Below are 42,728 nucleotides of genomic sequence, written 5' to 3' on the forward strand. Positions count from 1 at the left end.
CCCCCCCCCCCCCCCCCCCCCCCCCCCCCCCCCCCCCCCCCCCCCCCCCCCCCGCCGCCCTGACAGATTCCGGTGGCCGCCCGCCACGTAAAAAAAAAGAAAAAGCGGTAGCGCCGAGCCATGCTCGGCGGCTTCTGCTTCTGCTTCTGCTTCTGCTTCTGCTTCTGCTCCTGCTTCTGCTCTTCTCCTCCCCCAACCCGGCGGCGGCAGCGTACTGTCCGGAGGCGGGGGAGGGTGATGCGCGGGACGCTGAGCCGCATGGGTCGGGCGCATGCGCCCGACGGGTTGGGCAGGAGCCCAACCCCGGTCTTGCCGTGTGCGCAGGACAGCGCACACGAGCAAGCGGCGACGCAGCCTCCAAGGACGGATTCACGGCGTGTCCCGCGCATTACCCTCCCCCGCCTCAACCCATGACCCAACGCGCCACGCCGAAGCCTAGAAATCCACCCCCACCGTCATGAATACCTGCCGCGGCGCGCTCGCATGGATCGCGTAGCGGGTGCCGGTCGGATCGGTCGGCGCGAACGAACTCAACTGCCCTGCGTAGCGCTTGTTGGTCAGGTTGGTGGCGTTGAGCGATACCTGGATGTCGCGCAGGCCCATACCCGGGCCGAACGAATAGCCGAGGCCTGCATCGAAAGTGGTCACGCCCGGTACCGACTGGTCATTGGTATAGGTGTAATAGCGCTTACCGGTGTACTTGGCGCGCACGCTGGCGAAGAAGCCGTCGCGGTTCCAGCTCAGTTCGCTGGAGGCCATCCGCTGCGGCGTATCGACGGTGATCTTTCCCGCCACCGGTACGATCGCACCACCGGAGGTGTAGTCGTCCTCGTAGGTGGTCTTGTTCCACGACAGCGCGTTGTACCACTGCAGGCCGTCGACCGGCTTGAGGATGAAGGTCAGTTCGGCGCCCTGGCTCTTCACCGAACCGACGTTGATGAAGCGGGTGATGCATTCCGGCCGCGTGCCGACTTCGATGCTGGTGCAGGGATTGAGCGACAGCAGGCGGTTGTCGAACATCACGTGGTAGGCCGCCAGCGAAGCCTGGTACTTTTCGCCGAAGCGACGGAAGCCTGCTTCGAAGGTGCGCGACTTCTCCGGTTCCAGGTCGTCGACGCTGGCAGCGAAGGACTCCGGCGATACCTGCAGCGGGCCACCGCTGCCGCCACCAACGAAGGCAGCGATGTTCTCCGCATACGAGGCGAACACTTCCTGTTGCGGGCTCAGCTTGAAGCTGACGCCGGCCTGCGGCAGCACCGATTCCTTGGCCGTCAAGGTGCCGGAGGCATAGCTGGATTCGGTGCCCGGTTTTGCGCGGGCAGTCATGCGCGTGTTGGGGCTCTTGATGCCCACGTCCACTGTCATCCGGTTGTCCAGGAAACGCATGCGGTCCTGCACATAGAACTGACGCGTACGGATATCGAAGTCCTGGTCGAACAGGCGGCGGTCCGGGTGGTTGAGGTAGGTGTCATCCAGGAACGGGCCGTCGATGTAGTAGAAATTGCGTTCGACGTTATGGTCGTTCTTCTCGTACCACAGTCCGGCCTCCAGCTCGTGGACGCCGAGGTTCCAGGTCAATGCCGCGGTCAGGCCCTGGCGGTTGATGGTGTAGTTGGTGCTGCGGATCGAGATGGGAAGCTCGCGATCGGTGCCCGGATGGGACGGCTGGCCTGGGGCCCACCAATGGCCTTGCCCGCGGTTGTCGTGGTGGTAAGCCAGCAGCTTCAGGCCGGCGCTGTCGCCGAGCTTGACGTCGGCATCCAGCGAGTACAGGTTGTCGTCGCGCAACGCGCGGCTCTGGTAGTACGCATCGTCGATGCTGTTGACGCCGCCGCTGAACGCACAGCGTGCCGGATCACGCGTAGCCGGCGCGCAGTAGGCCGCAGCGACGGCACGCTCCCAGTCGGGTGCATAGATGTTCCAGTCGTAGCCCAGGCCGCGTTCGAGCATGCTCTTGGACAGGTAGGCATAGTTCGCCTGGCTGGCGCGCGAGGTCGCGGCGAACGCACCGAAACGGTTGTCCCCCACATGCCAGACGGCCTTGGCGTTGAACTGTCGCGTCGTCTGGTTCTGATAGGGCGCCGCCCACATGTCCGCGTCCTGGTGTACGCCGGACACATAGGCGGAGAACCCTTTGATGTCCCCGGTGTCCACACGCAGGTAGCCACGGCGCTGACCGTCATCGCCTGCGGTAATGCTGGCACGCCCGCCTAATTCAGTGGACGGGTCCATCGAGAAGTACTGGATCGCACCACCGAGGTTGCTGGTGGACGCCACGCCCAGCGACCCGATGCCCTGCGACAGCTCGGCACCGGCCAGGTTCTCGGCGATCAAGGCGCGGGCAATGCTGAGTCCGTTGTAATTGCCGTAGCTGTTGTCACCCAGCGGGATGCCGTCCAGCGTATAGCCGAGGCGACTCTTGTCGAAGCCGCGCAGGCTGATGGTCTGCGACTCTTCGTTGGCACCAAAGGCATCGTTGGATTGCACGGAAACGCCGGGCAGGCGATCGAGGATCTTCTGCCCGCTGGTGCCGGGCGGCAGGACCTGCTTGTCCACGGCGGTGATGCGCTGCACCTGGCGGGTTTCACCCTGGCCGATCACCGACACGGCATCCAGCGTCTGCGCGGTGACGGCGGTATCGGCGTTGGATTCGCCGGCGGCGTGGGCGTTGGCGGCGCAAAGCGCGATCGCCACGGCAATCGTCAGGTGTCGGGTCTGCATGTCGTTCCGTTGCATGAGGGGAAAGGCCTGCGGGCTGCAGGTCACCAACCACTATGCGAAGCGGAAATGACGGCTTTTTGACGGTGAAGCGTAGAATGCGTGCAACTGCGACGGCGTTCGCTTAATGTTCGGCGAGCGCACCGGCAGAGGCGTGACGATCAACGCAGGCTGCGCAACAACCCTCTCCGGCCCGTTCGGACAAACGGCGCCCTCGCAGCGACGCTTTCGCTTTCTGCACCGTCAGGCCGGCGTCGCCATCAGTCCCTTGGCCCCCCAGTAGCGAATCGTCCGCTTGAGGTTCCAAACCATCGTTCCGATGTGGGCGAGCTGTTTGACGATGACCACAGCATCGGCCGCGACGAGGCCGATCCCGAGCCGTCGCCGGCAGGTAGCCGCCAACATCTGGATCGCTGGCAGTCGGGGCTGGAACGAGCGGCGAGGGTGGGGGACCATCGCATTGGACATGGCAGCAGGCCATGCGGCGGGAACGCTCACGGTGCTCGTCGGTACACCCGGTGACCGGTGACCGGTGGCCGGCCATGGCCGACTGGCGTGGCGCGCGATAGCGGGTTGACGTGCCGCGGGGCCTTGCCCGGCGTGATCGGATGACGGGCGTGACGTCATCGGTCGTTGACCAGAGTTTCCAGCGGATCACGTCCTTGCTCGATCTCCGAATTCCATTCTGCATTAAGGAATCCACGGGCCAGCAGCGCCAGATGCTTGTCGGGATAGGGCGTGGCGCCCGCGCAGGGGTGGGAGTCGTAGAACGTATCGGCGCTGCACACAGCGATCCGCATGCGCGCCCTGCTCCCTGGCTGGTTCGGCGCGGCAGTGGCCAGGGTATCCAGATACGCGTCCAGCGGCAGCGGGGTGGCGGGTGACAGCGAAGGATCCAGCACCAGGACATCTTTACCCACTCGTGCAATCGGTGTCACATGGAATTCTATGAACTCTTCGGTGGAATCCTCAGGGTGGTCCTGCAAAATGAAGAGTTTCTGCAGCGGTTCCTCAAGCAGCTTCTCCTGGAGATGCCGGTTGAACAGTTCGGCACGTACGTAGCAGCCGTTGACGAAGTAGCGCCAGGGGATCTTGCGCATGTAAGTGGTGCCATCTTCATGCTGCCATGGCAGGAAGTGGTCACGCGAGGTGGCGAAGACCGTGTCATTGAACGTGGCGATATCGCTGCCGTGCCAAGGGCGCACCATGGCGCCCATGTAGGCGATACCTGCGGCGTCCGCGCGCACGGCCGTTGCTGCTGCGCTGGGCGGGGCATTGACGGATGGTGGCTGTGCCACCGATATCGTCGTGACGGTCAGCAGAAGCATCGAACCAAGCGCCTTCAGCAGATGCTGCTTCGTGGGTGCTGATCTCATCTTGATTCTCCTGTATGGCACTCGATGCGATGCCGCACAGGGAATGTAGGCCGGCGCTGGGCGTCGTGCGTATCTGAATTATTGAAATTTTCCATCCAAACAGTGCAGCCGCTTGGTTGGGGTTATCTACCGCAGGGGTATGTGATTCGATGCACTGTGCTGCGCTGTTCGGCATCACAGTGTTGTCGCCTGTCATCAAAAACGAAAAAAGCGTTCCGCTGTGACATGAGCCCAGCGGACGCAGCATGTGCGGGTCGAATGCGACAAGGCGCCAGTGGCGTCGGGTTACGTTCGGCGAGCACAGCGGCAAGGGCGTGACGACCAACGCAGGTCGTGCAGTAAGTCCCGCCTTCACGGCGAGTGGCGAAATTATCGCCATTGTTTGCCCCGTTACGTGAGATCTGCATCGTTTGCTGGACTGCACACGCGCCAGGTCTCGCGTAGCTCGACCGAGCCGGGAGTCTTACACAGCCTGCAACGGTCGTCACCCACCAACAGCAGGAGCAGACAGCCAGCGGCCCTCACTACCGAGGGACGGCGAGCGCAGCGCCACCCATCGGATCCGCCCGGCTGCATCACCCCATGTACAGACCGCCGTTGACCGCGTGGTCCGCACCGGTCACGTACGCCGCTTCATCTGATGCCAGCCAGCCGCACAGCGCGGCCACTTCTTCCGGCTTGCCGAGACGACGGATCGGCACCGAGGCGGCCAGCCGGTCCAGCACGTCCGGCGGGAAGCTGCTGATCGCCTGGCTGGCGATGTAGCCCGGTGAGATGGTGTTGACCGTGACCCCACGGGCGGCGACCTCCGCGGCCAGCGCGCGGCTGAAACCGTACATCGCCGCCTTCGCCGTGGCGAAGTTGACCTGGCCGATCTGGCCCTTGTGCGCGCTGACCGAACCGATGTTGATGATGCGTCCCCAGCCGCGCGTGGCCATGCCGTCGACCACTTGCTTGGTGATGTTGAACAGCGAGTTGAGGTTGGAGGCCATCACCGCATTCCAGTCATCGGCGCTCATCTGGCGGAACAGCACATCGCGGCTGCCGCCGGAATTGTTGACCAGTACATCGACCTCGCCGACTTCGGCGCGCACCTTGGTGAAGGCAGACGCGGTGGAGCTCCAATCGGTTGCGTTGCCTTCGGAGGCGATGAAGTCGAAGCCGAGGTCACGCTGCTCGCGCAGCCAGCCGGCCTTGCGCGGTGAGTTCGGCGCACAGCCGGCCACCACCGTGTGGCCCGATCGTGCCAGGGTCTGGCATATCGCAGTGCCGACACTGCCCATGCCACTGGTTACGTATGCGATGCGAAGGGTCATCGGGTTCTCCTGGTGATGTAGCAGGGCCGCATCAGGCGGCCAGCGGGTACAGCGCGAACAGCAGGCTGCCGGCCATCAGCAGCAGGGAGATCATCACCGCCCATTTCAGGGTGAACTTCTGGTGGTCGGCGAACTCCACCTTGGCCAGCCCGACCAGCAGGTAGGTCGAGGGCACCAGCGGGCTGAGCAGGTGCACCGGCTGGCCTGCCAGCGAAGCGCGGGCCATTTCCACCGGCGTGATGCCGTAGTTGCCGGCGGCCTCGGACAGGATCGGCAGCACGCCGAAGTAGAAGGCATCGTTGGACATGAAGAAGGTGAACGGCATCGAGGCCAGCGCGGTGATCACCGCCAGGTACGGGCCCCAGCTTTCCGGGATGATTGCCAGGAAGCTGTGCGACATCGCTTCGACCATGCCGGTGTTGTTGAGGATGCCGGTGAAGATGCCGGCGGCGAAGATCAGCGAGACCACCGACAGCACATTGCCGGCATGGTTGACCACGCGACGGCGCTGCTCGGCAAGGTTCGGGTAGTTGATCACCAGCGCAATGGCGAAGCCCACCATGAACAGGATCGGCATCGGCAGCAGGCCCATGATCAACGCGGCCATCAGCGCAGCGGTCAGGCCGAAGTTGACCCACAGCAGCTTCGGGCGCTTGATGTCTTCGGCATCTTCGACGGTCGGCAGCGCATCGCCATCGTCGGACACGCTGGAGTCCATCCACGAGCCGCCCTGCGGCAGGGTGACCACGCCCAGGCGACGGCGCTCCTTCATGCCCAGGTACCACGCCAGCAGCAGGATGCCGGCACACGCGATCACCATCGAAGGAATAAGGGGCACGAACACGTCGGCCGGGTCCACGTGCAGCGCGGTGGCTGCACGCGCGGTCGGCCCGCCCCACGGAGTGAGGTTCATCACCCCGCCGGCCAGGATGGTCACGCAGGTCATGTTCAAGGCATTCATGCCCAGCCGCCGGTAGAGCGGCAGCATCGCTGAGACCGTGATCATGTACGTCGTCGAGCCATCGCCATCCAGCGAGATCAGCATCGCCAGCACGGCGGTACCCATGACGATCTTCAGCGGATCGCCCTTGACCACGTTGAGGATGATCCGCACCAGCGGATCGAACAGGCCGGCATCGATCATCACCCCGAAGTACAGGATGGCGAACATCAGCATGACGCCGGTGGGCGCGATCTTCTTGATGCCGTCGAGCATCATTTCATCGATGCCGGCGCCGAAGCCGCCCAGCAGCGCGAAGATGATCGGGATGGTGATCAGGGCGACCAGCGGCGACAGTCGCTTGCTCATGATCAAGTACATGAACGTAATGACCATGCCAAAGCCGAGGATGCTGAGCATCATCTGCGGACTCCTTGCGGGTTAGTGCGGAAGGGGGAGGGGAGAGCGGGGGAGCGTCAGAAATCGAACTGGAGGCGGCCGGTGACCGCGCGCGTGCGGTCGACGGTGACGTCGGCCAGGCGGTCGCGGTTGCGGCTTTCGATCAGGTTGAGCATGAAGCGCAGGTTGTCGCGCAGGTACCAGTTGCCAGCAAGTGTCCAGGCCTCGGTGCTGCCGTCGCGCAGGTCCGGCAGGCCGACCAGGTGCTGGTCACCGCGCATCTGGTCGTAGCGCAGCGCCAGTTCGAAGGCGCCGGCCGTGTGGCGGATGTCCTTGATGCGGGCGAAGCGACCGGTCCTGCGATCGTAGCCGCGCGATTCACCGGTCACGAACCAGCTCAGCATGCCGTAGCCGGCCAGCACCTTGCCGCGCTGCAGGCCATCGTCGAACGTGGCGCCGCTGAACTCGCCCTGCCAGGACCACGGCCCACGCACCTGCGCGTACTCCAGCGACCACTTGTCCACGTCGGTATCGCGGCCTGCGGAGAAATCGACCAGGGTCAGGCGGCTCTCATCGGACAGGTGGCCGGCGGGGCGCGGACGGATGCGCAGCCCGGGGGCACCGCTGGCGCCGGGGTTGTCATACAGCTCGCGTGCCGCCGAGACGCCAAGGTGCAGCACGTCGCCGGCAGCGGGACTCGGCGCCCACGTGGCACGGCCACCGGCGGCGCGGCCCTTGACCTGCCAGGCATCGATGCTTTCCAGGCTGTACAGGCTGGCCGCCCAGGTGAAGTCGCCCGGATTGGCCTGCCAGGAAGCGCCCAGCCGGTACAGCGGCGCCAGCGAGGTGCCCGCGTTGCCGCGTTCCAGGAAGCTGCCGTAGTTGGAACCGGTGCGGTCATCGAGCGAGAAGTACTGCTTGAACTGACCGACGGTGAGCCGGCCGGCGTCGCCGAAGCTGCGGCTCAGGTACACATCCTTGGCTTCAACGCGGTCGCCGGAGAAGTCGGCTTCCATCTTGTAGTCGACCACGAAAAGCTTGCCGGATACGTCAAGCCACGCACGCCGCACCTCGGTGTCATCCTTGTTCGGCGTGCCACGTCCATCGTTGTCGAAGCTGGCGAAATCCAGGTGCAGGCGCCCACCGATCTCGGCGGTGACCGGCCGGTCATCGTCGGCGGCAAAGACCGGCGCAGCAGCAAACACGGCACAGGCCGCCACCGCGCACGACCCCATGTTCGACCAACGAACAGAAAATACTTCCACAAACCCTCCCAGGTGCGCGCCCGGCGCGCGGCCAACGTGGGCACCCGGAACGGATGCGAGGCCGCAGTCTCGACCCAGCAAGCTGTCATTCACCTGTCAGCGGTTTGTGCAGCGCAGCGAAACCCCCGCGATTCCGCCCGCCGAGCATGGCTATGCCGGGCACCCTGCGGGCCGTCGCACGCGAGGTTGGCAGCGGCTCCTTCCGCTGCCTTCGGCGCTACCGCTCTTTTTTTCAACGCGGCTGGCGGTCACCGGAACCTGTCAGGGCGACGGGTGGGTGGGGTTGGCAGGACCGTCTGTTGCCATGGATGGCAACAGCGAGCCCCCAAGGACGGGTTCACGGCGTGGCCTGCCAACCGCACCCACCCGTCGCCAACCCCGTAATCCGGCAAGCCTGCACGCCGCGAGGGGCATCACCCGTCTCACCCACCCCCCGTGCGTTAGCATCTCCATTCCCCCGTACCCGACAACCGCATGCGCCTGCTGCTGGTCGAAGACAACCCGGACCTCGCCGATGCCATCATCCGCCGCATGCGCCGCAACGGCCACGCCGTGGACTGGCAGTCCGATGGGCTGGCCGCCGCCAGCGTCCTGCGCTACCAGAGGTTCGACCTGGTGGTGCTGGACATCGGCCTGCCCAAGCTGGACGGCCTGCGCGTGCTGGCTGGCATGCGCGAGCGCGGTGACAGCACTCCGGTACTGATGCTCACCGCTCGAGACGGCATCGAAGACCGCGTGCAGGCGCTGGACGTGGGCGCCGATGACTACCTCGGCAAGCCGTTTGATTTCCGCGAATTCGAAGCGCGCTGCCGCGTGCTGCTGCGACGCGCGCGCGGCCAGGCCAGCGAACTGGTGCAGATCGGCGGGTTCCAGTTCGACAACGCCGCACACCGCGTCAGCGTGGACGGCGAACTGATCGAACTGCCCAACCGCGAATTCCGCCTGCTGGAGATATTGGTCGGCCGGCTGGGACAGGTGGTCGGCAAGGACGAAATAGGCAACGGGCTGTTTGGTTTCGACGACGAAGCCGGGCCGAATGCCATCGAACTGTATGTCGGTCGGCTGCGCCGCAAGCTGGCTTCCGCGCCGCTGCGCATCGTCACCGTGCGCGGCGTGGGGTACATGCTGGAAGCGGTGGACGCGACCGACGGGGGTAGCGATGCGCCCGCGTGAGCGGCAGCGGCCGGCGTCGCTGCGGCGGACCCTGACCCTGTACCTGGGCGCGCTGCTGGCGGTGTTCGCCGTGGCTTTGTTGTTCGCCGCGCGGGATTACGGCCAACGCGCGGCGAACCGTTCCTACGACCATCTCCTGGTGTCTTCGGCGCTGTCCATCGCCGATTCGGTGGCGCTGGTCGACGGACAGTGGCAGGTCGACCTGCCCTATGCCGCGCTGGACCTGCTGGCGATGGCACCGGAGGACCGGGTGTTCTACCGCGTGGCCGACAGCCGCGGCATGCTGATCACCGGTTATGGGGACCTGCCGTCCGCGCCGCACAGTGCGAAGCCATCCGGCGACGCCCCGGCTTTGTTCGATGCATCCTACAGCGGGGAAACCGTACGTTTCGTGGTCGTGGCGCGCAACCTTTCATCGCCCTCGGCGCAGGGCGAGGTACAGGTGCAGGTCGGGCAGACCCGGCGTGCGCGCGAAGCGCTTGCGCAGGAGATGGTGAACCGCGCGCTGCTGGCCATCACCGTGCTGTCTTTGTTGTCGCTGGCGCTGGTCGGTGTCGGTGTGCACCGTGCCTTCCGTCCACTGGTGCGGGTGGAACGTGAGCTTTCGCGGCGAGAACCATCGGACCTGCGTCCGCTGGACGCGCACGTGCCTCGCGAGATGGACCAGATGGTCGCCGCGCTCAACCGCTTCATGGGCCGGTTGTCGACCAGCAACGAAACCCTGCGTTCGTTCATGGCCGAGGCCGCGCACCAGATGCGCACGCCGCTGGCGGCGCTGCGCGCGCAGGCGCAGCTGGCGCTGGATGACGAAGAGCCCGAAGACATGCGGCGCAGCCTGCTGGCGATCGAACGCAACGCCAGCCACATGAGCCGGCTGCTCAACCAGCTGCTCAGCGACGCCAGCGTGATCCATCGCGCCAACCTGCAGCGCTATGCGCCGGTCGACCTTGCCGAAGCGATCCACCAGGCGCTGCACGAGGCCGTGCCGCAGGTCGAGCCGATCCCACGCGTGCACCTTGCAATGAGCACCGGGCCGGTGTGGGTGCAGGGCGACGCGCTGCTGCTGCGCGAAGCGATCAAGAACCTGATCGACAACGCCATCAAGTACAGCGCGGCGGCCCCGTTGCAGGTAGCGTTGACCGTTGATGGCGACAAGGCCGTGCTGACCATCGCCGACCACGGTCCGGGCATCGCCCCGGGCGATGCCGAACGGGTATTCGACCGCTTCGCGCGTGGCGAAGGTGCCGCTGCCGGTGGGGCCGGACTGGGGCTTGCCATCGTCAAGCGCGTGGTGGATGCGCACGGTGGGCGGATTGATCTTTCCAACCGTCGCGAAGGGGGCCTGGTGGCCACCATCGTGCTGCCCCGGAGTCCTGCATGATCCGACTGTTTGCCCTTTTCGCCCTGCTGCTGTCCATGCAGGACGCCGCTGCCGCACCCGGCGACGTGCAGCGTTTCGCCGCCACCGGCCCGGCCAACGCGCACCTGCGCATCCATGGCTCGACCGACATCGAAGTATTCGCCGTGGTGATCGCCGACTACCAGCGCCTGCATCCGGGAACGGAAGTGGTGTACGAAGACATCATCACCCAGGACCTGCATGCGCGCTTCCTTCGCCAACGGAAGGGGGCCGCCTCGGCCGACCTGCTGATCTCCAGTGGCATGGACCTGCAGGCCAGGCTGGTCAACGACGGGCATGCATCGGCGCACCGCTCGCCACAGACAGAGGCGCTGCCGGCGTGGGCGCAGTGGCGCAGCGAGGCCTTCGGCATCAGCTACGAGCCGGTGGCGATGGTCTACAACACCCGCACGCTGCCTGCCGCGCGCGTGCCGCGGACGCGGCGACAACTGCTGGACCTGTTGCGCGCGCCGGATGCGCCGCTGCGTGGGCGTGTTGGAACCTATGACATCAACCGCAGCAGCGTGGGCTACCTGCTGGCCACGCAGGATGCGCAGCGCGGCAGCATGGCCGGCGCGCTGCTGGGCGCGCTCGGCGACAACCAGGTGCTGCTGGAAGAGCGTACCGGCGTGCTGCTGGACAAGGTCAGCAGCGGCGAGCTGTCGCTGGTCTACAACGTGCTCGGCTCCTACGCGCAGGCGCGCATCGATGACGGCGAGCCGCTGGGCATCGTCGAACCGCAGGATTACACCCTGGTGATGCTGCGTACCGCGCTGATTCCGCGCAACGCGCGCAACAGTGCCGAGGCACGGCGCTTCCTGGACTATCTGCTGTCCCCGCGCGGCCAGCAGGTGCTGTCCCGCGAAGCCCGGCTGATGCCCATCGTGCGGGGGGGCGCGGGCCGCAACGGCAGCCCGGAGCGCAACCTGCGGCCGATCCAGCTCGGGCCTGGATTGCTGGTCTACCTCGATGCATTGAAGCGGCGGCAATTCCTGGACGCATGGAACAGCAGCATGCGTCCGGCGCGCCAGCCGGTATCGATGCAAGGGCGGCGTGGCCCGGCAGCCCCAGCCGACTGAAGTCGGCTCTACAATGCGCGCATGAGCGAACTGAACCTGCTGGTTGCCGACGACCATCCCCTGCTGCGCGCTGCCGTGGTCCATTCGCTGCGGCAGGGCCTGCCGCAGGTCAACGTGCGCGAAGTCGCCAGTGCCGAAGCGCTGGAACAGGCGCTGGACCAGCACCCCGACGTGGACCTGGTGCTGCTGGACCTGACCATGCCCGGCGCGCACGGGTTTTCAGCGCTGCTGCACGTGCGTGGCGCGCATCCGGACATCCCGGTGGTGATCCTTTCTTCCAATGACCACCCGCGCGTCATCCGCCGCGCGCAGCAATTCGGCGCCGCCGGTTTCATCCCCAAATCGGTGCCGCCGGAGACCATCGGCGAGGCGGTGGCGGCCGTGCTCGATGGGGGGCTGTGGTTCCCTGCGATGGCGGCCGAGCGATCCGATGCCGATGCACTGCTGGCCAGCCGCCTTGCGCAGCTCACGCCGCAGCAGTTCCGCGTGCTGCTGTGCCTGGCCGATGGGCTGCTGAACAAACAGATCGCCTACACGCTGGGGCTTGCCGAGAACACGGTGAAGGTGCATGTCACCGCGATCCTGAAAAAGCTGGAATGCCACAGCCGCACGCAGGCCGCGGTGCTGGTGAAGGCGCTTGAGCCGGAAGGGGACGCCGGACTGGTGTAAGGCAGGCACCCGGTGCCTGATGCCCTGGTAGCGCCGAGCCATGCTCGGCGGAAGCGTGGCCGCGCGCTGCGCCGCTGCGCTCGCCGACCATGGGTCGGCGCTACCCCTTTGACCGGCGCTACCCGCGGTGGCGCAGCAGCAACTGGGTCATCAGCGCACGCAGCGCGGGTGGGCGCACCGGTTTGGCCAGGAAGCCCCAGCCGTTGTCGGCGGCCAGCGCCCTGAGCGCGTCATCGCCTTCGGCGGTGACCAGCACTACCGGCGGCCGCGCCTGCCAGCGTTCGCACAGCGCCTCATACAGCGTCGGCCCATGGAACTCGCCCATGCGTACGTCCAGCAGCAACAGCTCCGGTGCGTGCCCGGCGTGGGCAGCATCCAGCGCGGCCTGGGGGCCTTCGGACTGCTCGACATCGCAGCCCCATTTTTCCAGCAGGGCACGCGTGGCAGCGCTGACATGCGCATCGTCATCGATGGCCCATACCCGGCGTCCACGCAGTGGACTGTCTGCCGTGGTCTCCACCACCACCGGCGCGTGCACCATCACCGAGGCCACCACCTCATCCGCCCGGCCCAGTGGCACGGCCACTTCGAACATCGTGCCGCTGCCCAGCACCGAGCGCAACCGGATCGGATGCCCCAGCAGTCGCCCGATCCGTTCGACGATCGCCAGCCCCAGTCCGGTGCCGCGTTCCTGGCCATCATGCAGGCGGCGGAATTCTTCGAAGATTTCCTTGTGCAGGCTTTCCGGGATGCCCGGGCCCTGGTCGTGGACCTGGATCCACAGGCGGCTGCCTTCGCGGCGGCAGCCCAGCAGCACGCGGCCACGTTGGGTATAGCGCAGCGCATTGGACAGGAAATTCTGCAGGATGCGCCGCAGCAGGGCCTCGTCGCTGACCACTACGGCGCCGGTGGCGACCCAGTGCAACTGCAGTCCACGGCCTTCGGCGGCGATGCCGAACTCGCGGGCCAGCGTCTCCAGCAGCGGGTTCAGCGCGAAAGCCCGCACCCGCGTCTGCAGGCTGCCCGATTCCAGCCGGGAGATGTCCAGCAGGCTGACCAGGATCGCATCCTGCGCCGACAGCGCCGCTTCGATGTGGTCGGCGGTCTGCTGCTGTTCGCCATCGGCCAGCTTGCCGCGCAGTACCGACACGAACATGCGCGCGGCGTTCAACGGCTGCAGCAGGTCATGCACGGCCGAGGCGACGAAGCGGGTCTTGTAGCGGTTGGCCTGCTCGGCCTCGCGCCGCGCCTCGTCCAGGTCGTGGGTGCGCTCGGCCACGCGGTGTTCCAGCGCATCGGCCAGCGAGCGAAGCTCGCGCGCGGCGTTCTTGTAGCTGGTGATATCGGCATAGCTGGTGACGAAGCCGCCGTCGGGCAGCGGGTTGCCGCGGATTTCCAGCACGGTGCCGTCGTCTTTCTCGCTTTCGCGCATGTGCGGGCGGCCGCTGCGCAGGTGGTTGAGGCGGCGTTCGATGGCTTCGTCGATGGGCCCTGGCCCGAGCAGGCCGCGACGCGCGTTGAAGCGGAAAATCTCCTCGATCGGCCGCCCCACCTGCACCAGTCCGGGCGGGAAGCGGAACAGCTCCAGGTAGCGCGAATTCCAGGCGACCAGTTGCTGCTGGCTGTCGATGATCACCACGCCCTGCGGCAGGTGTTCCAGGCTGCGGCTCAGCCCGCGGTCGGCATCCTGGGCGGCCTGCAGCAGGCCATCCTGCGCGCTGCGCAGTTCCTGGGCATGCTGCTTGAGCAGGATTTCCAGTTCGCGCCGGCTGCGCTGGCGATGCGCCGAAAGGCGTCGCCGCTGCTGCACGAACAGCACCAGGAAACCCAGCGCCAACCATGCCGCACCGCCGCCAATGGCCGCACTGCGGGCCACCGCGCCGGCCGCGCTGGCATCGTGCAGCAGGTGCAGGTGCCAGTTTTCTTCGGGCAGGTCGATGGTCTGCCACAGCAGCGGGCGGGGCATTGCCGGATCGGCCATGCGCACGATCCGGCCACCGTCATCCAGCACCCGCTCGGTGCGCGCGCGCAGCGGCTGCAGCGAGCGGTCTGCGTACTGGCGGCTGGCCAGCATCTCGCTGCGCTCTTCCCTGCCCAGCGTCCGCAGCAGGCGGTAACGCCAGGGATCCTGGTTGGACAGGAACACCACGTCGTGGTCGTCGCTGGCCAGCACGATGTCCGGGCTGGCCACCCATTCCTGTTCCAGCGCGGACAGTTCGATCTTGATCACCACCACGCCCAGACGGGTGCCGTCGGCAGCGTCGATGGCGTGGGACAGGAAATAACCGGGCACGCCGGTGGTCATGCCGATGCCGTAGAAACGGCCGTGGCCGGCCGCCATCGCCTGCAGGTAATACGGCCGGTAGCTGTAGTCTTCGCCGACGTTGGTTGAGGGCTGGTCCCAGTTGCTGGCCGCCACCGCCACGCCATCGCGCCCGACCAGGGTCAGGGTGGACGCACGGGTCACCTGGTTGGCCTGGGACAGCTTCAGGTTCAATCGCTGGCGGTCGGCGGGATCGGGCGCGCTGCGCAGCGCGGCAAGCAGGTCCGGATCCAGTGCCATCACCTGCGGCAGGGTGCCGAAGCGGTCGATCCGCTGCTGCAGCCCCTGTCCGTAGAGCTGCAGCTGGCGCCGCACCTGCGCGCTTTCACCGGCCAACGCACGCTGCCCGGCGAAATGCCCGGCCGATACCGCGCACAGTGCGGTCCCGCCGATCATCACCAGCAGGGTCATGGCCAGCTTGCGGTAGCGGCCGAGCCGGTACATGCGGACAGAGTCTAAGGGCAGAGCGGGTCGATGACCCGCTCAGTCACCCGGCCCGGCTCAGAAATGCATCTGGGCGCGGACTTCGAAGATTTCCGGCTTGGTATGCACGCCGCGACGGCTGGCATCGGCCTTGATGTAGTTGGCCTGGAACTTGAAGTGGCTGGTCAGGTACCAGTTGGCACCCAGGGTCCAGTTGTGTTCACGGCCACCGAGCACGTCGGCGTCGTCCAGGTCCAGCCGGCTGTAGCGCGCCAGCACTTCCACCGCGCCGTAGTCACGCGCCGGCTTGACGTTGGACACGCTGCCGCTGCTGTAGCCGCGCGATTCGCCGGTCAGCACCCAGCTGCCCATCACGTACTGGCCGTTGCCGGTGTAATCCGGCTTGCCTTCGCGGGTGATGGTGGCCTGCAACGCTTCGGCCTGGACCGAGAACGGGCCGCGGATGAAGATGCCTTCCAGACCGGCGCGGTTGACCTTGTCGGCGGTGACCAGCGCACCGGAATCGACCAGGCGAAGGTCGGTCAGGCCGGCCTCCGGACGCGCGCGGAAACGCGCGGTCGCTTCGTGGTGCACGTCGCGGCCATCACGCCAGCCACGCGGGTTTTCCTGCGACAGCGCCAGGCCCAGGTGCAGCACGTTGGCTTCGGCCTTGACCGGCGTCCACACCGCACGCACCGCCTGCATGGTGCCGGGGTTGTCGCCCTGCAGGTCCTTGCCACCGTACAGGCCGGCCTGCAGCAGGTAGGCCGGGCGCTCCAGCATCCAGTCCACGCCGGTACGGCGACCGGCGTAGAAGGCCTGCACCGGCATCGCGAATTCCATGAAGCTGCCGGCGCGCGAGCTGGTCACCGCATCCAGGCCGACCGGGGTCTTCATGTAACCGAAGCGGAACTTGCCGATGTCCTGGCCGACGAACGCCTTGCTTTCCAGGCGCAGGTACACGTCCAGCCAGGTATCGGACTGGAAGTCGTAGTACACCATGGCGTCATACACGCCCTTCTTCTTCAGCGTGGCGCCGAATTCCTTGCGGCGCACGGCATCGGCGTTTTCGATGTCGCCGGAGAAGTTGTTCCAGTCGTAGGCGATGTTGCCGGTGGCGGCCAGCTCGGTGCCATCAGCGAACGACACCTTGGTCGGCCAGTTGTCAAAACCGGCGGCGTTGGCCAGCAGCGGGCTGGCGGCCAGGGACAGGGCAAGCAGGGTCGGGGTCATTCGCATGGGACGGCGGATCTCTATTCGGGAAAGGTGGAGCTACACGATCACCCGGCGGGGCGGGGTCGTTGCGACCGGCGCAGTGTAGGGGCAGAAACGCCCTTCGGGCAGCCTGAACCGGGGGGGTAGTACCAATAGGTTATCTGCTGATGCGTCCGCGCGGCGTACAAAGGGCGCCATCCGATGCTGCGTCACCTGTTCTTCGTAGCGTTGCCGTCATCAGTCCCTTCCGGAGCCCGCCATGCACGTTCCCGCCGCTTCCCCGGTGCCGACCAAGCCGCTGCCGTTCTATCGCCAGCTGTATTTCCAGGTGGTGGTCGCCATCATCCTGGGTGCCGTCCTTGGCCACTACGAGCCGCTGGTCGGCGAAAAGATGAAGCCGCTGGGTGATGCATTCATCAACCTGGTGAAGATGATCATCGCCCCGGTCATCTTCCTGACCATCGTCACCGGCATCGCCGGCATGACCCACCTGCGCACCGTGGGCCGGGTCTTCGCCAAGGCGATGGCGTACTTCATGTTCTTCTCCACGCTGGCACTGGTGGTGGGCATGATCGTGGCGCACGTGGTGCAGCCGGGCGCAGGCATGAACATCAACCCGGCCGACCTGGACCAGACCGCGGTCAACAGCTACGTGCAGAAGTCGCATGAGCTCACCCTGGTCGGCTTCGCGATGGACATCATCCCCAAGACGCTGGTCAGCGCGTTCGTGGATGGCAACATCCTGCAGGTGCTGTTCGTGGCGGTGCTGTTCGGCATCGCGCTGGCGCTGGTGGGCGAGAAGGGCAAGCCGGTGCTGAACTTCCTGGAGGCGCTGGTCGCCCCGGTGTTCAAGCTGGTGCATATCCTGATGCGCGCCGCCCCGATCGGTGCCTTCGGCGCCATCGCCTTCACCATCGGCAAGTATGGCGTCGGCTCGCTGATCAACCTGGCCTGGCTGGTCGGCTCGTTCTACCTGACCGCCTTCCTGTTCGTGGTGGTGATCCTGGGCGCGGTGGCCCGCCTCTGCGGCTTCTCGGTGTTCAAGCTGGCGCGCTACCTGAAGGCCGAACTGCTGCTGGTGCTGGGCACGTCCTCTTCCGAGTCCGCGCTGCCCTCGCTGATGGAAAAGATGGAACGCGCCGGCTGCAGCAAGTCGGTGGTCGGCCTGGTGGTTCCCACCGGCTATTCGTTCAACCTGGACGGCACCAACATCTACATGACCCTGGCGGCGCTGTTCATCGCCCAGGCCACCAACACCGAGCTGAGCCTGGGGCACCAGATCGCCCTGCTGCTGGTGGCGATGCTGAGCTCCAAGGGCGCCGCCGGCGTCACCGGTGCCGGCTTCATCACCCTTGCCGCGACGCTGGCCGTGGTGCCGGAAGTGCCGGTGGCCGGCATGGCGCTGATCCTCGGCGTGGACCGCTTCATGAGCGAGTGCCGCTCGCTGACCAACTTCATCGGCAACGCGGTGGCCACCGTGGTGGTCTCGCGCTGGGAAGGCGCACTGGACCGCGACCGCCTGAAGCTGGCGCTGGATGGCCGCGAAAGTGAGCTTCCGGCGCCGGTCGATGCTGCCCTGCCGCTCGCCTCTGCCAAGATCTGACCCTTCCACGTCAGGATGCGGGGCCCGTCAGCAATGACGTGGCCCCGCAGCTTTTTCCGCGCTGCCAGGCATTCGTTGTCACACCCGCGCAGGGGCGCAGCGCGATGCTTGGCGGCACGCTGGAACCGGCAGGGTTGGTGCGCTGCAGCACGCGCGCGACAGCCCCGCGACAGGTCCAGCTCGTACAACGGGGGTATGATCCCCTGTCCCTCTTGCCCATTCATGTGCCCAACGTCGATGTCCAAAGAAGATTTCAAACAGGCCGCCCTCGATTACCACCGCATGTCGCCGCCGGGCAAGATCAAGGTCACGGCGACCAAGCCGATGCTGACCCAGCGTGATCTGTCGTTGGCCTATTCGCCCGGCGTTGCCTACGCCTGTGAAGCGATCATGGCCGACCCGCAGCAGGCCAGCGAGCTCACCGCCCGCGGCAACCTGGTGGCGGTGATTTCCAATGGCACCGCCGTGCTGGGCCTGGGCAACATCGGCCCGCTGGCCGGCAAGCCGGTGATGGAAGGCAAGGGCGTGCTGTTCCAGAAGTTCGCCGGCATTGATGTGTTCGACATCGAAATCGACGAGCTGGACCCGGACAAACTGGTCGACATCATCGCCTCGCTGGAGCCGACCTTCGGTGGCATCAACCTGGAAGACATCAAGGCGCCGGAATGCTTCATCGTCGAGCGCAAGCTGCGCGAGCGGATGAAGATCCCGGTGTTCCATGATGACCAGCACGGCACGGCGATCATCGTCGGTGCGGCGGTGCTGAACGCCATGGCGATCACCGGCAAGAAGATCGAAGAAGTGAAGCTGGCGACCACGGGCATGGGCGCGGCCGGCATCTCCTGCGTCAACATGCTGGTGCAGCTGGGCCTGAAGCCGGAAAACATCCTGGCCTTCGACCGCGACGGCGTGATCCACACCGGCCGCACCGACCTGGATCCGGAAAAGGCGCGCTACGCGCGTGATACCGACAAGCGCACCCTGTCCGAGATCGTCGACGGCGCGGACATCTTCCTGGGTCTGTCGGCGCCGGGCATCCTGACTGCCGACATGGTCAAGACCATGGCGCCGGATCCGGTGATCTTCGCGCTGGCCAACCCGACCCCGGAAATCATGCCCGAAGACGTGCGCGCGGTCCGTACCGACGCGATCATCGGCACCGGTCGTTCGGACTACCCGAACCAGGTCAACAACGTCCTGTGCTTCCCTTACCTGTTCCGCGGTGCGCTGGACGTGGGCGCCACCGCGATCAACGAAGACATGAAGATCGCCTGCGTGCGCGCCATCGCCGCGCTGGCGCGTCGTGCGGCCACCGACATGGGCTCGGCCTACGGCGGTGACACCCCGAGCTTCGGCCGCGAATACCTGATTCCGCGCCCCTTCGACCGCCGCCTGCTGGTCGAGTTGTCCGCCGCCGTGGCACAGGCGGCGATGGATTCCGGCGTGGCCACCCGGCCGATCGCCGACATGGCCGCCTACCGCCAGAAGCTGTCCGAGTTCGTCTACCGCACCAGCTTGATGATGAAGCCGGTGTACGACCGCGCGCGCACCGACAAGCAGCGCGTGGTGTACGCCGAAGGCGAGGAAGAAGTGGTGCTGCAGGCGGTGCAGAACGTGGTCGACGAGGACCTGGCGCATCCGATCCTGATCGGCCGCCCGGACGTCATCGAGGCGCGCATCGAACGCTTGGGCCTGCGCCTGAAGATCGGCGAGAACATCCAGGTCACCAACATCAACGATGACCCGCGCTTCAACGAATACTGGCAGTACTACCACGCGCTGACCGGCCGCCGTGGCGTCACCGTGGCCGCAGCGAAGAACCTGATGCGTTCGCGCCCGACCCTGATCGCTGCGGTGATGGTGGCGCGCGGTGAAGCCGATGCGCTGCTGACTGGCGTGGTCGGCCGCTTCCACAAGAAGCTCGGCTACGTGCGCAGCGTGCTGCCACTGGAATCGAAGGTCACCTCGACTTCGGCGATGACCGGTGTGATCAACCAGCAGGGCGTGTTCTTCTTCGTGGACACCCACGTGCAGGAAGATCCCACTGCCGAACAGCTGACCGAAGCCACGCTGCAGGCGGCTTACCGCATGAAGTTGTTCGGCATCGAGCCGAACGTGGCGCTGCTGTCGCACTCCAACTTCGGCAGCCACGATTCGAAAGACGCGCTGAAGATGCGCCAGGTGCGAGAGATGCTGCTCAAGCGTAATCCGCGCTTGAACGTGGACGGCGAGATGCAGGGTGATACCGCGTGGGATGAAGCACTGCGGCAGAAGCTGCTGCCGGGCTCGACCCTTAGCGGCCGCGCCAACCTGTTCGTGCTGCCGAACCTGGAAGCGGCCAACATCGCCTACAACCTGGTGCGTGTGTTCACCGACGGCGTGGCGATCGGCCCGATCCTGATGGGCGTGGCCAAGCCGGCGCACATCCTGACCAGCAGCGCGACCTCGCGCCGGATCCTGAACATGACCGCGATCGCCGCGGTGGATGCGCAGATCCGCAAGCAGCTGGAGGCTGAAAAGAAGGCCTGAGGCCTTCTCTTCAACCTCCGCTGCCCGCGCATTCCCCCTTATCCCCGCGCCGTTGGCGCGCCCCGTTGAACAACAAGGGGGCTCTGCTTCGGACAGGATGCGGAGGCGGGTAGTGTCGAGCTTGCTCGACACCGGTAGTGCCGACTTCAGTCGGCAGTGCGGTCAATGAGCCGACTGAAGTCGGCTCTACCGATGTGTTTCAGCAGCGTACGCGGCCCACAGGGCGGGCAGGGGCTGGCCGGTCTGCTCCTTCCATAGTGCCGGTGTATACGCGCCGCTGCGCAGCGCGTCATCGAGCGCCTTCACCAGGCCCGGATGGGCCGCCTCGCTCCATTTCAGGAATGCACCGGTTACCCGGTAGCCGGTGTCGAAATTCTGCCCGTCCTTCACCGCCAGCGGCAGCGCCCAACCGGCGGCGGCGTTGTCCACGCCGTAGCGGTCGCGCGCATAGTCGGCGATGCCTTCCACCAGCCAGCCGGGGACCCGTTCGTTGGCGTACTCCGGGTAGCCCTGCACGATGTGCATGGCTTCATGGGTCACCAGGTCGGTATCGCCAGGGTGCTTGGACAGCCACGCCGGATTGATCGTGATCGTCGCCGCCATGGCCTTCTCGCCGACAAAGGCGATGCCGTCGTATGCCGGATCGATCACGATGGCGGCCTGCGTCGGCGCCATCGGATGGAAGTCGGCGCGCTGCGGCACGTAGGCCTTGAAGAACGTGTCGATGATCCGCTGGCGCATCGCCTCCGGCAGCGCATCGTGGGCGTCCTGGTAGCGCAGGGTCACGCCGCCCCGCTGCTGCGTCGCTTCGAAGGCACACGCGGCAGGGGAGGCGAGCAGGCACAGCGCAGCCAGTGCGCCCGGCAGCAGGCGGAGCGAAGCACGGTTCATGGTGTCGTCCCCGCGGCCAGCAGCTCTACTTCCGCCAATTGCATCCGTCCGGGCGCACCGATGCGCAGGCGGTACTCGGCATAGCGGCCCGGCTTGGCGATGCGGAACGGACGGGTCTGCCGGGCCCAGGCGAAGTCCTCGGCGGTGCGTGTATCCAGCGTGGTCCAGCGACCGCCGGCGGTACGTGCTTCCAGCGTCCAGGCGCCGCCACGGATGCTGTTCTCGCCACTGGTCAGGGTGTACATCGACGGCGCACCGTCGGCGATGCCGCTGAACACCACCGTGGCCTTAGCGCCCAGCGGCGCGGCCGTCGTGGCGTTGTCATCGACCAGCGCGTCCAGTGCGCGACCGTCTTCCAGCCGCGCCTGCGCGCCCTTGGCCAGCAGGTCATGCAGCAGGGCAGGGCGCTGGCCGCGTGCGGTCAGCGACGGCAGGACATCGCCTTCGCCGGTGCCCCAGCGCGACGGCTGCGGACCCATCTGGAAGTCCAGCGTGGCGCCGGCGGCGACGATGTCATGCGGCAGCCAGGTCTTCGTCCACGGCTTGCCGTTGACCTTCAAGGACTGCACGTAGACGTTGGCCGGGGAGTTGTCCGCCGCATTGACGGTCAGCACCGCGCCGTCCTGCAGGGTGACCTTGGCGTGCCGGAACAACGGCGAGCCGATCGCATACTCCGGTGCGCCCATCCGTAGCGGATACAGCCCCAGCGAAGCGAAGACATACCAGGCCGACGTCTCGCCGTTGTCCTCGTCCCCCGGGTAGCCCTGGCCGATCTCGCTGCCCACGTACAGGCGCGCCAGGATCTCGCGCACATGCTTCTGGGTCTTCCACGGCTGGCCGGTGTACAGGTACATCCAGGGGATGTGGTGCGAAGGCTGGTTGCTGTGGGCGTACATGCCCATGCGCACATCGCGGGCTTCGGTCATTTCATGGATCAGCCCGCCGTAGGAACCGGCAAAGGCGGGATCAGCGGTTTCCGGCGTGGCGAAGAACGTATCCAGCTTGGCGGCCAGCGCCTCGCGCCCACCGTACAGCGCCGCCAGCCCTTCGCCATCGTGGGCGGCGGTGAAGGCGAACGTCCAGCCATTGGATTCGGTGTAGTCATGGCCCCAGACGCGTGCGTCGTAGTCCTTGGCAGCCACGCGCCAGCTGCCATCTTCGCGGCGACCCTGGAAGAAACCGGCGGCCGGATCGAACATGGTGGAGTAGGCCGCTGCCCGGTGGCCGAAGTAGTCCGCTTCGGTGGCGTAACGCTCGCGCTCCGCCGTCGAGCGGGCGTCGCCGGCGAGCCGGGTCGCCATGTTGGCGATGCCGAAATCGTTGAGCGCCCCTTCCATCGTCCACGACATGCCCTCGTGCACGTCGGCGCTGGCAAAGCCGGTGAAGGGGGAACGGTCCATGCCCTTGCGGCCGACATGCCGATCCGGCGGCACCACGGTGGCATTGCGCAGCGCCGCGGCATACGCGGTATCGACCTCGAAGCCGCGCACGCCCTTCAGCCAGGCATCGGCGAAGGCAACGTCCGAACTGGTACCGACCATCAGATCGGCGTAGCCGGGCGATGACCAGCGCGCGACCCAGCCGCCGGCCTTGTACTGTTCCAGGAAGCCCTGCACCAGCGTGCCGGCATCCTCGGCGCGGAACAGCGCATAGGCGGGCCAGGTGGTGCGGAAGGTGTCCCAGAAGCCGTTGTTGACGTAGACCTTGCCGTCGCGGATCGGTGCGAAGCTGCGCACCGCGCTTCCGTCGGAGTCCTCCGCTGCGCTGGCCTGGCTGGCGTAGCGCCACTCCGGCGCCTGTGCGGTGCCGACGTTCTCGTGGCCGGAATTGGGGAACAGGTAGAGCCGGTAGAGGTTGGAGTACAGCGTGGTCTTCTGGTCCTCGCTGGCATCGCCGATGTCGAAGGCACCCAGTCGCGCATCCCACGCATCCTGCGCGCGGGCGGCGACACGTTCCAGGTCGTCGTCGGCGCTCAGTTCCAGGGCCAGGTTGTGGCGCGCCTGCTCCACCGAAATCAGCGAGGTGGCGATGCGCATGTTGACCTGGCGATCGCTGCCTGCGTCGAACTTGATGTAGCCGGTCGGGCGCCCGGTCTGCAGCGTGCCACTGCTGCGCCACGGACGGTCGAAACTCGCCACCACGTACATGCGCGTGGCGCCGTTGGACAGGCCGCTGCGGGTATCGGTGTAGCCGGACAGGGTCTGGCTGGCAGCGTCCAGGGTCAGCCCGCCGCGCGCATCGACATTGTCGAACAGCAGGTTGGCATCGCCCGTGGCCGGGAATTCAAAGCGGAACAGCGCGGCGTGGTCGGTCGGTGCGATCGAGGCGGCGATGCCGTTGTCGAAGCGCACGTCGTAACGATGCGGACGCGCGTTTTCCTGGTCATGCGAGAACGCCAGCGCGCGCTTGGCGCGGTCCGCTTCGGGCACGCCGCGGCTGGACGATGGCATCACCTGGAAGGTCTGCCGGTCGCCCATCCAGGGGCTGGGCTGGTGGCTGAGCGACAGCGCCTGCAGGCGCGGGCGGTTGTCGGCGTCGTTGTGCTCGTTCCAGCGGTACAGCCAGTTCAGCACGCCGGCGTCGGTCACCGGTGTCCAGAAATTGAAGCCATGTGGCACCGCCGTGGCGGGATAGTTGTTGCCGCGCGAGAAGCGCCCGTTGGATTGCGTGCCCCGCGTGGTGAGTACCCGGTCTGAGGGCCGCAACGGGGCCGCCGAAGGCGCTGCACCGAGCTGCACATCGTCGATCCAGCCGGACACCGGCTTGCCGGCTGCGCTGGCCACTTCCAGCTCCACCGCCACCACGCGGCGGCCGCGCAACGCGGGCACATCGCCCAGGCGCACGGCCTTGTGCGCCCACTGCTGCGGATACAACGTCTTCGAATCGCCCTGGGCGGTAGCACCCAGCGCGAACCCGTGCTGGTCACGCACGGCGCTGGCCGACACCCGCTGGCCGTCGTCAAGCAGCAGGTCCAGCGAAACATACGTGGAAGCGACGGTATCGCCGTCCACGATTTCGGGCAGCACCATCCAGCTCAGGGTGGTGTCGGCGTCGATCTGCTGGTCGGTCGCCAGCAGCACCTGGCGGGCGGTGCCACCGGTGCTGCGGTACTGCAGGGCGCGCTGTCCGCTGTAGCCTGCGCCGGCCTTGGCCGCGTAGGGGTCTGCCGGGCCGGCCCCCACGCGCAGGCTCAGCGCGCCGCTGGCCGCCGCTGCAGGCATCGCTTGACCGGCCTCGAACGAGGTGGAAAGCGCGGCCGCGTGGGCGGCGGGAAGCATGGCGAAGGCCAGCGCGAGGCACAGCGGCGCGCGGCGCGCACGGTCAGACGCATTACGGGGCATTGCGGTCTCCTCCCAGAGCAACGCGGACCATCCTGCAACACGCATGTTGGCGCTGACAAGTGCATTTGGTTCGATCCAAATTGGTGCATCGCGCCATATGGAACGATCCAAATATTCGCATCCGCCCACACGCCATGGCCGCCGCCGTCGCCGACCGTGCGTCGCGCCGGGTGCTAGAATCGCAGGCCTGCCAATCCCATTCACGATGCCCGCCATGAGCCATACCGCCACCGCTCCCGCCAACGCTGAAAAGCGTTACACCGTGCACCGCGGCGACCTGCCGCTGAGCTGCCCGACGCCGGAGATGGCGCTGTGGAACTCGCACCCGCGCGTGTACCTGCCGATCGAAGACGAACCCAACGGGGAAGCGAAGTGCGCCTATTGCGGCGCCGTCTTCGTGCTGGCCGACTGATCGGGCGCCCGAGCTGATGCGCCGACTGACCGTGGTGCAGTTGCTGCCGGCGCTGCACTCCGGCGGTGTCGAGCGCTCTACGCTGGAAATCGCCGCCGCGCTGGTCCAGGCCGGCCACCGTGCGTTGGTGGTGTCTGCCGGTGGGCGGCTGGTCGAGCCGTTGCTGGCCAGCGGCGCCGAGCACCTCACGCTGGATATCGGCCGCAAGTCGCTGCTGACCCTGCGCCACATGCCGACGTTGCGGCGCCTGTTCGCCGAGGTCGGCGCGGACATCGTGCACGCGCGCTCGCGGCTGCCGGCCTGGCTGGGCCTGCATGCCGTACGCGCGCTGCCTGCCGCGCAGCGCCCGCACTGGGTGACCACCGTGCACGGACTGAACTCACCGGGACGCTACAGCGCGGTCATGACCACCGGTGAGCGGGTGATCTGCGTGTCCGAAACCGTGCGCGGCTTCGTCCAGCAGCACTACCCGACGGTGCCGTCCGCGCGCCTGCAGGTGATTCCGCGCGGCGTGGACACCGCGCAGTTCCCGCGTGTCGGCAGCCACGACAAACGCCCCAGGCTGGCGCTGGCAAAGGACCACCCCTGGCTGGCGGAAGTGACCGCGCCGGTGCTGCTGCTGCCCGGCCGCGGGACCCGGTTGAAGGGCCACACCCACGCCCTGCAGCTGCTGGCACGCCTGCATGCGGCCGGGGTGATGGCGCAGCTGTGGATGCTGGGCACGGACGAGCCCGGACGCGAAGCCTACGTACAGGAACTGCGCCAGCAGGCGCAGGCACTGGCGGTCGGCGATGCCGTGCACATCAGCGCTCCGACCTCGAAGATCGCCCAGGCCTACGCCGCCAGTGACCTGGTCCTGCAGTTGTCCGACAAGCCCGAAGCCTTTGGTCGAACCGTGGTGGAGGCCCTTTCCGTGGGCCGGCCGGTGCTGGGCTGGGACCACGGCGGCGTGGGCGAACTGCTGCGCCAGCTGCAGCCCGGCGGCGCCGTCGCCTTGGGCGACATGCAGGCCCTGGGTGAACGCGCGCTGGCCCTGCTGGCGGCGCCCCCGTCGCTGCCGACACGCATCCCGTTTACCCTGCAGGCCATGCAACGCGACACCCTCCGCCTGTATGCCGACCTTGCCGGCTGACCCGCTGCCCGCCGTGATCGATGATCGCGCCGGCCGCTGGGCGCCGTGGGTTGTGCTGGCGTTCGTCGCGCTGTGGCCGTTGCCCGGCATCGCCGAGGGGGTGCTGGCGCTTGGCGCTATCTATGCGGCGGTGCGCATGGTCACCCGTCGCCTGCAGGGCCAGCCGCGCCTGCTCAGCCCGGCCGCCTGGGCGCTGACCAGCATCCTGTTCCTCGGCTACTGGCTGCCGCAGGCGCTGTCCGCGCTGGATGCGGTGGATCCTTCAGCGGCCTGGACCAAGACCGCAGCCGGGCTGCGCTACCTGCCTTTCATGTGGCTGGTCGCCATTGCGGTGGCCACGCCAGCCCGGCGCGCGTTGACCCTGGGCGGGCTGGCCGTGATCACCGCAGCGTGGACGCTGGATGCCCTGGTGCAGGCGGTCGCCGGCACGAGTCCGTGGTTCTGGTCGCTGGACCAGCTCAAGCAGCTGGCCAGCCAGCGTCCGCTGTGCAGCCCGGAAGAGGCCGCCCTTGCCGACCGCCTGAGCGGCGCGCTGGGACCGTGCAACCTCAAATTCGGCCAGGTGCTGGCCAGCCTGTCGGCCTTCCTGCTGCTGCCCGTGGCGGCCCGTTTCGGCCGTGTCGGCTGGCTGCTGGCTACCCTTGCCGTGGGCGTGGTGCTGCTGTTGGCCGGCTCGCGTGCGTCCTGGCTGACGTTCGCGCTGGTGGCGGCATACAGCGGCTGGCGCGTGATGGGCGGGCGCCGGCTGCTGCTGCTGGCCGCGTTCGCGGTGATGGTGGCAGCGGGGCTGACCTACACCGTTCCGCAGCTGCGTGAGCGCGTGGACCGCACCGCGCAGGCGTGGGAAGGCGATGACGATGGCATCGAGCAGGCGCTGTCCGGCCGTGGCCGGATATGGTCTGCGGCGGGCTGCATGATCCAGGCGCATCCGATCAATGGCGTGGGCGCGCGTGGCTTCCGCGATGCCTATCCAGGCTGCGATCCGGCGGCCGGAAGCACCGGTGTCTGGGGGGCGGGACCGGCGCTGCACGCGCATCAGATCGTGCTGGAAATCCTGGCCGAAACCGGGGTGATCGGCCTGCTGCTGTGGCTGGCGGCGGCCGCGCAGGCGTGGCGGGCATGGCGGTTTGCGCCGCCCTCGGCACGTGAGCGGGCGCGGCCGGCGATGCTGGCGCTGGCGGTCACGGTGTTTCCGTTGAATACCCACCTGGCGTTCCATTCCACGTTCTGGGGTGGGGTCACGGTACTGCTGGCGGCGTTGTTCGCGGGCAGCCTGCTGGCGCGGGACGAGCCGGTTTCCCGCGGCTAGACCCGCTCCACATGCTCAGCGCATGCCGGCTGTCGGTAACGCCGAGCCATGCTCGCTACGTGTGAGCGACGGGCGGTGGGGCTGATCGGGGGACGGCAGGAGCCGCATCCTGTGGGCCTCGTTTCGCGCCATCCATGGCGCTCAACGCCCCCCCCCCCCCCCCCCCCCCCCCCCCCCCCCCCCCCCCCCCCCCCCCCGATAGAGTACGGTGGCCGCTTGCCACGCAAAACAAACACAAGCGGTAGCGCTGAGCCATGCTCGGCGGATTTTGCTTTGGCTTCTGCTCTGCTCTTGCTTTTGCTTTTTCTCTCCAACCCGGCGGAGCCAGCATCCTCCCCCACCTCAGCCTATTGAACGATCACAGCAGCGCGCGGACCGTCATTCACTCGTAATAGGAACTGCGGCCGCCGGGTTGCCGCTTGAAGCGGCGGTGGATCCAGAGGTACTGGTCCGGGGCCTCGCGCACCATCTGTTCGATGGCCTGGTTGACCCGCGCGGTATCGGCTTCCACGTCCTGGGTCGGGAAGTTGTCCAGCGGTGCGCCGACCTTCAGGTAGTAGTCGCCGCCTTCGCGGCGATGGAAGTACGGCACGACCGCGCAGCCGGTCATGCGGGCCAGCTGGTGGGTGGCGGTGATGGTGGCGGCGGTGTGCCCGAAGAAGGGCACGAACACGGTGTCCTTGCCACGCATGTCCTGGTCCGGCGCGTACCACAGGAACCCGCCTTTCTTCAGGTGCCGCACGCTGGCGCGGATGTCTTCGTTGGCGAACATCGCCGTGGCATAGCGCAGCCGGCCGAACTTCACTGCCCATTCGTAGACCGGATTGCGGTGCTTGCGGTACATGCCGGCCAGCTCGACGTGGTCGCACAGCAGGCGTCCGCACATTTCCAGGGTCATGAAATGGCCTGAAACCAGCAGCACGCCACGACCTTCGGCCTTCAGCCTGTGGAGGTGCTCCACGCCTTCCACGTGCACGCGCGGGCGGATGGTGGCGATGCTTCCCCACCAAGCGCGGGCGAACTCGAAAATGCCCACGCCGAGTGCATCGAAGCTGTCGCGCAGCAGGCGTTGGCGCCATGCATCATCCTTCTCCGGGAAACACAGCTTGAGGTTGACCTCCGCCGCCTTGCGCCGGCTGCCCGCCAGCCGCCAGCTGACCCAGCCGACGCCGCGCCCCAGCGCACGCTGCAGCATCCACGGCAGCCGGGCGATGGCGAAGGCGCCGAGCATCACGGCGAACATGGGCCAGTTGCGCGGATCGCGCAGCGAAGGACGGGGGGCGGTGGTGGCATCGGACATGCCCCCATTCTACCAAGGCCCCATGGGCGGGCCGCGTGTCTTTCACCGGGCCCTCCCGTATCCTTCCCGCATGCGCAAAGACCCCGTCGAATGGATCCTGCGCGGCCTGTATTCGGCCGTGCTCTACCTGCTGCTGCCCATTACGGTGTACCACCTGGTCTGGCGCGGTTTCCGGGTGCGGGAGTACTTCCAGCGCTGGGACGAGCGCTACGCTTCCTATCCGGATTCGAGCTGCCAGCCACGTGTCTGGCTGCATGCGGTATCGGTCGGAGAGGTCAACGCCGCTGCCCCGCTGGTCAATGCACTGCGCGCGCTGCGACCGGACATCCGCTGGGTGGTCACCACCATCACCCCGACCGGCTCGGAGCGCGTGCGCGCGATCTGGGGCGATGCCGTGGACCACGTCTATCTACCGTACGACGTGCCCGGCAGCGTCGGGCGTTTCCTCAACCATTTCCAGCCCAGCCTGGCCTTGATCCTGGAGACCGAGCTGTGGCCGAACATGCTGTTCGGTTGCCGCAGCCGCGCGATCCCGGTGTATATCCTCAATGCCCGGCTCTCGGCGCGCTCGCTGCGCGGCTACCGCTTGCTGGCCGCGCTGATCCGGCGTGCACTGCGCACCGTCACCTTGGTAGCAGCGCAGTCCGATGATGATGCCGCGCGCTTCGTCCAGCTGGGTGCCGATCCGGCGCAGGTGCAGGCCTTGGGCAACCTGAAGTTCGACATCGCCGCGCCCAACGTGCAGGCCTTCGTCGAGCAGTTCCATCGCAGCGTGCCGCCGAAGCGACCGGTATGGATCGCCGCCAGCACGCACGAGGGCGAAGAGCAGGCGATCATCGACCTGCACCGGCGCCTGCGCGTGCAGCATCCGCAGCTGTTGCTGCTGTGGGCACCGCGCCATCCGGAACGCTTCGCCCGCGTCGATGCGCTCGCCCGCGAACAGGGCTGGCAGGTGGCTACACGTCGCGCGCAGCAGTGGCCGCAGGTCGACAGCGATGTGTTCGTGATCGATACCCTGGGTGAGCTGATGTCGTTCTATGCGTGTGCCCAGGTTGCCTTCGTGGGCGGCAGCCTGCAGGCCATAGGCGGCCACAACCTGTTGGAGCCTGCGGCGATGGGGACCGCGGCCGTCACCGGTCCGCATCTGCATAATTTCGCCGAAATCTCGCGGCGCATGCTCGAAGCCGATGCGCTGCTGATAGGACAGGACGTGCAGTCGGTGGGCGAACACCTGCAGCACCTGCTGTCCGATGCGCAGGCGCGCGAAGACATGGCACGCGCAGGCTGCGCGCTGGTCAGCAATGGCAGAGGTGCCTTGAAGCGCACGATCGCCCTGGTGGAACCGCAGTTGCCGCCGCCGCTCTCCAGCGCTGCGTCCGACGACTGCTGACGCGATCCCGGCCGTCGCGGCGACGCATCGGCCGCGCCGGCTTCATTTCAGATTTGCCCGATAGGGCGCCCTGCAGCGGCGTCCTAGCGTCCACGAACAGGCATCTGCCTGCTTTTCGTGGAGAACGCCATGGTGCTTCGTCTTTGCCTGCCACGCCACCGCCGTGGGGTGCGCCTGGCCATCGCCCTGCTCTGGTCGATGGCTGCCTGCGCGCAGGCGGCCGGCGTGCAGGATGTCCCGCATTTCATCGGTCCGCTGGCGACGCCGGCGCCCCCGTTGCCGAAGGGTGCTCTCAACATCGAACCCTACGTCATCTCCAGCCGCTCGGCGGCCCGTTTCGATGGCGATGGCCATCGCCGGCGCAGCCCGGCGCCGATGCACTGGAGCACCTCCATCCCGATCCAGTACGGGGTGACCGACCGGCTCAGTGTCGGCGGGACATTGCGCGGGCAGTACAACAGGCTGGCCGGCGGCAGCCGCGCGCTTGCCACCGGCGATACCACCGTGGCGGCGTCGTTCGGGCTGATCGATGCTGGCGGGCCGCACCGGGCACGCCTTGCGCTGACCGCGCGGCAGCGGCTTCCCACCGGTCGCCACGATCGGCTGGAGCGGCGCGACGTGCCCGGCAGTGGTACCGGCGCGGCCTCCACCACACTGGTGCTGCATGGCCAGGCCTACCTGCTCGAGGGACGGCTGCGCGCACGGGCCAGCGTCGACTGGACCCTGCCGGGGGCACGCGCACGCCTGCGCGGGCGCAGCGTGTACGGCACCGACACCGGGTTCGATGGGCGCATCCGGCTGGGTCACGGATCCGGGGCCACGGCATCGGCGGAGTTCAGCGTGGCCCCACGTTGGACGCTGGTGGGCGAAGTGCTTTACGAACAGGACGGCGGCTCGACACTGCGCGGCGACCAAGGACATGGCAGTGCCGAACGCCGACAACGGCCCTCGATGTGGCGGCTGTCCGTGCTGCCCGCCGTGCAGTACCACCTCAGTGACCGGGTCGGGTTGATCGGTGGACTGCAGGTGGGCGTGATGGGGCGCAATGCGACCGCGCTGGTTGCGCCACAGATCGCGATCAACATGGGATTCTGAAACGTCAGGTGGAGTGCAGCGCATCGTGGGGATGCGCTGCGCCCCGCCCGCATCGTGCTTGCCTCAGGCGCCCGCGCCGACCAGCTGGTCTCCCAGCAGGGCCCAGGCGAAGCCGAAGTAGACGAACACGCCAACCAGGTCCATCACCGAAGTGATCAGGGGCGATGACAGGGTGGCCGGGTCAGTGCCCATGCGACGCGCAAGGAACGGCAGCAGCGCGCCGATGACGCCGCCCAGTGCAGTGCACACCAGCATGCTCAGGCCGACCACCAGCAGCACGTCGACACCCACGCCTTTGCTGAACCAGGCCAGCACCGCTTCCAGCAGCGCGATGGTGATGCCCAGCATCGCCGCCACCGGCAGCTCGCGCTTGATGACGAACAGGACATGCCGCCAGTTGAGTCCCAGTTCGCCCAGCGCCATGCTACGGATGACCAGCGTGGCTGACTGGCTGCCGGTGTTGCCCCCCATGTCCACGATCGGTGCGATGAACGCGGCCAGCACGATCGCCTGGCTGAGCAGTTCTTCCTGCGCGGCGACGAAGGTACTGGTGATGATGCCGAAGAAGGTGAGCACCGCCAGCCAGAACACGCGGACACTGAACATCCGCCGCAGCGGGGTGGCCATCATGTCCAGGTCCGTGCCGCCCGCCACCGCCGTGCCGCCGAAGCGGGCCAGCTGGTTGGCATCCTGCTGTTTGTCGATGTCCATCGCATCATCGACGGTGACGATGCCGATCATGGCCTGGCCGGCATCGAGCACCGGCACGGCCAGCAGGTCATAGCGGCGGATCAGCTCGGCGGCCTGCGCGCGCGGCCACGCGGCCTGTACGGAGACCGGGTCCGGCCGCACCAGGCTGGCCACCGTCGCATCGCCGGCGGCGACCACCAGGTCGCGCAACGACACGGTCCCCTGCAGTCGACGCTGGTCGTCCAGGACGTAAAGGGAGTAGATCGTCTCGCTGCTGGGGGCGAGGGTGCGGATATGCGCAAGCGCCTGTGTGACGGTCTGGGCGCTGTTGACTGCGACGAAATCGGACGTGGTGACCGAGCCGATCGACTGCTCGGGATAGGCGGAAAGCGTAAGGATGTCCTCGCGCTCCACGCCATCCAGCCCGGCCAGCAGGTCCGGTCGGGACAGCGCGTCGAGACGATTGAACAGATCCGCCCGATCATCGGCGGGCATCCGCTCGACCAGATCGTAGACGGCCTGCCGGGGCAGCAGTGCGATCAGTTCATCCTGCTGGGAGAAGGCCAGATGGGCGAACAGGTCGGCCCGCTGCTGCGGATCGAGCAGCAGCAACAGCGCTGACAGTGACTGCGCGGAGGTGCACAGCAGAGCTTCGGCGAGGTCGGAGGGATGCGATGCACGGACCAGCGTCGCGAAGCCTTCGCGGTCGGGTGCATGGGCAAAGCGGCGCACGGCGAACATCAGCTCTTCACGGTTCATCGTGATGATTCCTTTTTTTCTGGTTGAAGGAAGGGGGAATGCGGGGGGCGACGCGCGTCGCGGAGACGCTCAGCGCGACAGCGGCAGGTTCAGGCCGACGGTGATCCACGACGTGCCGGTTCGGCCATGCAGGCGGCCGGCCAGCAGATCCAGCGATGCCTCGCCGGGCAGGTGACGGCGGATGCCCAGCTGGCTGCTGAGATGGCGGGCCGGGTCGCGTGCGTGTTCGGCCAGCAGCGACCACGTCGGGGCGATCCGGATGTCGACCCCGGCGCCCAGGGTGATGCCGCGTTCGTGGCGTGATCGGCTCCATCCGGCGTTGAAATGCGCGGCGGACAGGGCCTGCCGGTCCAGTGCAACGCTCAGCGGAAGATTCAGTGACCAGCTGCGTGCGCCGCCCTGCCGGACATCGCCCGCGGTTTCGATGGATGCGGCCAACTGCAGGCGTTCGTCGTGCCAGTGACTCACTGCGCGTTTGGCACCCAGTGCCCAGGGCACGGCCCCTTCACCACGCAGATGGCTCAGCCCCAGCGACAGTTCGGTGCCGGACAACGTGCAGGCCGGCACGGCGGTCAGTTCCCGATGGCTGGCATGCTGGCGCGTCCAGGATTCCACCTGGCAGGCCCCTTCCGGGGTGGTGCCGGCATCGTCCACCAGCAGGCTCGCGGCAGCGTGCAGCGGGCCGCTGGCAGAGAGGGTCGCCAACAGCGGGGCAAGGCGAAGGAAAGTGAAGCGCATGGTCGTTCTCCGGCAGACGGATACGCCAGCGGCTCCCACTTGGGCCGAAGGTAAACAATGCGATGTTCGAAGTTCAGGCCGCCCACGGCGGGCGGCACCGGGCCCCGTCCTGGCGGACGCGACCTGCCTGGCAGTGTCCGGTCCGCTCAGTAAGCGCAGGATCTACTGTGACTGTCCAAGCAGGGGCCCCCGGGGCGATGAAGTGGGCGCATGGTGTTGGCCTCGATCCGGTGCGTCAAGCAGGATGCGGTGCATGCGCTTGGTTTCGTGCGTGCCAGCACGCTTCTGCCTCGGAGGGGCGTGCTGTTCTCGCCTCAAGACAAGGTGGATGCGACATTGATCAGGCGACGTTTAGCGCTGCGCGCGCTGCTTTCAATAGGCTGCCTGTTTCTATTGAGAACATTCGATAGCTTTCAAATTCTCATCTCCCCAACTTCCCGCATGTCCGCGTGGCGGAAGTCCGCCTAGCGTCATCAGGGCAGGCAGATGCTTGTGTCGAGGAGAGAAAACATCATGTCCGATCGCGTCAACCGCCGTTCCGCAGGGACCGTGGTCGTTATGCTGCTGGCATCCACGCTGCCCAGCCACGCCGCCGCCGAGGGGCCGCGCTTTGCCGGCCCGCTGCTCAGCCCCGCACCGCCACTCCCGGTGGGCATGCTCAACATCGAGCCCTACCTGATCAACAGCCAGCTGCGCGGCCTGTATGACGAAAAAGGCAACCGTCGCGATGCCGGTGGTCCGGACGGCTGGTACCTGGCCGTGCCTGTCCAGTACGGCTTGCATGAGCGGGTGACCATCGCGGCCAGCTTGAACGCGTCCTACAACCGGGACGACGCCAACGAGCGTGCCTTCGATATCGGTGACACCACGTTGTCCGCGCTGTTCGGGCTGTACAAAGGGCAGGGCGTGCATCGGCCGACGCTGACCCTGGCCGTCCGCCAGAGCATCGCCACCGGGCATCACGACCGGCTGGAAGATCGGCCGATCTCGGTCGCCAGCGGAACCGGCGTGGGCGCCACCAGCCTCGGCCTGCACGGCCAGGCCTACTTCCTTGACGGGCACCTGCGGATGCGCGTCAGTACGTTGTGGCGCACGCCGGGCGCCAATGCAGGCGTGCGGGGCCAGAGCGCGTTCGGCACGCCGGTGGGCTTCGATGGCAGGGTGCGGCTGGGAGCGGCAGTGACCAGCCTGCTGGCGGCAGAGTACAGCCTGTCGCCCACCTGGGTGCTGGCCGGCGAGCTGCTGCATGAGCGTGAAAGCGCCGGCAGCGTGCACGGCAGGGTGGCCAAGGCGACGGGGAGCGAGGAGATGTACCGACGCGATCCGGCCAGTTGGCGGTTCTCGATCGTTCCGGCAATCCAGTACCACTGGAACGACCATGTCGCGCTCGTCGCCGGCGCGCAGGTGTCGCTGGCCGGCCGCAACAGCAGCGAGGTGTTCGTGCCGCAGGTAGCGGTGAACATGGGATGGTGAGCGCGTTGGCCGGTTGCATGTGACGACCAGCGGTCCTCACCCAACAGGCCGCCCAACCGATTGACGGCCAGCGGCCGTCACTACCCGAAAGGCCACCCGCATGCGGGTGGCTTTTCATGTTCACACCGGCCTGGGTCAGTTGTTGACCGTGGTGCTCGGGTTGCCGGCGTCGACGGTCAGCAGACGGTTGATTTCCTGCAGTTCGGCGATGTCCAGCGCGCCGACGGCCTGGCTCAGCAGCAGGCGGTTCTGCAGGAAGGTGTAACGCGCGTTGGCGTAATCCAGCTGCGCCGAGAACAGGATCCGCTGGTTCTGGATCACGTCCAGCACGGTGCGGGTACCCACTTCCAGGCCGACCTGCGATGCATCGTAGGCGCTCTGCGCGGAGACCACCGCCAGGCGGCGGGCTTCCACTTCACTGATGCCCGCCACCAGCGTCTGGTAGGCGTTGCGGGTGTTGCGGTCCAGTGCACGCTTCTGCTGTTCGTAGCCATCCTGCGCGATGTCACGCTGGGCCAGCGCCTGGCGGACCGCGGACTGGGTGGCGCCGCCGGCGAAGATCGGTACGTTCAAGGTCAGGCCGACGCTGTTGGTGCGCGTATCCGGGCTCAGACCGCCTGCACCGGTGCTGTCACCCCAGGTCGCGCCCTGGCCGACGCTGGCACCCAGGGCAAGCGTGGGCAGGTGGCCGGCACGTGCGGCCTGCACGCTGGCTTCGGATGCATTGACCTGCAGTTCCTGCGCCTTCAGCGCCGGATTCTGCGAGACCGCACTCTGCACCAGCTGGTCGACGTTGCCGCGGTTGGCCGGCACTTCCGGACGGAAGTCTTCCGGCAGGCCGCGCAGGTTGGTCACCGGCTGGCCGGTCAGTTCGGTCAGTGCCTGGTAGGCATCGGCCAGGGTGTTCTGCGAAACGATGGTGTTGGCACGTGCCTGGTCGTACTGGGCGCGCGCTTCATGCACGTCGGTGATCGGCGCCAGGCCTACTTCCAGCCGTTTGTCGGCGAAGTCGAACTGCTTCTTGGCGGCTTCTTCGTTGGTCTTGGCCGCGTTCAGTGATTCGATCGCCACCAGCACGTTGAAGTAGGCCGCCGAGGTACGCACGATCAGGTCGTCGTTGGCCGAATCGAGGTTGAAATCAGCCGCACGGCTCAGTTCGCGCTGGGCGCGCAGGGTGCTGAACTGGCTCCAGTTGAACAGCGTCTGGCTGCCATCGATGGTGTAGGTGCGGCGGCGACTTTCGAAGGTACCGGTGTTGTTGCCGCGGTCTTCGGTGCGCGTGCGGTTCAACGAGGCGACGCCGTTGATCTGCGGCAGCAGGGCGGCGCGTGCCTGCACGGCGCCTTCCTTGTCGAACAGCCGGGTGGATTCGGCAGCGGACAGCTGCGGGTCGCCATTGCGGGCCATTTCATAGACCTGCAGCAGGTCGGCGGCATGGGCGGACAGCGGCAGCAGGACGGTGGCCAGCGCAATAGCGAGGGTTCGGCGGATCATTGCGGCTTCCTTGGACTCAGAGGTGGAACTGGGGGGCCGGCGCGGCACCGCGCAGGTAATCGATATCGGTTTCGAACAGCGATTCGGTGCTGCCATCGGCCTTGACCAGGATCGCTTCCATCACCGGCGAGCGGCCATGGATGATGTACAGGCGACCCCCCGGACGCAGCCACGAGGCGAACTGTGACGGCACGCGGTCGACGGCGCCAGTGACACAGATCACATCAAAACGGCGGTCGGTCTGCCAGCCCAGGGCGTCGGCGACTTCCACGCGCACGTTGGTGCCCAGGCCGGTGCTGTCCAGGCGTGCACGCGCGGTGGCGGCCAGCTCCGGATCGATTTCCAGGCTGAGCACTTCGCGCGACAGCGCGCCGAGACAGGCCGACAGGTAACCGCTGCCGGTGCCGATTTCCAGCACTTCCTCACCCGGCTGCAGGTCCAGCGCCTGCAGCGTACGGCCTTCCACCACCGGCTTCATCATCTTCTGCCCGCCGTTGAGCGGCAGTTCGATGTCGGCATAGGCCAGCGCACGGTGCGCCTCGGCCACGAAGGCTTCGCGCGGCAGGCGCGCCAGGACGTCGAGCACCTTGATGTCCAGCACGTCCCAGGGACGGATCTGCTGTTCCACCATCAGTTCACGGGCGTGTGCGTAGTCAATCGTCATGAGGTTCCAATCCAGCGCAGTGGGCCGGCCATTTTACCGGTGCCGGAGGCCGTCGGCGCACCCGGAGCATGTATTCAGGGCGGCCGGGGTCGCAGTGCCGGAAGTCATCGCGACCTCCGGCTTGTTCAGGTTGTGGGTGTCAGTCACCGCCCGGGCCCGCGTGGGCCGGGTGCGGCACGTAGGCGCGCAGGAAGAAATCCACGCTGGCCGCCACGTGCCGACCGGCATCACCGGCTGCCAACGGGGGCTGCAGGCCGCACATCATATGCGTATGCAGTTCGCCCTTGACCAGCGTCATCAGCTGCAGGGCCGCGGTAGGAAAGTCCTGGATATCCAGCTCGCCGCGCGCTGCACGGGCGCGCAGGAACTCGGCCAGCGCCTCGGTGGTGCGGCGGGGCCCGGCCTGCCAGAACATCTCGCGCAGGCGGTCATCGGTTTCCGGCGCCATCATCACGCGCTGCACGGACACCGCTGCATCGGAGGTGATCAGCTCGAAAAACGCCTCGCCGATGCCCAGCAGCTGGTCGCGCAGGGGCCCCTCGGCATCGGCGACGAACAGGGTATCGGGCAGCATCTCCACGCATTTGGACTTGACCGCTTCGGTGAACAGCGATTCCTTGTCACCGAAATGGCTGTACACGGTGAGCTTGGACACCCCGGCCTGGGCGGCGATGGCATCCATGCTGACGCCGGTGTACCCCTGCTCCACGAACAGCGCCTTGGCCGCTTCCAGGATGGCGGCACGCTTGCCAAGGTCCTTGGGGCGACCCGGGCCTGCGGTCTTGCTGGCAGGTTTAGGCGCATTCTTGCGGGAGAAGGGACACATCATCGGCGTAATAGTAGACCAAGCGGTTCGATATTTATACTATACCGCCGGGTTCACTAAACCGCCCGGCGCCGCGCCTCCGCGCAGCTGCCACCACTCGAATGCGTAATCAGGACGAACACCGATGAAGAGCGTGCGCTGGATGGGAATTGCACTGGGAGTGGCCGCGCTGGCTGCCTGCTCCGACAAGCCGGAACCACCCGTCGCCGCCGTGCCGGTGCTGGTGGTGCACCCGCTGGTCGCGGCCGGTGACGGCGCCACGGTGTTCCCCGGCGAAGTCCGCGCGCGGCAGGAAAGCGCGCTGTCCTTCCGGGTTGGCGGCAAGCTGCTGCGGCGGGACGTGGACGCCGGCCAGCGGGTGGTCAAGGGACAGTTGCTGGCCGAGCTGGACCCGGCCGACTTCGCCCTGCAGGCACGCGCGTCGCAGGCGCAGCTGGCAGCCGCGCAGGCCGAACTGGTCCGCGCCCGTGACGACCACAAACGCTATGAAGCACTGGCGGCGCAGCAGTTGATCAGCCGCTCGGCACTGGACCAGCAGGCTGCCGCGTTCAAAGCGGCGCAGGGCCAGGTGGACGCTGCGCGTGCCAATGCCAACGTGCTGGGCAACCAGGCCGGCTATGCGCAGCTGCGCGCGCCCGCCGACGGGGTGATTGCCAGCCGCGAGCCCGATGCCGAAGCCGGGCAGGTGGTGGCGGCCGGGCAGACGTTGTTCACGCTGGCCGCCGACGATGGCCGCGAGGTGCGGATCGATCTGCCCGAGGCGATGCTGCGCGATTTCCCGGTCGGTACGGCGGTGCAGGTGGAGCCGTGGAGCCGCGGTGGGCCGATGCTGCCGGGGACGATCCGTGAGGTCGCCGCCGCCGCCGATCCGCAATCGCGGACCTTCGCTGCGCGGGTCAGCCTGGCCGCCGACGCGCTGGCCGATGTCAGCCTGGGCCAGAGCGCGCGCGTGCATGGCGTGTCCGGAGGCAATGGAAAAATCGCCCTGCAACTGCCGTTGGCGGCCCTGCAACGCGGTGCCGACGAACGCGCCAGCGTATGGGTGGTGGATCCTTCGACCTCGCGCCTGAAGGCGGTGCCGGTGACGGCAGGGGCCTACGGCAGCGATACCGTGCCGGTGCTGAGCGGCATCACGGCAAGTGACTGGGTGGTTGCTGCCGGTGGCCACCTGCTGCGCGCAGGCCAGTCGGTGACCGCGGTGGACCGGCAGAACCGCCCCGTGCTGAAGCCGGCAGCGGCCGCCGCCACCAAGGCGGGGGAGTAAGCCGGTGCGTCGCTTCAATCTTTCCGAGTGGGCGTTGGCCAATCGTCCGCTGGTGTTGTTCGCCATGCTTGCCTTGGCGCTGATCGGGGCGTGGTCCTATAAGCACCTGGGGCAGTCCGAGGATCCTCCCTTCACCTTCAAGATCATGGTGGTGCGCACGCTGTGGCCGGGGGCCACGGCAGACCAGGTGTCGCGACAGGTCAGCGAGCCGATCGAGAAGGCGCTGATGAACACCGGCGAGTACGAGTTCATCCGCTCCTATTCGCGCCCGGGCGAATCGCAGGTCATCTTCGTGGCGCGCGACGACCTGCGTTCCAGGCAGATCCCCGACCTCTGGTACCAGGTGCGCAAGCGGGTCGGCGACATCCAGGCCACGCTGCCGCGCGAGATCGTCGGACCGTTCTTCAACGATGAGTTCGGCGATACCTTCGGCAACATCTACGCGCTGACCGGCAAGGGTTTCGACTACGCGCTGATGCGCGATTACGCCGATCGCATCCAGCTGGAGCTGCAGCGGGTGCCGGACGTGGGCAAGGTCGAGCTGGTCGGCCTGCAGGATGAAAAAGTCTTCATCGAACTGTCCAACACCAAGCTGACTTCGCTGCGCATCTCGCGACAGGAAGTGCAGCAGGCCGTGGCCGAGCAGAACGGGGTGGCCAATACCAGCTTCCTGGAAACCGCCAGCGATCGCGTGCAGCTGCGCGTCAGTGGCCAGTTCAACAGCATCGACGACATCCGCGCGTTCCCGATCCGCGTCGGCCAGCGTACCGTGCACCTGGGTGACATCGCGCACGTGCATCGTGGCTTCGCCGACCCGGCCTCGCCGAAGATGCGCTTCATGGGCGAGGATGCGATCGGCCTGGCGGTGGCGATGAAGGACGGCGGTGACATCCTGGCGCTGGGTTCGCACCTGGATGCGGAGTTCCAACGGCTGCAGAAGACGCTGCCGGCCGGCATGCAGCTGCGCAAGGTGTCCGACCAGCCGCAGGCGGTGGAAGAATCCGTCGGCGAGTTCGTGCAGGTGCTCACCGAAGCGGTGGTCATCGTGCTGCTGGTGAGCTTCTTCTCGCTGGGCCTGCGCACCGGGCTGGTGGTCGGGGTGACCATCCCGCTGGTGCTGGCGATGACGTTCTTCGTCATGCATTACTTCGGCATCGGCCTGCACAAGATTTCGCTCGGCGCGCTGGTGCTGGCACTGGGCCTGCTGGTGGACGATGCGATCATCGCGGTGGAGATGATGGCCACCAAGATGGAGCAGGGCTACGATCGCCTGCGCGCGGCCAGCTTCGCCTGGGAATCCACCGCCTTCCCCATGCTGACCGGCACGCTGATCACCGCAGCCGGCTTCCTGCCGATCGCTACCGCGGCCTCCAGTACCGGTGAGTACACCCGTTCGCTGTTCCAGGTGGTGACCATCGCACTGGTGGTGTCCTGGATCGCGGCGGTGCTGTTCATCCCCTACCTCGGCGACAAGATGCTGCCGGACCTGTACAACCGGCAGCCGCCCAGACCGGGCAGCCTGCTGGGTCGCTGGCATGCCCGGCGGCAGGCGTGGGCGGACCGCTTCCCGGCATTGGCCAACCTGCTCGCGCCACCGGTGCATGGGCACGACCACGATCCGTACCAGCGTCCGTTCTACGTGCGCTTCCGGCGCTTTCTGGAAGGGTGCCTGCGCCATCGCTGGTGGGTGATCGCCGCGACCATCCTGCTGTTCGTCGGCTCGCTGCTTCTGTTCCGTTTCGTGCCGCAGCAGTTCTTCCCGGACTCCACGCGGCCGGAACTGATGGTGGACATCGAGCTGGCCGAAGGCGCGTCGCTGAACGCCACCCGCGACCAGGTTGCCAAGCTGGAGACGCTGCTGGCGGGCCGCGATGGCATCCGCAACTACGTGGCCTACGTCGGCACCGGCTCGCCGCGCTTCTACCTGCCACTGGACCAGCAGCTGCCGGCAACCAACTTCGCCCAGTTCGTGGTACTGGCCAATGACACGCGTGCACGTGAAAGCGTGCGTGACTGGCTGCAGCGCGAAGTGGTGCCCGCCTTCCCGGACGTGCAGATGCGCGTGACGCGGCTTGAGAACGGGCCGCCGGTAGGCTATCCGGTGCAGTTCCGCATTTCCGGCGAACACATCGCGCAGGTCCAGGCGCTGGCCCGCCAGGTGGAAGAGAAGGTGCGCGCCAACCCGCACACCATCAACGTCAACCTGGACTGGAGCGAACCCAGCAAGGTGGTGCGGCTGGTGATCGACCAGGACCGTGCCCGCGTGCTTGGGGTCACCAGCGCCCAGGTCAGCAACTTCGTGGCCAGTTCGCTGGCCGGCGAGACGACCAGCGTGTACCGCGAAGGCAACCGGCAGATCGAGATGGTGGTGCGGGGCGCGGACGATGAGCGGCTGAGCCTGGAACTGCTGGGCAGCCTGCAGATGCCCACGCCCTCCGGTGGCAGCATCAGCATGTCCCAGGTGGCCACGCTGGAGCATGGTTTCGAAGATGGCATCATCTGGCACCGCGACCGCCTGCCGACGGTGACCGTGCGTGCCGATATCGGCGATGGCATGCAGCCGCTGGACGTGGTGCAGCAGCTGCTGCCGACGCTGGAAGGCATCCGCGCGCAGCTGCCCAGCGGTTACCTGCTGGAAACCGGCGGAACGGTGGAGGATTCCGCGCGCGGCCAGGATTCGATCAAGGCCGGCATGCCGCTGTTCCTGGTGGTGGTGGCGACGCTGCTGATGCTGCAGCTGCGCAGCTTCTCGCGCACGGCGATGGTGCTGGTCACCGCGCCGTTGGGCATCATCGGCGCTACCCTGTTCCTGCTGCTGTTCCGGTCGCCGTTCGGCTTCGTCGCCCTGTTGGGCACGATCGCGCTGGCCGGCATGATCATGCGCAATTCGGTGATCCTGATCGACCAGATCCAGCAGGACATCGATGCCGGACATGACCGCTGGGACGCGATTCTGGATGCCACCGTGCGGCGCTTCCGTCCGATCGTGCTGACCGCACTGGCGGCGGTGCTGGCGATGATTCCGCTGTCGCGCAGCGCGTTCTACGGGTCGATGGCGATCTCGATCATGGGCGGGTTGATCGTGGGGACGGTGCTGACGCTGGTGTTCCTGCCGGCGTTGTATGCGGCGTGGTTCCGGGTGCGGCCGGGTGAGGTGGGTCGAACGGGCTGAGCCCCCTCGCGGCTGGCTGCTTGGAGCACGCTGGCTGGTTGGCGCCGGGCGGTGGGGCTGGTCGGGGGACGGCAAAGGCTGCATCCATGCGTGCCTCGTTTCGCGCCATCCATGGCGCTCAACGCCCCCGTCCAGCCCCACCGCCCGGCGCCCTGACGGGTTCCGGGGCCGCCCGCCGCGTATGAAAAAAGAAGAAAAGCGGTAGCGCCGACCCAGGGTCGGCGAGCGCAGCGGGCCGTTGGCGGAACATTCCCGCCGATCATGGGTCGGCGCTACCAATGCGCGTGTCCCATGGCCGCCATGGACCTGTCGAAGGTGGGGCGGGGGGGGGGGGGGGGGGGGGGGGGGGGG

The 42,728-nt window shown here is 67.2% G+C and carries 31 protein-coding genes; 15 read left to right on the plus strand and 16 right to left on the minus strand.

The window, feature by feature from the left end; genetic code table 11:
* Nucleotides 1-435 precede the first annotated feature (435 nt).
* The 6 genes from H9654_RS05595 to H9654_RS05620 all read right to left on the minus strand — a co-directional run bounded on the left by H9654_RS05595 (nt 436) and on the right by H9654_RS05620 (nt 7,984).
* Entirely contained in the window at nt 436-2,721 is a 2,286-nt protein-coding gene (locus H9654_RS05595) for a TonB-dependent receptor (protein ID WP_191769681.1), read from the minus strand.
* Nucleotides 2,722-2,961: 240 nt separating this feature from the next.
* Complete coding sequence (locus tag H9654_RS17930; protein WP_191769683.1) at nt 2,962-3,216, minus strand: hypothetical protein; 255 nt, start codon at nt 3,214-3,216, stop codon at nt 2,962-2,964.
* A gap of 125 nt (nt 3,217-3,341) precedes the next feature.
* Nucleotides 3,342-4,094, minus strand: a complete 753-nt coding sequence (locus tag H9654_RS05605; protein ID WP_191769685.1) for a protein-glutamine glutaminase family protein — start codon at nt 4,092-4,094, stop codon at nt 3,342-3,344.
* Nucleotides 4,095-4,669: 575 nt separating this feature from the next.
* Nucleotides 4,670-5,410 (minus strand): acetoacetyl-CoA reductase, encoded by a 741-nt coding sequence (phbB, locus tag H9654_RS05610; RefSeq protein ID WP_191769687.1) that lies wholly within the window; start codon nt 5,408-5,410, stop codon nt 4,670-4,672.
* 31 nt (nt 5,411-5,441) lie between these two features.
* Nucleotides 5,442-6,770: a CitMHS family transporter gene (locus H9654_RS05615; RefSeq protein WP_101099034.1), complete on the minus strand. Its 1,329-nt coding sequence runs from the start codon at nt 6,768-6,770 to the stop codon at nt 5,442-5,444.
* A gap of 56 nt (nt 6,771-6,826) precedes the next feature.
* The gene (locus tag H9654_RS05620) at nt 6,827-7,984 is read right to left on the minus strand and encodes an OprO/OprP family phosphate-selective porin (RefSeq protein ID WP_191769689.1); all 1,158 of its coding nucleotides are present in this window, start codon (nt 7,982-7,984) and stop codon (nt 6,827-6,829) included.
* 504 nt (nt 7,985-8,488) lie between these two features.
* Here H9654_RS05620 and H9654_RS05625 point away from each other — a divergent pair.
* From H9654_RS05625 to H9654_RS05640, 4 genes are read left to right on the plus strand one after another with little or no spacing between them, the layout of a single operon-like run.
* On the plus strand, nt 8,489-9,187 hold the full coding sequence (locus H9654_RS05625; RefSeq protein WP_182657571.1) for a response regulator transcription factor: 699 nt from the start codon (nt 8,489-8,491) through the stop codon (nt 9,185-9,187).
* Complete coding sequence (locus tag H9654_RS05630) at nt 9,174-10,568, plus strand: sensor histidine kinase (protein WP_191769691.1); 1,395 nt, start codon at nt 9,174-9,176, stop codon at nt 10,566-10,568. The genes H9654_RS05625 and H9654_RS05630 overlap by 14 nt, the downstream gene beginning before the upstream one ends.
* The gene (locus H9654_RS05635) at nt 10,565-11,665 is read left to right on the plus strand and encodes an ABC transporter substrate-binding protein (protein WP_191769693.1); all 1,101 of its coding nucleotides are present in this window, start codon (nt 10,565-10,567) and stop codon (nt 11,663-11,665) included. Before H9654_RS05630 ends, H9654_RS05635 begins: the two co-directional genes overlap by 4 nt.
* A 21-nt stretch (nt 11,666-11,686) precedes the next feature.
* Nucleotides 11,687-12,334 (plus strand): response regulator, encoded by a 648-nt coding sequence (locus H9654_RS05640; protein WP_042614680.1) that lies wholly within the window; start codon nt 11,687-11,689, stop codon nt 12,332-12,334.
* A 118-nt stretch (nt 12,335-12,452) separates the two neighbouring features.
* Here the strand turns inward: H9654_RS05640 and H9654_RS05645 are convergent, their stop codons facing one another.
* On the minus strand, nt 12,453-15,101 hold the full coding sequence (locus tag H9654_RS05645; protein WP_191769695.1) for a hybrid sensor histidine kinase/response regulator: 2,649 nt from the start codon (nt 15,099-15,101) through the stop codon (nt 12,453-12,455).
* A gap of 57 nt (nt 15,102-15,158) precedes the next feature.
* Nucleotides 15,159-16,319: an OprO/OprP family phosphate-selective porin gene (locus tag H9654_RS05650; RefSeq protein WP_042614682.1), complete on the minus strand. Its 1,161-nt coding sequence runs from the start codon at nt 16,317-16,319 to the stop codon at nt 15,159-15,161.
* Between the two features lie 235 nt (nt 16,320-16,554).
* Between H9654_RS05650 and H9654_RS05655 the strand changes: the two genes are divergently transcribed.
* Together H9654_RS05655 and H9654_RS05660 are read left to right on the plus strand one after the other, a co-directional pair.
* Nucleotides 16,555-17,898, plus strand: coding sequence for a dicarboxylate/amino acid:cation symporter (locus H9654_RS05655; protein ID WP_191769697.1), 1,344 nt, complete (start codon nt 16,555-16,557; stop codon nt 17,896-17,898).
* Between the two features lie 237 nt (nt 17,899-18,135).
* Nucleotides 18,136-20,427 carry an NADP-dependent malic enzyme gene (locus H9654_RS05660; protein ID WP_191769699.1) on the plus strand — a complete coding sequence of 764 codons (2,292 nt, stop codon included), beginning with the start codon at nt 18,136-18,138 and terminating at the stop codon, nt 20,425-20,427.
* 186 nt (nt 20,428-20,613) lie between these two features.
* Here the strand turns inward: H9654_RS05660 and H9654_RS05665 are convergent, their stop codons facing one another.
* Together H9654_RS05665 and H9654_RS05670 are read right to left on the minus strand one after the other, a co-directional pair.
* Nucleotides 20,614-21,318, minus strand: a complete 705-nt coding sequence (locus H9654_RS05665) for a basic secretory protein-like protein (protein ID WP_191769700.1) — start codon at nt 21,316-21,318, stop codon at nt 20,614-20,616.
* A complete protein-coding gene (locus tag H9654_RS05670) occupies nt 21,315-24,659 on the minus strand; it encodes a GH92 family glycosyl hydrolase (protein ID WP_191769702.1) in 3,345 nt (1,114 codons plus the stop codon). Before H9654_RS05670 ends, H9654_RS05665 begins: the two co-directional genes overlap by 4 nt.
* Before the next feature lie 214 nt (nt 24,660-24,873).
* Here H9654_RS05670 and H9654_RS05675 point away from each other — a divergent pair, with 214 nt between their 5' ends.
* The 3 genes from H9654_RS05675 to H9654_RS05685 are packed head-to-tail and all read left to right on the plus strand — an operon-like array spanning nt 24,874 to nt 27,512.
* Nucleotides 24,874-25,071 (plus strand): zinc-finger domain-containing protein, encoded by a 198-nt coding sequence (locus H9654_RS05675; RefSeq protein ID WP_042614687.1) that lies wholly within the window; start codon nt 24,874-24,876, stop codon nt 25,069-25,071.
* Nucleotides 25,072-25,087: 16 nt separating this feature from the next.
* Nucleotides 25,088-26,203, plus strand: a complete 1,116-nt coding sequence (locus H9654_RS05680; protein ID WP_191769704.1) for a glycosyltransferase — start codon at nt 25,088-25,090, stop codon at nt 26,201-26,203.
* On the plus strand, nt 26,184-27,512 hold the full coding sequence (locus H9654_RS05685) for an O-antigen ligase family protein (protein WP_191769705.1): 1,329 nt from the start codon (nt 26,184-26,186) through the stop codon (nt 27,510-27,512). The genes H9654_RS05680 and H9654_RS05685 overlap by 20 nt, the downstream gene beginning before the upstream one ends.
* A 382-nt stretch (nt 27,513-27,894) precedes the next feature.
* Here H9654_RS05685 and H9654_RS05690 read toward each other — a convergent pair whose 3' ends face one another.
* Nucleotides 27,895-28,812 (minus strand): LpxL/LpxP family Kdo(2)-lipid IV(A) lauroyl/palmitoleoyl acyltransferase, encoded by a 918-nt coding sequence (locus tag H9654_RS05690; protein WP_191769707.1) that lies wholly within the window; start codon nt 28,810-28,812, stop codon nt 27,895-27,897.
* Nucleotides 28,813-28,882: 70 nt separating this feature from the next.
* On the opposite strand from H9654_RS05690, the gene waaA reads away from it, so the two are divergent.
* Nucleotides 28,883-30,202 carry a lipid IV(A) 3-deoxy-D-manno-octulosonic acid transferase gene (gene waaA, locus H9654_RS05695; RefSeq protein WP_191769709.1) on the plus strand — a complete coding sequence of 440 codons (1,320 nt, stop codon included), beginning with the start codon at nt 28,883-28,885 and terminating at the stop codon, nt 30,200-30,202.
* 129 nt (nt 30,203-30,331) lie between these two features.
* Nucleotides 30,332-31,297, plus strand: a complete 966-nt coding sequence (locus H9654_RS05700; protein WP_191769711.1) for a hypothetical protein — start codon at nt 30,332-30,334, stop codon at nt 31,295-31,297.
* Between the two features lie 63 nt (nt 31,298-31,360).
* Here H9654_RS05700 and mgtE read toward each other — a convergent pair whose 3' ends face one another.
* Nucleotides 31,361-32,746 (minus strand): magnesium transporter, encoded by a 1,386-nt coding sequence (gene mgtE / locus H9654_RS05705; protein WP_191769713.1) that lies wholly within the window; start codon nt 32,744-32,746, stop codon nt 31,361-31,363.
* A 69-nt stretch (nt 32,747-32,815) separates the two neighbouring features.
* Nucleotides 32,816-33,484 (minus strand): hypothetical protein, encoded by a 669-nt coding sequence (locus H9654_RS05710; protein ID WP_191769715.1) that lies wholly within the window; start codon nt 33,482-33,484, stop codon nt 32,816-32,818.
* A 210-nt stretch (nt 33,485-33,694) separates the two neighbouring features.
* Between H9654_RS05710 and H9654_RS05715 the strand changes: the two genes are divergently transcribed.
* Nucleotides 33,695-33,952, plus strand: coding sequence for a hypothetical protein (locus H9654_RS05715; RefSeq protein WP_191769717.1), 258 nt, complete (start codon nt 33,695-33,697; stop codon nt 33,950-33,952).
* A 45-nt stretch (nt 33,953-33,997) separates the two neighbouring features.
* Complete coding sequence (locus tag H9654_RS05720) at nt 33,998-34,957, plus strand: hypothetical protein (RefSeq protein WP_191769718.1); 960 nt, start codon at nt 33,998-34,000, stop codon at nt 34,955-34,957.
* A 135-nt stretch (nt 34,958-35,092) separates the two neighbouring features.
* On the opposite strand, the gene H9654_RS05725 is transcribed toward H9654_RS05720, so the two are convergent.
* From H9654_RS05725 to H9654_RS05735, 3 genes are all read right to left on the minus strand, one after another.
* A complete protein-coding gene (locus tag H9654_RS05725) occupies nt 35,093-36,451 on the minus strand; it encodes a TolC family outer membrane protein (RefSeq protein WP_191769720.1) in 1,359 nt (452 codons plus the stop codon).
* Between the two features lie 16 nt (nt 36,452-36,467).
* The gene (locus tag H9654_RS05730) at nt 36,468-37,115 is read right to left on the minus strand and encodes a protein-L-isoaspartate O-methyltransferase family protein (protein ID WP_191769722.1); all 648 of its coding nucleotides are present in this window, start codon (nt 37,113-37,115) and stop codon (nt 36,468-36,470) included.
* A gap of 139 nt (nt 37,116-37,254) precedes the next feature.
* Nucleotides 37,255-37,944, minus strand: a complete 690-nt coding sequence (locus H9654_RS05735; protein ID WP_191769724.1) for a TetR/AcrR family transcriptional regulator — start codon at nt 37,942-37,944, stop codon at nt 37,255-37,257.
* A 121-nt stretch (nt 37,945-38,065) separates the two neighbouring features.
* Here H9654_RS05735 and H9654_RS05740 point away from each other — a divergent pair, with 121 nt between their 5' ends.
* Both H9654_RS05740 and H9654_RS05745 read left to right on the plus strand, forming a co-directional pair.
* Complete coding sequence (locus tag H9654_RS05740; protein WP_191769726.1) at nt 38,066-39,205, plus strand: efflux RND transporter periplasmic adaptor subunit; 1,140 nt, start codon at nt 38,066-38,068, stop codon at nt 39,203-39,205.
* A gap of 4 nt (nt 39,206-39,209) precedes the next feature.
* Nucleotides 39,210-42,377, plus strand: coding sequence for an efflux RND transporter permease subunit (locus H9654_RS05745; protein ID WP_191769728.1), 3,168 nt, complete (start codon nt 39,210-39,212; stop codon nt 42,375-42,377).
* The last annotated feature ends 351 nt before the right edge of the window (nt 42,378-42,728 follow it).

This window comes from Stenotrophomonas lacuserhaii (assembly GCF_014836545.1).
In the GTDB taxonomy this organism is placed as follows: Bacteria; Pseudomonadota; Gammaproteobacteria; order Xanthomonadales; family Xanthomonadaceae; genus Stenotrophomonas; species Stenotrophomonas lacuserhaii.

Excerpts from the sequence above, each read along its gene's own strand:
- H9654_RS05625 (WP_182657571.1), top strand. The coding sequence starts at position 8,489 with ATGCGCCTGCTGCTGGTCGAAGACAACCCGGACCTCGCCGATGCCATC.
- H9654_RS05665 (WP_191769700.1), bottom strand. The coding sequence starts at position 21,318 with ATGAACCGTGCTTCGCTCCGCCTGCTGCCGGGCGCACTGGCTGCGCTG.
- H9654_RS05675 (WP_042614687.1), top strand. The coding sequence starts at position 24,874 with ATGAGCCATACCGCCACCGCTCCCGCCAACGCTGAAAAGCGTTACACC.
- H9654_RS05680 (WP_191769704.1), top strand. The coding sequence starts at position 25,088 with ATGCGCCGACTGACCGTGGTGCAGTTGCTGCCGGCGCTGCACTCCGGC.
- H9654_RS05670 (WP_191769702.1), bottom strand. The coding sequence starts at position 24,659 with ATGCCCCGTAATGCGTCTGACCGTGCGCGCCGCGCGCCGCTGTGCCTC.
- H9654_RS05690 (WP_191769707.1), bottom strand. The coding sequence starts at position 28,812 with ATGTCCGATGCCACCACCGCCCCCCGTCCTTCGCTGCGCGATCCGCGC.
- H9654_RS05650 (WP_042614682.1), bottom strand. The coding sequence starts at position 16,319 with ATGCGAATGACCCCGACCCTGCTTGCCCTGTCCCTGGCCGCCAGCCCG.
- H9654_RS05630 (WP_191769691.1), top strand. The coding sequence starts at position 9,174 with ATGCGCCCGCGTGAGCGGCAGCGGCCGGCGTCGCTGCGGCGGACCCTG.
- H9654_RS05620 (WP_191769689.1), bottom strand. The coding sequence starts at position 7,984 with ATGGGGTCGTGCGCGGTGGCGGCCTGTGCCGTGTTTGCTGCTGCGCCG.
- H9654_RS05655 (WP_191769697.1), top strand. The coding sequence starts at position 16,555 with ATGCACGTTCCCGCCGCTTCCCCGGTGCCGACCAAGCCGCTGCCGTTC.
- H9654_RS05605 (WP_191769685.1), bottom strand. The coding sequence starts at position 4,094 with ATGAGATCAGCACCCACGAAGCAGCATCTGCTGAAGGCGCTTGGTTCG.
- H9654_RS05595 (WP_191769681.1), bottom strand. The coding sequence starts at position 2,721 with ATGCAGACCCGACACCTGACGATTGCCGTGGCGATCGCGCTTTGCGCC.
- H9654_RS05735 (WP_191769724.1), bottom strand. The coding sequence starts at position 37,944 with ATGATGTGTCCCTTCTCCCGCAAGAATGCGCCTAAACCTGCCAGCAAG.
- H9654_RS05640 (WP_042614680.1), top strand. The coding sequence starts at position 11,687 with ATGAGCGAACTGAACCTGCTGGTTGCCGACGACCATCCCCTGCTGCGC.
- H9654_RS05720 (WP_191769718.1), top strand. The coding sequence starts at position 33,998 with ATGTCCGATCGCGTCAACCGCCGTTCCGCAGGGACCGTGGTCGTTATG.
- H9654_RS05725 (WP_191769720.1), bottom strand. The coding sequence starts at position 36,451 with ATGATCCGCCGAACCCTCGCTATTGCGCTGGCCACCGTCCTGCTGCCG.
- H9654_RS05740 (WP_191769726.1), top strand. The coding sequence starts at position 38,066 with ATGAAGAGCGTGCGCTGGATGGGAATTGCACTGGGAGTGGCCGCGCTG.
- H9654_RS05730 (WP_191769722.1), bottom strand. The coding sequence starts at position 37,115 with ATGACGATTGACTACGCACACGCCCGTGAACTGATGGTGGAACAGCAG.
- phbB (WP_191769687.1), bottom strand. The coding sequence starts at position 5,410 with ATGACCCTTCGCATCGCATACGTAACCAGTGGCATGGGCAGTGTCGGC.
- H9654_RS05645 (WP_191769695.1), bottom strand. The coding sequence starts at position 15,101 with ATGTACCGGCTCGGCCGCTACCGCAAGCTGGCCATGACCCTGCTGGTG.
- H9654_RS05700 (WP_191769711.1), top strand. The coding sequence starts at position 30,332 with ATGGTGCTTCGTCTTTGCCTGCCACGCCACCGCCGTGGGGTGCGCCTG.
- H9654_RS05685 (WP_191769705.1), top strand. The coding sequence starts at position 26,184 with ATGCCGACCTTGCCGGCTGACCCGCTGCCCGCCGTGATCGATGATCGC.
- H9654_RS05710 (WP_191769715.1), bottom strand. The coding sequence starts at position 33,484 with ATGCGCTTCACTTTCCTTCGCCTTGCCCCGCTGTTGGCGACCCTCTCT.
- H9654_RS05660 (WP_191769699.1), top strand. The coding sequence starts at position 18,136 with ATGTCCAAAGAAGATTTCAAACAGGCCGCCCTCGATTACCACCGCATG.
- mgtE (WP_191769713.1), bottom strand. The coding sequence starts at position 32,746 with ATGAACCGTGAAGAGCTGATGTTCGCCGTGCGCCGCTTTGCCCATGCA.
- H9654_RS05715 (WP_191769717.1), top strand. The coding sequence starts at position 33,695 with ATGGTGTTGGCCTCGATCCGGTGCGTCAAGCAGGATGCGGTGCATGCG.
- H9654_RS05615 (WP_101099034.1), bottom strand. The coding sequence starts at position 6,770 with ATGCTCAGCATCCTCGGCTTTGGCATGGTCATTACGTTCATGTACTTG.
- waaA (WP_191769709.1), top strand. The coding sequence starts at position 28,883 with ATGCGCAAAGACCCCGTCGAATGGATCCTGCGCGGCCTGTATTCGGCC.
- H9654_RS05635 (WP_191769693.1), top strand. The coding sequence starts at position 10,565 with ATGATCCGACTGTTTGCCCTTTTCGCCCTGCTGCTGTCCATGCAGGAC.